Origin of the sequence: Bacillus glycinifermentans (genome assembly GCF_001042475.2) — a bacterium.
Lineage (GTDB): Bacteria > Bacillota > Bacilli > Bacillales > Bacillaceae > Bacillus > Bacillus glycinifermentans.
This window is the reverse complement of the sequence record NZ_LECW02000012.1, coordinates 55,531-113,201: the sequence shown is the minus strand read 5'-3', so window position 1 is coordinate 113,201 and position 57,671 is coordinate 55,531. Positions and strand designations below refer to the sequence as shown.

Genomic DNA, 57,671 nt, shown 5'->3' with positions numbered 1-57,671 from the left:
TTTTTGGGCGAGCTGGCCAACCGCATCCCCGAACTGTGCAGGGAATACGATATTGACCGCCAGAAGGTCAACTTGATCTGCGTGGAAGCGGCGCCGTCCGTTCTCCCGGGGTTTGATCCGGAACTTGTCGATTACGCGGTGAACTATCTTGAAGGAAAAGGAGTCGAATTCAAGATCGGCACTGCTGTAAAAGAATGCACGCCTGACGGCATCATCGTCGGCAAGGACGACAAGACTGAGGAAATAAAAGCCGGAACGGTCGTATGGGCGGCAGGTGTCCGCGGAAATCCGGTCATTGAAGAATCAGGATTCGAAAACATGCGCGGCCGCGTCAAGGTGAAGCCTGATCTCAGGGTCGAAGGCCATGACAATATTTTCGTCATCGGCGACTGCTCCCTTGTCATCAATGAGGAAAATGACCGCCCATTTCCGCCGACTGCCCAGATTTCAATGCAGCAGGGCGAAACGTGTGCTAAAAACATCGCTGCATTGATACACGGCAAAGAGACAGAGGCGTTTCGGTTTGATAATAAAGGTTCTGTCGCTTCCCTCGGCGAGCACGATGCAATCGGTGTCGCTTTCGGCAAAAAAATGACGGGAACGAAGGCTTCAATGATGAAAAAAATCATCGACAACCGCTCGCTTTTCCTGATCGGCGGACCGGGGCTCGTGCTGAAAAAAGGGAAATTTAAGTTTTTCTAATGAAGAAACAGCCTGCAGCTTCTTTCTGCAGGCTGATTAAAACTATAAAAACAAAAGAAAAAGAAAGAATACTTAATCTTTAAGCGCTTACATCGAATAATCTGTTATATTTTCTCACTTTATCATTGACAGCGTTCATGGTATTATTATCTGAAAATTGAGAAAAAGGTGTGTTTATCATGAAGACTTCTTCGGCTCAGCATTCTGACTCATCGTGTACATTTTGTTCAGGCAAAGGGTATTTTCAGCTTTTGCTCGGCGGATCAGAAACGTGCAGCAACTGCCAAGGCACAGGAAAAGTCCGCTGATTCGTCCTTCCAATGATTGACTCATCTTCCTGCTCCAATGTAAACTAAAAGTGGTTACATGGGGGTGGAAAGCTTGATTAGTTTACCGGTTGTCATCATTTCGATTGTCTTGTTTTTCGTGCTGTTTTTCGGCATCGGTTTTTTGTTGAACATGCTGCTTAGAATGTCTTGGATTATGGCTGTTATATACCCGATTGTATGCCTTTTCATCGTTAATCAGGAAAAGCTGATCCGCTATGTAGAGGCTCCCGGAGATGCGTTTTCCGGACTGTTTAACCGTGTGGCTTCTTTGGCGGCGGCGGATATCATGATTTTGGCAAGCGGGATGGCCGGAGCCCTTCTCTCTGGAGTCACGATCAAAGCGCTGCGAAAAAGAGGATATCAAATGTTTTAAGCCTTCTATTGCACTCGTGGAAGGCTTTTTTTTATTGGTAATTTTCATACTTTTCTTGAAATTCTCTCGCCGTTTGAATACTTTTCTTTCCTGTTGGAAACAACTAGATGGTGAGAGGAGTGGAAAGAATTGAAAAAAGCGATGACTCTATTCAGGCGCTTCTTCATGTCAGTTTTGTTTGCCCTGGCTTTCATGACGACTTTCATTGCGGTCTCAGGAGTGGAAGCGCAGGATTTATCGAACTGGGCAAAGGAACGGGATTTACCCTTAAAACAATTATATCTGACGTTTAAATCACTTCCGAAAGAAAAAGCGGACAAGACGTCATTATCAGCCGCAAAACAAATTAAAAACAAACCGAAAAAGCTTGAGGATGCTTTTGACTGGAGCAAATATCCGAAACAAAAAGTGGTCGCGACGGGTTACACGGCCGGAGTCGAATCTACGGGCAAACAGCCCCATCATCCCGAATACGGGGTTACATATTCCGGCGTAAAGGTCAAAAGGGATTTGTATTCGACGGTTGCGGCAGATCCGTCTGTTTTTCCGATCGGGACGATTTTGTTTATTCCGGACTACGGTTACGGCGTAGTGGCGGACACGGGATCGGCTATTAAAGGAAACCGCCTTGACCTGTATTATGAAACGGTAGATGACGTCTACAATGAATGGGGGAAGAAAACCCTTGATGTGTATGTCATCAAGAAAGGAAACGGCTCCGTGACCGAAGAGGATCTGTCAAAGCTGAACGAAAACAAATCGATGCAGGTATTCAGGCAGAAATACAAGATGGCAAAAGAATAAACGTTTAAGCTCCTGATGAGCTTAAACGTTTTTTTATGTTACATAAATAAATAGTCAAGGAGCAGCGTCAGGGCGATTCCCGTCAGCCCTCCGAAAAAGACTTCAATCGGCTGGTGCCCAAGCAGCTCTTTTAATTTTTTTTGCTTTTCTTCCTGGTGGGATTTCGGGAAATCCTTCGCTTCATTGACGAAGCGGTTAAAGTCGCTGACAAGCCGGTTGAGAACGGTGGCCTGTTCCCCGGCATGCCTTCTGACTCCGGTTGCGTCAAACATGGTAATGACGGCAAAGATCGAAGAGACGGCAAACAAAGACGAATCCATCCCGTGCTCAAGCGCGATTCCCGTCGAAATCGCCGTGACGGCTGCCGAATGCGAGCTCGGCATGCCTCCCGTGCTTGTTACAAGCCGCCAATCCCACTTTTTGGAGACGATGAAGAAGATGGGCACTTTGATAAACTGGGCGAAAAGAATTGCGGCGAAGCTTGCCAGCAAGGGAAAGTTGTTGAGGATTTCCATTTTACAGAACATCCTTTCTATAAGGAAAATAAAGATGAATTCAGAGATTTATTTGCTAAAATAAAGATATGGAATGCAATTAGGAAAAATGTTTTTCCTATTATAACATTGTTGCCTCATTTTTACTCACTCTGCTTGTAAGGAGCTGTGATCACATGTTTTATGCCTTTCACGATTTTGAGCAAAAAGAAACGCTGCTGCTCGGACTGTTTAACAAAAGCCAATTGTACGGAAAAGCCGAAGAGATCGACCGCATTTTACACGGTCAGCTCTCACAGCTGTTAAAGGACGGGGACGTATCTTCCAAAAAAGCGAAAGTGTCTAAAATATTTACCCCGTCACTTCCCGGAGTTAAACGGCTGTATGTCGTCGGATTGGGGAGGGAAGCCGAATTTACGTTTGATGATGCGAAGCAATGCTTTGCCGAAGCCGTACAAATGATTCACAAAGACCGGAAACAGGAAATGACGGTTTTCCTTGACAGCTTTGTTTCGGAGCAGGTTCATGCAAACGATGCCGCACATGCTTTGGCGGAATCGTGCATGCTGTCCTGCTATGAAGTGCAGGATTACAAACATAAATCAAATGAACCCGAACGGCCTCTCCAAAACGTTTATGTTCTTACAGACCATGATTTGAAGGAGATCCAGGCAAGCCTGCATGTCGGCCAAGTGTACGGACACGCGACGAATTCGGCGAGAACGCTCGTGAACATGCCGGGCAACATGCTGACCGCGACAGATCTTGCATCATACGCAGCCGAGCTTGCCGCCAAATACGAATTTGAATGTGAAATCCTCGAAAAGCGCGAAATGGAAGAGCTCGGCATGGGCGGACTGCTGGCGGTCAATCAAGGATCTGATGAGCCGCCGAAAATGATTGTATTAAAATATCAGGGGAAAGATACGTGGGACGATGTCATCGGTTTGGTCGGCAAAGGGATCACGTTTGATACGGGAGGCTACTCCTTGAAAACGAAGTCAGGCATCGTCGGCATGAAGTCGGATATGGGGGGCGCGGCCAGCGTGCTAGGCGCGATGGAAGCGATCGGCGAATTGCGTCCTGAACAAAACGTTCTTGCCGTGATACCTTCTACAGACAACATGATTTCTGCAAGCGCCATGAAGCCGGATGACGTGATTGTATCGCTTAGCGGCAAAACGATTGAAATTTTAAATACGGATGCTGAAGGAAGGCTTGCTCTTGCCGACGCCCTGACATACGCCAAGCATCACGGAGCCTCCGTGCTGATCGATGTAGCAACACTTACCGGAGGTGTCGTCGTTGCCCTCGGCACCGATACGACAGGAGCGATGACGAATCATGACAAGCTTTATGATCAGGTGCGTCAGGCGGCTGAAGAAGCGGGCGAAGCGATCTGGCAGCTTCCGATCACAGAAAAGGATAAGAAGAAAGTGAAAAACAGCCAGATGGCCGATTTGAATAACTCACCGGGAAGAGAAGGGCACGCCATCATGGCCGGGACGTTTCTCGGGGAATTCGCAGAGCAGACGCCATGGGTGCATCTTGACATAGCCGGCACGGCAACGGCAAATGGGAGCACATGCTTCGGACCGAAGGGCGGAACGGGCGTAATGGTAAGAACCCTGGTCACATTTGTCGAACGGTTTGACGGAAATTTATAAACCTCTTCAGTTTATGAAGAGGTTTTTTAGTTTGTGGATAAAATTTCTAATTGTGAAAGCCTCATTGACGCAGCAGTTAAAAATATGATAATATACGTTCATTACTTTAATTATCTACTACATTAGCAAACTAAAGCGTTTTTTCGGAGGTTTCTTATATGAATGCAGTTGTGATTGCGGTTTTCATTATGCTTATATTAAGCCTGCTGCGCGTCAATGTTGTCATTGCCCTTGTGTTGGGCGCGCTGGCCGGCGGGCTGACGGGCGGTCTCAGCCTTGGTGAGACGGTCAGTGTGTTTACGGACGGACTTGGAGGAAATGCGACGATAGCGGTCAGCTACGCGCTTCTCGGCGCATTTGCGGCTGCTTTGACAAAAACGGGCCTTCCGGATGCGATGGTCGAGGCTTCTGTGAAGCTGGTCGGCAAAGAAGGGGACACAAGGAGAAAAACGCTATCGAAAGTGTTAATTATTTTTGTTATTTTAATTGTTTCGTGTTTTTCACAAAATGTCGTTCCCATCCATATTGCCTTTATCCCGGTTATGATACCGCCATTGTTGAAAATTTTTAACGAGCTTCAAGTTGACCGCAGGTTGGTCGCATGCGTCATCACCTTCGGATTAACGGCTCCTTATATTTTGCTTCCGGTTGGGTTCGGACAGATTTTCCAGGGGATTTTGCGGGATAATATGAAAGATTCGGGGCTTTCCGTTTCGATGAACGATATCCCGTATGCGATGATCATTCCGGTGGCGGGAATGGTTGTCGGATTGATCCTTTCCATTTTTGTATACCGTAAACCCCGCACATACGAAACAAAGGCAATCGCCGGCGAAAAGCCTGCGCCTTATACGAAAAAGAGCCTCGCGATTGCACTTCTGGCGATCGCTGTTTCCCTGGCCGTGCAGCTCTATTTATCACAGAGCTTAAACGTCGACGGGATGATTTTCGGTGCGCTGAGCGGCCTTGCGGTTCTGCTCGTATCCGGAGTGATGAAAAGAGGCGAAGCCGACGAATTGATCACGAACGGAATGAATATGATGGCGTTTATCGGATTTGTCATGCTTGCAGCGGCGGGATTTGCCGCGGTGCTGAACAAAACGGGAGATGTAAAATCGCTTGTTGAAGCATCGACGAGTATGATCCATCACAGCCAGACGATCGGAGCGCTCTTGATGCTGATCGTCGGACTGCTGATTACGATGGGGATCGGCTCATCGTTTGCGACGATTCCGATTATCACGACAATCTTTGTTCCGCTCTGCCTGCAGCTCGGATTCAGCCCGATGGCGACGATCGCCATTATCGGAACGGCGGCTGCCTTAGGCGATGCCGGCTCTCCGGCAAGCGACAGTACGCTCGGCCCGACATCCGGTTTAAATGCGGACGGACAGCACCACCACATTTGGGACACATGTGTTCCGACGTTCATCTATTATAATATTCCGCTTATCGTGTTTGGCTGGATCGCAGCGGCTGTGCTTTGAAAAAAATTTGTTAAAATAAAAACAGAACCTCGAAGGGGGTTCTGTTTTTTAATAAGAGGCATTTCGGTTAAAACCGGCCCCTTTTTGAACGGCGCGATACACTTTTGGTGCAAGAGCGGCGAGCACAATGGAGAATGCCATATCCTTGATGAAAAACCAGACCATTGATGTCCATGCTGCGGCATAAGGTACCGGCGTGTTGAGCCAATATTTAAAAGCAAGATACATATAGTTGACACCGATGATATAAATGATGACCGTTCCGATGACGGAAGCCGCTAAAAAATGCTTGCTTTCAGGTTCGGCTTTACGGTCGGTCAACCATCCGGCGGCATAGGCGGCAGGGATATAGGATAAAATAAATCCGCCGCTTCCTTTGAAAAGAGCGGAAATCCCGGCCGAAAATTGCGCGAAAACAGGGGCTCCTATAAAGCCGACGAGAGCATAAACGATCATCGCAAGCGTACCCAGCCTTCGTCCGAGCAGCAGACCCGCCAACAGGCAGAAGAAGGGCTGCATTGTAAGCGGAATACCGCCGATTTGCAGAAACGGGGCAAACGATGTGATATTGGCGCCGATCCCCATCAGGGCGGCAAACATTCCGACAAGCGCCATGTCACCGGCGCGAAGCTTTTGCTTTTTCATGTTTGTTCCTCCTAGAAAGCCATTCACACACTTATCGTAAGAGATCGGCAAACAATTTGTCAACCTATAAAATAAAAAAGTTAACAAAAGGGGAGATTGAATGTTTTTCGGGAAAATAAAACGGCACAATTTGTCTGACAGAGTTCCTCCTAACCAAAATGTTACAACGTCATTTCCGGTTCTTCATGCGGGCAGCGTCCCCGATTATCACGATTTGTCAAAATGGAATCTGCAAATCTACGGCCTTGTAGAATGTCCGCTTCTGTTAACCTTTGACGAGCTGAAAAAAATGCCGCAGAGCGAAGTGACAAATGACATTCACTGTGTAACGGGATGGTCGAAGCTCGATAATGTCTGGAAAGGGGTCAAAACAAAGGAAATCGCGGAAAGGGCAAAGCCGCTTAATGAAGCGCGGTACGTCATCCTGCACGCTGAGGAGGGATGGACGGCAAATGTTCCTTTGGAAGACTTTTTGATGGATTCCTCGCTGCTCGCCCATTCTTACAACGGTGCTCCGCTCACTCCCGAGCACGGCTTTCCGCTTAGAGCGGTCATGCCGCACCTCTATTTCTGGAAAAGCGCGAAATGGCTGAGAGGCATACAATTTACAAAGGAAAACCATCCCGGATTTTGGGAGAAGAACGGCTACCATATGAGGGGGAATCCATGGAAGGAAGAAAGGTACAGCTTTGATTAAAGAGCAGTTTTTAATAAAGCGAAAAAGCAGAAGCCCCTCAACGGGCTCCTGCCTGGAGACGATTATGCTTCAGCCGCGGATGACGGGTTTTCGATCGCCAGTTCGGCCGGCACGTAATCGTAATTTAAATCTCTTGCCACCGCTTCATATGTGATATGTCCGTTCGCCACATTGACGCCCGCTTTTAAGGCCGCGTTGTCCAAAACGGCTTTCACAGCGCCCTTATTCGCGATTTCAAGCGCGTATGGAACCGTAACGTTTGTCAATGCCACGGTTGACGTTCTCGGGACGGCGCCCGGCATGTTGGCGACGGCGTAATGGACGATTCCGTGTTTTTCGTATGTCGGGTTGTCATGGGTTGTGATATGGTCGACCGTTTCGACGATGCCGCCCTGGTCAATGGCTACATCGACGATCACAGAGCCGGGCTTCATTTGCTTCACCATTTCCTCCGTTACCAAAGTCGGAGCTTTGGCGCCTGGAATCAGCACAGCGCAGATGAGAAGATCGGCTTCAGCCACTGCGTCGGCGATATTGACCGGGTTTGACATAAGCGTATTAATTTGATGGCCGAACTGATCGTCAAGCTGGCGCAGCCGGTCTGCGTTTAAATCGATCATCGTCACGTCTGCTCCAAGACCTGCCGCAACCTTTGCGGCGTTCGTACCGACAACGCCGCCGCCGATGATGGTCACTTTTCCGCGGGCAACGCCGGGAACGCCGGCTAACAGTATTCCTTTGCCTCCTTTTGGCTTTTCAAGGAATTGCGCGCCGATTTGGGCGGCCATCCGGCCGGCTACTTCCGACATCGGCGTCAGCAAAGGAAGGGATCGGCCGTCGCTCACCGTTTCGTATGCGATGGCAGTGACGCCTTTTTGTTTTAACGCTTCAGCCAAGGAAGGCTCTGCAGCCAAGTGCAGGTAGGTGAACAAGATCAGTCCTTCTCTGAAATACGGATACTCTTCAGGAAGAGGCTCTTTTACTTTCATCACCATCTCGGCAGAATCCCAGACGGCTTTCGCCTGTTCGGCGATTTCGGCTCCCACAGACACGTAATCTTCGTTATCAAAACCGCTTCCTGCACCGGCATTTGTTTCTATGATGACGCGGTGCCCTGCGGCGATAAGCTGCGAAGCTGCACCGGGTGTTAAAGCCACCCTGTTTTCATTGTTTTTAATCTCTTTTGGAACCCCGATAATCATCGTAAATCCCTCCCCCTTCTTCAAAAAACCTTCTGTTCTTTAAGTGTATATTGATTTTTTGGAATTTTCTTTGTTTGATCGAAAAAATAAAAAAACACGCATTTGTGGAATTTCACAAATGCATGTTTTTCAGCTTGATTTCAAGGTAAATCGAGAATTTCTCATTGATATTTTTTAAATCGATTTCCGCGATGTTGCCGATGCGTTTCAGCCTGTAATTTAACGTATTGACGTGAATGTTCAGCTTTTTGGCGGCCGTGTTAACATTGCTGTCGCATTCGATAAATTGCTCAAGGGTTTCGACAAGGTTTGAATTGTGTTCCCTGTCGTACGCTTCAAGCCGTGTCAGAGAATAGTTTGGATAGTTGGCATGCTTTCGTTTTTCGGCAAGCACATCAAGATATTGATAAATGCCCAGCTCAGAAAAGCTGACAAGGTGCTTTGTTTCCGCAGCAAACCGTTCTTTTACCTTTAAAACGGAAAGCGCTTCCTGATAGGACTGATCGACGCGGGTGATCAATTCATACATTCCGCCGATCGACAGCGTGCAGTCATGGAGCTTGTAGCGTTCTTCGAGCTGTTTTTGAATATTTGCGGCAAATTGTTTTAAATCGTTGAACGGCTGTCCGTTAAGCCCTTTTTTTGGGGAAGCGAGGATAATCAGTTCATTATAGTCAAGCGTGGCCAGCAGAACTTGCACCTGCTGAGTCGTTTCCAATAAATAATGAAGCTGTTTTTCCGTTTTCTCGTCAATTTCGTTTTTCAGGCGCACGATCAATACCGAATAGGATGAGGGAACGCCGATGCCGAGCTGGTGAAAGCCGTCCGCGATTTCCCGCTCCTCTGAAATGTGCCCGGTGAGCAGCTTCCAGAAAAACTCCTGGCTGCGCTGTTCGTTTTTTCTTTTGCGGGCCTGGTAGGGCAAAAGCTTATTTTTAACCGATTCGGCTGCCAGCTTCAGAAGATGCAGCTCTTTTTCAGAAAGCGTTTTTTGGCTTTCGAGCGCCCAAATAAATCCGATGACTTCGCTGTTTTTCCAAATCGAAATCGCGACGCGGCTGCTGAGCCCGACTTCGTTAATCTGTTTTACCCTGACCGGCTCGTTCGTTTTCAGCAGGGCTGGAATGGTCCCGTCTTTCCAAAGCTTGTTGATCACCTTTTCGGGTACGCGGCGGCCGATGATCGTCGATGTTCTCGCCGGATCCGTATAATCGCTGTGCGTGCTGTAGGCGAGAAGCCGGTGATTGACATCTTCTATTGTAATAGGACAGTTCAGAACCTCGCTGATATGGTCTGCGACATCTTCGAGACGATCGTAGCTGTATTTAAAAGGATTCGGTCGATTGTTCATAAAAAACCCCTACTTTGTTCATGAAAAATTTTTAGCACATCCCCATCTTACTTTTATTATGGATATAGGTGTTTGGGGAAAGCAACAAAAAAGTTTTCTGTTATTTGTTGCTTTTATAAATACGAGACAGTGCTTCAGCAGGTGCGCGTTAACAGGGTGACATTCATGATAATGAGGATCCAACCTTTTACCTAATACCCGTTCGCTTGCGATCGATGAAAAGCAGGCGAATGTTTGAGTGGTTATATAGAACTATGTCTTTCGATTCATTCTTTGTTATGACACAAAATTGAGATATTTTTACTAGATTTCTATAATTTCAGCCGCCTGGAAACAGAGGAATGATAAACCTTTAGACTCATTTTGTAAAAATACAACAGATTTGTTTGACTGTGCCTCAATCTTGTTTTTATAATAAGAGCGTCAAAAAAATAAGTTATTTAGCCCATATCTAGGGCGAATAGCGCAGGAGGTATAAGGAATATGTCAGGAATCATTCGTGTAACGCCGGCTGAGCTGCGGCAAATGGCTGACAGATATCAAAAAGAAAGCGGAGATGTAACTGAACAGGTAAACCAGCGTCTTGATCAAATGATCAACCAGCTTCAAGATATGTGGGAAGGTGAATCAAGCCGGGCATTCTCAGAGCAATACCAAGAGCTAAGACCTTCTTTTATTAAAATGGCTGAACTTCTAAGCGACGTTTCTAAACAGCTTCATCAGACTGCTAACACTCTTGAAAGCACTGACCAAGATATCGCTAGCCAAATCCGCGGCTAATTACAGATTAGAAGAACGAGAGAAGCGCCTAATTCAAAAGAAGATGACGGCGCTTTTTCTAATTGAGAGGTGATGAACCGGTGTATGTTGACATTACCATCGATTTAAAGCACTATGACGGCAGCGCTTTTGATCTCAGACTGTCAGATTACCATTCTATTAAAAAGGTCATCGACATCGCATGGCAGGCCAAAAGCATCCCCTTGCCCCCGCGCGAAGGCTGCTGGATAAGGGTGACGAATAAAGACGCCGTTTTTTCAGGCGAATACACGCTGGCCGACTGCGGTATTACGACAGGAGACCGCCTGGAAATACTATGAAAGGATCTGAATGAATGGCAGAAAAAAAGAAAACGTATTTGGAAAAGCAATTAGAGGCCGTCATGACGAAAGAAAAAGATACCTATATCTTTCGTTTTCAAAGAGAAAAAATCAATCTTGTAAACGGTCTGGAAGCAAACGTCATTAAAGAAGTAAACCCTTCCTTTCAAAAGGAAACCGTCATGACTGAAGACGAAGTTCAAATTTCGATTCAGCCTCCTTCAGAATACAAGCCGTTTCGTCATTTGAAATCGAAAAACAAAAAGAGCAAGTGGCTGTTTGCCTATCAGCTCGTAAAAGCTGTTGAGGAGCATTCGGTCAAAAGGCTGCACATGATCGCAGCACCGGAAAACATTGTCTTTGACAAGGGGCTTACCCCTGCATTTTTACATTATGGAGTGAAAGAAAGCATTCCGCCATACGAAAACGACGAAGAACGACTTTTTAATGAAGTGAAAGCGGCGGCAGCGCTTGCCGTCGACTGGGAATTTTCCTTCGAAGATTACTTGAAATACAGCGAAACGATGAAGTTTTCTGACCAGGCCAAAGACATCATCTCAAGCGAAACGTACGGCGATTTGAAAGCCGTCATCCAAAGGAAGATCGATGAACTGGATGCCGAAGAAAAAACGCTTGTCCATCTTCCGAAGAAAAAATGGAAGAACCAAAGATACATAGGATTGGGACTCATTATATGTTTAATACCGGCTGTTTTATTTACATTTTATTCGCTGTTCTTTATCCAGCCGAAACAGGAAGCGTTCATCGAAAGCAACCGCTACTTCTTGAATAAACAATACAGCAAAGTCATCAGCACGCTCGATAAATATGGCGCCGGTGATATGCCGGAGTCTGTTCAATATCAGCTTGCTTATTCTTACGCGTCCGTCGATAATTATCTGAAGGAAACCAACGGAGGACAAGAAGCTGCCCTGAATTTGCTCACCCTTCAGGCTGATTCGAGGTATTTCCAGTACTTCATTCAAATTGGCCGGGGCGAAAATAAGGCAGCTTTAGAAACGGCCCGCCTGTTGGAGGATAACCGCTGGATCGGCTATGCGCTCATCAAATATGAGCAGGAAATCAAAGCGGATGACAAATTGTCGAGCGAAGAAAGAGAAAAACAGCTTGAGCCGATTGAAAAAGAACTCGAACAAGTGAAAGAGGATCAAGAAAAAGCGAAAAACTCCGAAGAAGCCGAGCAGACTTCCAGTGACCAGCAGCAGGCCGCACAAGAAGCGGAAAAGGCTAAACAAGAGGAAGAAAAAGCGAAACAGGCTGAAAAGGAAAAAAAAGCAAAGGATGACAACAAGAAAAAAGATGACAAATAAAAGCGATAAAACCTGTTGTTTGCAGGAGGCGGAAAAATGAATCTGTTATGGATTTTTTATAACGAAAACTATCAAAACGTAAAGCTGGATCATCCCAGCACCCGCACGCTGACCATCGGCTCAGAGCTGAAGCATTCCGTCACCATCCGGCATTTCCCGTTTAAAAAAGGTCCGGTGACTTTGGAAAAGCATAAGGATGCCGACTCATACAGCGTATATCAGGAGGGAGAGCCCGCCCAGGTACTGACGCTCGGCGAAAAAGCGGCTGTAAAGGACGGGGAGGAAGAACTGGTCCTCTTTTTAACCGAAGTACACGAAAGCGCCCCTGCTTATTATTTAGGAGAAAGAAAGGAAATAACGATTTCCTCCGTTGATCAGGAAGCAGACGTCTATTTCTCCGGGACGTACTCATTTTTCGGAAACAAAGGCGCCTTCTCGATCATCAGGCTTGAAGACCGATGGAACGTCGTGCCGAACGGCGAGAACGTCTATTTGAACGGAGAAAAACGATCAAAACCCGCCTCATTGCAAAACGGAGACGAAATCCTGTACGGACTCAATACCTTCCGGTTGATTGAAGGCGACCTTTTGGAAATCAATGCGTGGGAACCGTTTGAAACTGCCTTGGAACAAACGGTCAGACCAAGCTCTGAAACGAAAAATAAATACCCGCACTACCGCAGGCCGCCAAGAATGATCTATGATCTGCCTGATGATAAAATCTCCTTCAGCTTTCCGGCTCAGGAGTCAGACAATGACAACAAGGGGTTATGGCTCATGATCCTGCCTCCGGTTGTCATGCTGATCGTCATGGGAATCGTGGCGATCATTCAGCCGCGCGGGATTTTTATTCTCGTCTCCCTGGCGATGTTTATGATGACGCTGATTACATCGACGGTGCAATATTTCCGCGACAAAAACCAGCGCAAAAAGCGCGAGGAGAAAAGGGAGCGGGTCTACACCCTTTACCTCGAAAATAAAAAGAAAGAGCTGCATGAGCTTGCGGAAAGGCAAAAATTTGTCCTGAACTTTCATTTTCCTTCATTTGAAAGGATGAAATATTTAACGAGCGAAATCAGCGGCCGGATTTGGGAAAGATCGATCGAGAGCGAAGATTTTCTGCAAATTCGCCTTGGTACTGGGACGGTTCACTCCTCCTACCAAATCAATTTGAACGGCGGGGATTTGGCAAACCGCGACACAGACCACCTTCTCGAACAAACGCAAAGAATGGAAGAGGTCTACAGAGAGCTGAAAAACGCTCCCGTCACCGTGAACCTTGCCGAAGGTCCGATGGGTGTCGTCGGGAAAGCAGCCGTTGTAAAAAATGAAATTCATCAGCTTGTCGGACAGCTTGCTTTTTTCCACAGCTATCACGATCTGCGCTTCGTATTCATTTTTGACGAAGAGGAATACAAAGACTGGGAATGGATGAAATGGCTCCCGCATTTTCAGCTTCCGCATACATATGCGAAAGGGTTTATTTACAATGAACAGACGAGGGACCAGCTGCTGTCAAGCATTTACGAGATTTTGAGAGAGCGCGATTTGGACGAAAACAAAGAAAAAACACGGTTCAGACCGCACTTTGTCTTTATCATCACCAATCAGCAGCTCATTGCAGAACACGTCATCTTAGAGTATTTGGAAGGCAAGCTGAGACATCTCGGCGTCTCGACGATCGTTGCCGCAGAGACGAAGGAAAGCCTGTCCGACAACATTCATACGCTTGTTCGTTATATTACTGAACAAGAAGGAGACATTTTGATCAAGCAAAAGAAAGCCGTCCAAATTCCGTTTCAATTGGATCACCATAAGAGGGAAGACAATGAAATCTTCTCACGGACATTGCGGACGCTTGACCACCAGATGGGCATGACCAACTCGATCCCTGAAACCGTATCGTTTCTTGAGCTGTTCCATGCAAAAGAAGTCAATGACATCGGAATCAGGGAGAAATGGCTGTCAAGCGAGTCGGCTAAATCGCTGGCCGTGCCGATCGGTTATAAAGGAAAAGATGACATCGTCTATTTAAACCTGCACGAAAAAGCGCACGGGCCCCACGGCTTGCTTGCGGGGACAACCGGATCGGGAAAAAGTGAATTTTTACAGACGTATATTTTGTCTTTAGCCGTTCACTTCCATCCGCATGAAGTCGCTTTTCTGCTGATTGACTATAAAGGGGGCGGAATGGCGCAGCCGTTCAGAAACATTCCGCATCTGCTCGGAACGATCACGAACATCGAAGGCAGCAAAAACTTCAGCACGCGCGCCCTGGCGTCGATTAAAAGCGAGCTGAAGAAAAGACAGCGCCTCTTTGACCAATACAAAGTCAATCATATCAACGATTATACAAAGCTGTACAAACAGAACAAAGCGAAAACGGCGATGCCGCACTTGTTCTTAATATCCGACGAGTTTGCCGAGCTCAAAAGCGAAGAGCCTGAATTTATCCGCGAGCTTGTCAGTGCCGCCAGGATCGGACGGAGCCTTGGGGTGCATTTGATTTTGGCGACGCAAAAACCGGGCGGCATTATCGATGACCAGATTTGGAGTAACTCCAGATTTAAAGTCGCTTTAAAGGTGCAGGATGCAAATGACAGTAAAGAGATCCTCAAAAACGGGGATGCGGCGACCATTACGGTCACAGGCCGCGGTTATTTGCAGGTCGGCAACAATGAAGTGTACGAGCTGTTCCAGTCGGCGTGGAGCGGTGCGCCTTACATGGAGGATGCATACGGTACAGAGGACGAAGTCGCGATCGTAACCGATACAGGCTTGATTCCATTGTCGGATGTAGACGCCGATCAGTCCGCGAAAAAAGAAGTTCAGACGGAAATCTCGGCAGTCGTTGAACAAATCGAGCAGATTCAGGAGGAAATGGGCATCGATAAGCTTCCGAGTCCGTGGCTGCCGCCGCTTGAAGAGCGCATACCAAAATCGCTGTATCCGTCAGATGAGGCCGATACGTTTAACTTCGCCTTTATCGATGAGCCGGAGAAACAAAGCCAGGAGCCGATCAGCTATCGCATGATGGAGGACGGAAACATCGGTATCGTCGGATCTTCGGGCTACGGAAAATCGCTCACCGCCATCACCTTCCTGATGAGCTTTGCGGCCGAATACACGCCTGAAGAGCTGCACAACTACATCTTCGACTTTGGCAACGGAACGCTTCTGCCGCTTGCGAGACTTCCGCATACGGCCGATTATTTCCTGATGGATCAGACAAGAAAAATCGAAAAATTCATGGTCCGCATCAAAGAGGAAATCGAGCATCGCAAAAATTTGTTCCGCGCCAAAGAAATCAGCCACATCAAGATGTACAATGCGCTGAACGAAGAAAAGCTGCCGTTCATTTTCATTACGGTGGACAACTTTGACATTATTAAAGACGAAATGCATGAGCTTGAAGCTGAATTTATTCAGTTTGCCCGCGACGGCCAGTCGCTGGGGATTTATTTAATCCTGACGGCGACAAGGGTCAATGCAATCAGGCAGTCGCTCTTAAACAACCTGAAAACAAGGGTCGTCCATTACTTGATGGATCAGTCTGAAGCCTATTCGATTATCGGAAGGCCGGAGTACAGCCTTGAACCGATTCCGGGACGGGTCATCATCAATAAAGAGAACCAGTACTTTGCCCAGATGTTTATGCCTGTTGAAGCAGACAGCGAAATCGAACTGTTTGAAAACATCAAAGCCGAAATTCAGGCAATCGCGGACCGCTATGAAGGCATGAGAATGCCGGCACCGGTGCCGATGCTGCCGCTCGAGCTTTCCGTGTCGCAGTTTATGAGAGATTACCCGCTTCAGCCTGAAAGAGGCATGCTCCCGATGGGACTTGATGAAGAGACCGTTGAGCCTGTTTATTTCAATCTTGAGAAAAACAAACACTGCCTCGTCATGGGACAAACGCAGCGTGGAAAAACAAACGTCGTCAAGATCATCCTCGAGCATCTGCTTGATCACGACACGAAAAACATTGCTGTGTTTGATTCGATTGACCGCGGCTTGTCACAATACGCAACAGAAGATGAGATCAGCTATCTTGAAACGAAGGATGACATTCTGCTCTGGCTGTCCGAGACGGAAGAAATTTGCCGGACGAGGGAAGCGATGTACGTGGAAGCCGTCAGACAAGGACAAAGCGCAAACCTCGATTTCTCGCCGATGGTCTTTATCGTTGACGGAATTTCGCGCTTCCAGCAAACGATTGACGCATCGATACAAGACAGGATGGCCATGTTTATGAAATCGTACGCCCACTTAGGTTTCCATTTTATACCTTCCGGAAACCACAACGAGTTTACGAAAGGGTACGATTCATTAACAAGCGAGCTCAAACAAGTCAGACACGCTGTCCTGCTGATGAAAAAGTCCGAGCAAAACCTTATCCAGCTTCCGTACGAGCGGCAGGAGCCTGAAATTCAGCCGGGCTTCGGCTACATCGTTGAAAACGGTAAGGAAAGGAAAATTCAAATTCCTTTATGCTCTGTAGAAAGGAAGAAAACGATATGACGGAACAACAAAAAAGCTCGCTGAAAATCATCAGCGCCGTGCTTGTCATCATATTGCTGCCCGTCTTATTTTTCCGCTTCATCGGAGAGGATCCGACGAAAAAGGTATCGAACGAGACGAAGGAGATTGCCGTTGTCAATGAAGACATCGGCAGCGAACAAACCGATGGAAACGATCAAAATTTAGGCCGCGATATGTCGGCTGTGCTGGCTGAACGCCCTGACTATAAATGGACGGTCGTCAGCCGTAGCACCGCCGAGAGCGGACTCACCGACCAAAAATACGATGCGATCGTCTATATTCCATCAGATTTTACGAACAATATTTTGAGCTACAATCATAAGCGTCCGCAAAAAGCGCAATTGGAATTCAGAATTCAAGGAAAGCTTGACGCGGTCAACAAGGAAAAAGTCCAGCGGGAGCTTCAAGACGCGCAAAAGACTGTCAGCAAAAAGATGACTTCCTTCTATTGGAAGGCTGTCAAAGAGAATATGAAAGGCGTCAGGGACGAATTTGACAACATCGTAGACAAAGAATCAGAATTCCAAAACGCGATGTACAACTTTTACAAACCGAGCTCAAACAACCTGGCGGGCGAGGTCGAAAAACAAAAAGATATGATCGACACCTTGAAAGACTCGATCAATCAAACGAAAGACACGTCAAAAGACCGCAATGCAGGCGTTGAAGAAACAAAAAAACAACTGGACGCTTTTATCGAAAATGTCAACCAGTATAAAAAATACCAAGAAGAGCAGGCCAAACTGCTTCAAGCCGCCCAGGCTGACAGCGAAAAGCAAATCCAAAGTGGTCTCGCGTCCATCAACGAAAAGCAGGCGAGCACAGAAACAAGCTTCAACCAAAGCATGAACAGCATGAACACGGCGTTTGGAAATTTGCAGCAGCGATTTGACTTGGTTGTGAGATCTAAAGATATTTTGCAACAGTACAGATATAATCAGGTGCCGCAGCAGCAGTTTAATGGAATTAATACGATTGAAAACAACCTGATTGATGAGTATCAAGCAAAGACAAGAATATACAATTTAGATCAGATTCAGCCTTCAATGATTGATGCACGGTGGCGTTTAACCGAGGGGACTGGAGATGATTCACCAGGTACCGATCCTGGTGATGATAATAATAACGATGATAATAAAGATGATGATGAAGAACAGCCGAAGGATTTAAAGATTGATCTCCAAGAGCAGCAGGACGAATTAAAAAACGTCGCAGCTGAATTAAAAGAGATATCGGACGGGTTGAAAGAATCTCCGGACAACGGAAGCGAAAACCCCGGCGATAATAATTCTTCAGATGGATCAGATCAAAACCAGGATCAGGGTAACGGTCAAACCGGAGATCAAGGCAGCGATCAAACCGGAGATCAAGACAACAGTCAAACAACAGATGACAATCAGACAGCTTCAGAAACGGCTGAAAATGGACAGCAGGAAGATAACCAGCCTTCTGAAGACCCAACCAATGATCCGGGAACCGGGGATGACGGACAGTCTGAGCAGCCTGGAGGCGAAACGCCTGACGATCAGAAGGATGATGAGATTGCCAAATTAAAAGAGCAGTTGAACAATGCTGCCGCCCGCATCGAAAAAGTGGAAGAGGATCTTCGTGCAAAACAGGAAACACATAATGAAGAGCTTCAAAAACAGCTTGAAAAGCTAGATGATAAAATAAATAGTTTAAATGATACAATCAAAGGATTAAATGCCGATATCGAAAAGCTTAACGAAAGAATAACTAAGCTTGAAGAAGCTCGAACTAAAGATTTCGAGGAAATTTATAGCCAAATAAAAAAACTTGAAAAAGACATATTGGATTATCCAATGGGGGCCGAGCGAAGAGAAAAATTAGAAGGAGCTTTTAGTTCTGAGGTTAAAACAAGGAGAGTTAATGATCTTCTTGCTTATTATAATTACCTGTCAGTATATAAAGCGACCCTATATGGCTCGGTAAACTATTTAGTTAAAAACAATGTCGTCAACGGCCAAAAAGACAATGTCAACACAGTCCTCAAAGTCAGCGTCGACGAAAACACAAAATGGGAAGACCTAAAGAACAACATGCTCATGACAAGCCAGGACATCGAAAATTACAAAACGGGCATGACCGATTTTGTCGATGAATACGGCACATTCATCAAACAAAAACAAGATGAAATCAATAATGAGCTTAAAGCGATTTCCGAAAAGGCAAATGTCGTCAGTGAGCAGCTGAGCAATCCGGCAGGTGCAGGATCCGCCGTGATGGAAGGGAATGCAACCGACGGTACGGTCGTTCTCAGCATGCAGGATACGCTTGGAAATGACATTCTCAACCTTTCAGATATGCTCGGTGCATTGTCAGAACATCAATCAGGCGTCATCAATTACACAAACAACATTCAGCAAAGTGTAAACGATGTTCAGACAAAGGCGGATACGCTGAATTCGAACTGGGGCAAAAACGTGAATTCCACTAAGCTCATCCGCGGTGATGTATACAGCGTTCTCGGCAATGCTTTCGGCGGCAATGACACGTATGTATACGATCACTTGGCAAATCCGGTGAAAATCAGCGGGGATGTTCCGGAGTCAAAAGCCCAGAATATTCCGCCGGTCGTCATTCTCGTGATCGTCATGATCTCAAGCCTGTTGATCGGATATTTCAGCCATCACTATCAAAAGGCACCGCTGCTTGTCAGAGGCGCGCTGTTTGGCATTCTGAACATCATTGTCGGCTTGATGATCAGCCTGTTCGGCTTGAATGTCTACTCTCTCGCCGATGACCAGGCGATTATGTGGTCGATCTTTACGATCCTGCTGCTTGTCGCAAGCTCTGCGATTATCCGTACGGCATTCATGCTCGGATCAATCCCTGGAGGCGTGGCAACGGCTGCCTTGATTTTGTTCTACATTGCTCCGCTGCTCGATTTGGCAATGCCGAATTTCAGTATTAATGATCCGGTATCAACCGTTTATATGTCGATTCAGTACGGAACGGGAGACCTGTTCAGTCTCGGAATCGGAGCTTTGGTGTTAGTGACGGCTGTCGCGATCGCTATTCCTTTTGTTATATCAATCGCAAAATCAAAAATAGAGGAAAGCGAGGATGACTATGAGGAGTAGTGTGAAATGGGGGAAGAAGGGGATCATGGCGATCATGCTCTCCTTCTTTCTTTTCACTCCGCTCGTGAAAGCGGAAGAGACTGATAATGTTGATGTTAAGCCTAATGAATATAAGAAACAGAACATCGAAGTCAATACAGATGATCTTCTGGAGGAAAACCCGGAATACCAGGAAGATATTTCGATTCCAGAGGAATTAAAACATTTTTCTTTTAAAGATGTGAAAAAACCTGACCCAAAAGAAGAGCTGAATCAAATATTTGCGCTTGCATCGGATGAACCAAACACGGTGGCGGCGAAATTGAAACAGCTGTCATTTGATTCTGAGTCCTCACGCCTTGGCAAGGAGGATGCGGACAGCACCGACCAGCAATCGATCATCCTGCCGTTCCTCTACGGCGCGCTCATCCTTCTCGGCATCGCCGGCATCTTCTTTTTGATCCCGAGAATCAACGGGCAGCAGAAGAAATAGGAGCTGTTATGATGAAAAATCCGAGATTTTACAAACTGTTGTCCGTATGGGCAGCCTTAGGGTTATCAATTTGCTGGTTTTTTATTTTGGTTACAGTGAATGGTTTATTTCTACTGGAATCCATGCTCTACTTACTTGCGGTTATTTTTACATTTGGGATCGTTTTGCTGCTGTTTCCCTCGTTTACGGAGGACTATGATCAGTCGATGATGGACTTCTTTCATACCGGTTTTGGCATCGCGGGATCAATGTTGGCAATCGTCATCATCTTGTTCGCTTCAATCATGATCACGATCAAACAGGACGGTCCGCGTCTGAAATGGCTGCTCGTTGTCGGCGCTTTGCTTCAGCTCATCGTATTTGATTTGTTCAGTGTTTTGACAGCGGCTTTTTACGTGCTGGCGGCATTTCTGCCTAATCGGGGGAAGGAACCTCTTGAGGAGACGGCGGCGAAATCAGTACAATAATGGATAAGGAGGGAAATCCGCATGCATTTATCCATTGTCACGGGGGCGTCAAAAGGCCTCGGTGAAGCGATTGTCAAAGGGCTTTTAGAAAAAGGTCATCTTGTCCATGCCGTATCGAGAAGCAAATCCGGCATCCGCCATGACCGGCTGAGTCAGCACGAGGTCGATTTGACGCAGCTTGCCGAAGCGGAAATGTGGTTTGCAAGGTTTACGGACGCCGTCCAACCGGCTGATGTTGATTCCATTACGCTGATCAACAACGCGGGAATGGTAACCCCCATCAAACGCGCAGGCGAAGCCGGGCGGGAGGAGCTGAGGCGCCATTATGACCTGAATTTATTAGCGCCGGTGATCCTCAGTCAGCTGTTTGCAAAATGGCTAAAAAGTTTTCAGGGCAACAAAACGATCGTTAACATATCCTCAGGCGCAGCCAAAAATCCTTATAAAGGCTGGAGCGCCTATTGCAGCTCAAAAGCAGGGCTTGACATGTTTACGAAAACATTCGGCTTCGAACAGGAAGACGAGGACTTTCCGGTAAAGATGATTTCGTTTTCGCCCGGGGTCATGGACACGGCCATGCAGGAGGTTATACGGTCCTCATCGGAAAAAGATTTTTACGAAATCGAACGGTTCAAAGCGTACCAAACAGAAGGTAAGCTGAGAAGCACATCTTTTGTCGCCGGCGTTTTGCTCGATCTCCTTGAGACCGAATTTGAAAACGGCAGAGTCTATGACATCAAAGAATTTTTATAAAAAAGGGCCTTGAAAAAGGTCCTTTTTTTTATGTTTTCCGCCAATTGCCTGTCTCAAAAGCAGCCCCCTTAAGATCCACCAAAAAATATCCGCCGGCGCAGCATCCGCAGAAAATAAACGAAAGCGGAATTCTCATTGATGATGTGTCAGAATCATTGAGATTTCCGCAAAAATATGTTAGGATTCTAAAAATATATAAAGGAGGGGTTTACATGAGAAACGTAACATTAATGGATGTATTCACCCATCCAATCGCACAAAAATATTTAAGACGATCAGGCGTCGCCCATGCCGTAGCGTGTGCGTACCATGCATACCGCCTGGCTGTTAAATCAGGCGTTGACCCGGATGTTGCGACAAAAGCAGCGCTGCTGCATGATATCGGCCATTATGAATGGTACACAGATGGCGAGTGGGATTACGAAAAGTACAAACAGAACGACATTCATGCCATAAAAGGAGCGGAGCGCGCCCACAAGCTGTTGATCCGCCTCGGCGAGGAGCCTAAAGCCGCAAAAGAGATCGCCTTGGCTATTCTGCTTCATACCGATTCATACTTGCCTGAAGGAGACCTGGATAAAAACAAGCTGCAGCAAATCGTCAAAAAAGCCGATGAGCTTGACGAAGAGCCCGGCGGAAATCATCATTACCGCAAAATCGATCCTGAGCTTGCAGCCGAAAAAATCAAGCAGCTTGATCGCATGGTTGAGCAAGCGCGTTTACCCATGAAAAAAACGGTTTAATGCAAAGGGTTTTGTTCGAACCTCTGCCCTTTGTCATTTACATAAACGGATTTGATGATCGTTCTGTTAAACGCCTTATTGTCCGCTGTTTTTCCAGAGATGTCGAGCGTCACCGAATACATGCCCGCTTGTTTGAACGAAAGGTATTGCTGCAGCGTTTTGGCTGTGGCGGATTTGAGCTCTTTTTTCTCAACCTGTTTTCCGTTTTCATACCGTATGGAGCGGACGGCGGTTTTGACATTTGCAAGGCTTGACGTCTTCGCATCAAGAGTCTTTGCAATCTGTTGATCGAGCTGGGAGTCAAATGTTGTGACGAATAAATAGGCTTCCTTCTGCTTTACGGAAGATGAGATCTTCCATTTTCCTGCAACCGGGTGTTTCACTGTAGCGGAATGAACAAATCCGCCTTTAAACACGTCTGCTGTTTTTGACAGCGAAAAGCCCGTGACAGCTTTGCCGTGAGGATCTGTCAGTTTGATATTTCCCGAGGAATGATTGCTCAGCCAATGAACGGTAATTTCTTTTACCCCTTTCTCCACCGAAAACTCTTCTTCTTTTATCCCTTCATTTATCCCGCCCCTGATGTACGGGTAGGATGTGTTTTCTGTTTTCGATGATCCTGTATTCGCATTCTGACGAATCGTTAATAAAGACTGAAAAACGGGAAACGTGATATTCCCTTTTATAATCGAAAAATGATCCCATTTTCCGGCTGCTACGTTTGTTGCATACGGCAGCCTCGCGTTCTTTTCGACCACAGCCCCGTCATTTGACCCGAACACGTTTAAATAGACGCCTCCGAAAAACAATACGCTCCCGAATCCGCCGATTTTATTGCCCGCCAATGTGTAATAGCGCGTTTTTCCCCTGTTTGGGTGGCTGTCGGCCTGCTCCCGGAAGGAGGCCATGTAGCCGGTCTGCAAAGAATAGACAGCGTCATTTTTCACGCCTATAATTCCTGCAAGCCATCCGGCCCAGTTGCTGTATGCAAGGTCCGCCAGCTGAGATCCGTAATGGGGGGTCCCGAGTGTAATAACATGCTCTACATAGCGGTAGGCGTCATGGTAAATAAGCGCTGATTGCGTGTCAATGCCGCCTTTGCTGTAGGAGACGAGAATCATTTTCCGGCCGAAGTGTTCATACATTTCCCGCAGCTTGGATGAGAGGAGCGCTCCGTTGTCCCGCATGTCTTTATCGGGGTACAGATCGATATAGGCTGTTTCATATCCGTTTTTCCATGCCTGTTTTGACATGTCATTTTCATCAAACCAAATACTTGACGATCCGTTTAAACCATGGATAAAAACGATCGGCGGTTTTTGCGGATCAGGGGCTTCTATAGGATCGCCCGTGAACCAATAGCCGGGATCGCCGTCTCCGCCCTTAAAGCCCGCTTCCGATGTAAGCGGATACAAAAACAGCAGTACAGCAATCAGGAACGCTATTTTTTTCATAAAGTTCACCTCGGAGTTTAATTTGTAAGCGTTTTCATAATATTGTTGTGAGGCGGACTTTATGCCGAAAATTTAGAGAATCTTCATAAATGAGTGGAATATTTTCATGGAAGGCCGGAACACCGGCCTTCATTTTCAAGCTTTCCGGGGATGTAAATGCTTGCGAAAGAATGATTCGACAACGTCGAGGATATGCCCCTGCGTATATCCGTTGTGACCGGCACCGTTTATTTTATACTTCACCGCATCACAGCCTTCTTTTTTTAACGCATGAAACATTTCAACGCTTTGTTCATAAGGAAAACGATATCGTCCTGATCCCCGTGAATGATCAAGATAGGGGGCGCATCCCTGTGAACGTAGTGTATCGGACTCGCTTTTCTTGCCTTTTCTTTGCCTTCTTGAACAGCTCCGCCGATCAGTTTGGATTCCGGAGAATCAGGAGAATCGTGGTCGAGGCCTGCTTTGTTTAATAATCGGCTGATTTGGCGGACGATAACCGGATTGGTATTGACGCTGTCGGCGATTTGCTCCGATGTCAAAGGGTCGCTTCGAACGTGCAACAAGGATACCTATGTACGGCTATCGTAAATCTGCTGCTGATCATCAAAATCATCCTTTCGTTGTAATCGTTATATTTACAGCGAGGAGAGATGTCAATCGATTGCTATCAGAGGAAAGTGAAACCCTTTTCCGGTTTCTTCGTATGTATGGAAGAAAAATAGTTGACAGGCGATGGTGTGAATAGTAGTTTTTAGAGTAATGAAAAAAACCGGGAGGAAAAAAGGTTGTTTAAATCAAAGACTCATTTTTGGACGGTACAAATTTTATTGGTACTCCTTATTATTTTTGTTTCTACAAAAGTGTCTTTTCTGTTCGAACCGATTATAATGTTCGCATCGACACTGTTTTTTCCGGTATTGATCGCAGGGATCTTGTATTTCATCTTTAACCCTGTCGTACGGCTTTTAGAGAAAAAGCTGCCGAGAACTTTGTCCATTTTGCTGATCTACCTGGCGTTTCTGGCGCTCATCGGGTTTGTGCTGTCATCTATCGGCCCAATGTTTACAAAGCAGGTCACCGATTTATTTAATAATATTCCGGAAATTGTTAAGCAGATTCAAATTTTCATCAAACAATTATCGAATTCGCAATGGTTCACATGGATGATGAATCAGGATTTTGTTTCTGTATCAAAAATCGAAAGATCAATCGGAGATTTTCTGACGAATCTGCCGGAAAATATTACGGCGAGCCTGTCTTCCGTGTTTGGGGTTGTGACCAATCTTGCGCTCATTGCCTTGACCGTCCCCTTTATTCTGTTTTACATGCTGAAGGACGGACACCGATTTCCGAATTTGGCTGTAAAAATTCTTCCTGATCAATATAAAAACGAAGGCTTGAAAATTTTTAAGGATTTGTATGATACGCTTGCCGCCTATATTCAGGGACAGCTGATCGTCTGCCTTTTTGTCGGAATCGGCTGTTACATCGGGTTTTTGATCGCCGGTGTGAAGTATGCGCTGATTCTCGGCGTGATCATGACCGTCACGAACATTATTCCTTATGTAGGTCCGTTTCTTGGTGCGACCCCGGCGGTCATTATCGCATTTCTCGACTCGCCGACGAAAGCTCTGATTGCCGTGATCGTGGTCGTTGTCGTCCAGCAGATCGACGGAAACCTCGTGTCGCCGCTGATTATCGGCAAGCGCCTTAACACACACCCGCTGACGATCATTCTTTTATTGCTCGGCGCCGGCAGCTTCGGGGGCGTACTCGGCATGATACTTGCCGTTCCGACCTACGCTGTGCTGAAGGCTTTCACCTTGAATATCGTCCGGCTCGTCCGTTTAAGGCAGAGATCCAAAAAGGAAATGACGAAAGAAGCTTAAGTTCAAATTTCCGGGAACCTTTTTTCCGCCGGGCCCATATCCTATCGTAAAAGGAATGGCGGAGGTGGAATGATGCCCGCAATCGTAGGACCGGTTCTGATTCGGGAGGTCGTCGACTCCAGCGCCGTTTTTTTTGGAGACGTATTTGCTATTTCTCCAAAAACGGCGCAATCGTCCGAAATCGGAGGATGCGGAGGCTTTCATGTTGGCGACTTTGGGTATGTGAATAACAAAAGAAGCAAAACAAGCTTCATGGACGCGGATGTTTTCGATGGAACGGTGGGCTTTAACGCATGACAGTCTCTTTTAAAAGAGGCTGTTTGTTTTTTGTAGTATAATGGGAAAAAAGACAGATAGGCAGGTGGAAAGACATGAAAATAAGGAAAGCGAATGTAATGAACGGAGAAACATTGATCACAGATGTTTTTCTGCATGAAAATAAAAAGCAGTTTTATACGCTTGTCGCCGTTCCGGAACTGGAATGGAGCATGCTGATTTCCTTTGAGGAAGAAAAGCAGGTGCTCGCAGATAAACTGAAAAGTTCATTGGCAAAAAACGCGCAAAGTGATGCGGCAGAGGAGCTTTCGCTGAAGATCGTTCAATGGGTAACCGAAATGTAGAAGCGAAGTTTATCCCCGTCCGTTTCATGACATACTGGATAAAAAACGCTGCGGTCATCACCGCAAATTTTGCAGCCAAGATAAACTGGGGGTCTTAACATGAGCGATGAATCAATCGATCTATATTTGCAGCAGGGGATGCACGGAGTCCGAGAAACAAAGCCGGATGAGCGAAGGCTGTTTTTGGGCTCGTTGAGGGAAAGGGTGATCATCGCTTTAACAAAGGGACAAGTTCTCCGCCCGAAAGCGTACGATGAAGTGATCACCGCGATCGAATCACACTCGGATGCGGCATTGCTGTTGAACGGAGACATCGATTATTCCCGTTTTTCCGTCTATATCAAGGCCGCGAACAAGCACGGGGTTCCTTTTTCGATCGTCTCAAACCGGGAGTCTGACACGCCGCTCGGGTTGATTCTCGTATCGAAAGACGCGGTTGACAAACAATCGATTTATGTCGAGGACGATATATTTGAACGTTCAAAAGGCTAAAAAACGTTTTGTTTTTTTCTTAAAAAAACCTTTTGTGACGCGGTTTGCCAAATACTTTCGGCTGTTTCGCCCATTCACTTGTCCGAGTAGATAAGTTATAATGTTACCTATCATACAAAAGGCAGGGAGGGCGTCAATGAAAAAAGCTCTTATATGCATAGATTATACGAACGATTTTGTCGCATCAGACGGAAAGCTGACGTGCGGGGAGCCGGGCCAAAAAATTGAAGATGCCGTCGCAAAGCTGGCGGAAACGTTTATAAACAGCGGCGACTTTGTCGTCTTTGCGGTCGATGCCCATGACGCTCTCGACTTGCATCACCCGGAAACGCGCTTGTTTCCTCCCCACAATATAAAAGGCACATCTGGAAAAGCTTTATATGGAAAGCTGGAAACGCTTTTTAAAAAACACGAAAACGACACCAATGTATACTACATGGAAAAAACAAGGTACTCCGCTTTTGCGGGAACGAATCTCGAACTGAAGCTTCGCGAAAGAGACATTAAAGAACTGCATTTAATTGGCGTGTGCACAGATATTTGCGTATTGCATACAGCAGTTGATGCTTATAATAAAGGGTTTGATCTTGTCATTCATCAAAACGCAGTGGCTAGCTTCAACCCGGATGGACACGACTGGGCTCTTACCCATTTTGCAAACGCCCTTGGAGCCTCAGTGTCGGATTGAGGAAGGAGAAATGAAGGTTGGAACACCGGTTTACAGACGACAGTTTGTCACTTCATACAGATCTTTACCAAATTAACATGGCGGAAACCTATTGGCGCGACGGCATTGATCAAAAAAAAGCCGTCTTTGAACTGTTTTTCAGAAAGCTCCCTTTTGACAGCGGTTTTGCGGTATTTGCCGGTCTGGAGAAAGCGATTGAATTTTTGCAAGGTTTCAGATTTACTGAAAGCGATTTAGCTTATTTAAAAGAAGAAGTCGGCTTCAAAGACGACTTTCTCGCCTTTTTAAAAGGAATGAGATTTACCGGTTCCCTTTATTCCATGCAGGAAGGGGAAATCGTTTTCGGCAACGAGCCGATCATGCGGATCGAAGCTCCTCTGGCCGAGGCGCAGCTTGTTGAAACCGCTTTGCTCAACATTGTGAATTATCAAACATTGATCGCTACGAAAGCAGCGAGAATCAAGAGCGTGATCGGGGACGAAACAGCGCTTGAATTCGGAACGAGACGCGCGCATGAAATGGATGCGGCGATGTGGGGGGCAAGAGCGGCGATCATCGGCGGCTTTGATGCCACGAGCAACGTCCGCGCCGGTAAGCGGTTTGACATCCCGGTGTCAGGCACGCACGCCCATGCACTTGTACAGGCCTATCGAGACGAATACACGGCATTTAAAAAATATGCGGAAACCCATAAAAAATGCGTGTTTTTGGTCGATACATATGATACGGTCCGCTCAGGCATTCCCAATGCGATAAAGGTAGCTAAAGAATTCGGCGATAAAATCGAATTTACAGGGATCCGCCTTGACAGCGGCGATCTTGCATACCTGTCCAAAAAGGCGAGAGCGATGCTGGACGAAGCGGGTTTTAAAGATACGAAGGTAGTCGCCTCAAGCGATCTTGATGAATATACGATTATGAACCTGAAAGCCCAAGGGGCGAAAATCGACGTCTGGGGCGTCGGAACAAAGCTGATTACCGCCTATGACCAGCCGGCTCTCGGTGCGGTTTATAAACTCGTTTCAATCGAGGAGAACGGGAAAATGACAGATACGATCAAGATTTCTTCAAATCCGGAAAAAGTAACGACTCCCGGCCAGAAAAAAGTGTATCGGATCATCAATCAGCTGAATCATCATTCAGAAGGCGACTATATCGCTTTGGACTATGAAAAGGTGAATGAGCAGGAACGGCTTAAAATGTTTCATCCCGTTCATACGTTTATCAGCAAATTTGTTACGAACTTCGACGCAAAAGATCTTCATAAACCGATTTTCGAAAAAGGCAAGCTCGTTTATGAGAATCCGAGCATTCAGGATATTAAGCTGTACGTTCAGGAAAATCTTAATTTGCTTTGGGAAGAGTATAAACGGATCAGCAAGCCTGAAGAATATCCGGTTGATTTAAGCGAAGCATGCTGGAATAACAAAATGCAGCAGATTCATGAGGCGAAAATCAAAGCGATCAAAAGCCTGAATCAGGACTGATCATGCAAACGACCGTATAGCAGGGTGCTAAAAAACAGATAATTCTCGGGGATTATCTGTTTTTTTGGATCAAGTTTTTCGCAAGTCGAAGGAATTCGTCCATTTATTTGATATACTTAGATCAAAGGTACCTGAGTCGCTAGGGGGAAGAAGAATGAGGGTATTTGTTGCCAGACAGCCAATTTTCAACAGAAATGAACAAGTCGTTGCATATGAGCTTTTATACAGGGAAAGCGAAGAAAACTTTTTCTCTGGAACAGACGGCGACCAGGCGACGACAGAACTAATGATCAACAGCTTTGTAAATATCGGAATCAATAAACTGACACAAGGTAAAAAATACTACGTAAACTTTACAGAGGGCCTTTTGAAATCGGGATTGCCGACGTATTTTGATCCCGACCGGCTCGTCGTGGAGATTCTCGAAGATGTCCCGATCACCCGGGACCTGATCAGAAGATGCAGGCAATTGAAAAAGCTCGGATATACGATCGCCCTTGACGATTTTTGTTTAAAACACAGCGGGAATCAAGAGCTTCTCAATCAGCTGCTGAAGTATATCGATATACTAAAGGTCGATTTTTTCAAAACGACGCAAGCCGAAAGGCGGTTCATTCTACATTCATGCCGTTCTTACCATCTGAAATTTCTCGCTGAAAAAGTCGAGACGAGAAAAGAGTATGAACAGGCCGCGGCCGACGGTTTTCATTTGTTTCAAGGGTATTTTTTCAGTGAACCGGTCGTGATCGACGGTCAGGACATTACATATCATTTCCATGCCTATTATGAACTGCTTCATGAGCTAAGCGAAGAACAGCCTGACATTCAGGTTGTCACAAATATTATTGAAAAGGATTTGTCGCTATCCTACCAGCTCTTGAAGCTGCTGAATTCTGCAGCCGGCCGGCCGATACAAAAAATTAAAAGCATCCGCCAGGCGATCGTGCTGCTCGGATTTAAAGAAATCAAAAGATGGATCTACATCCTCTCATTTAAAGATCTAACAAAAAAACAAAATTCAAGCAAAAACGAAGTCGTGAAAATTTCGCTGATCCGAGCGAAGCTTTGCGAATTGCTGGCAAAAAAAACAAGGCGTCCCCAGCCTTCTTCCTATATGCTGACAGGAATGTTTTCATTCATTGATACGCTTTTGCACAGGGAACTGACGGAAGTAATCAGTGAACTGCCGCTGACAGACGAAGTGGGACAAGCGCTCCTTGGCAAAGAGAACGACTATCGAAAAGTTTTGCACCTTGCGAAATTAATTGAACGAAACGAATGGGAAGATACCTCGCAAACAGACGGCTTGACAAAGGAGGAAGCACACCGTTGCTACCTTGAAGCCATCGAATGGTGTCACAAGATTTTATAACGTCCAAAAATCCGGCTGTTCTCATCCGAGAAGCCGGATTTTTTGCGTTTTCAAGACCAGCGCAGCATCAGTGACATTGTACTGGATGGATTAATGAGAATAATGCGGAGGCCGTCCGGATTGAAGGATACGTCAATCCGGCTTCTGATACCGGTTTGTCTCAGCAGTGCGATGACGGTTTCTTTTTGCGATCTTTGCCCGGCTTCCATAATTCTTCGCGCAAGGTCGCGTGAAGCAGTGATTCTATTTAAGATCAGCTGCCCGTCAGCCATCAGGCTGTTTGCGGTTCTTGCGGAGCGGAGAAACACGTCCGTTTTGACTTCGGGAAATAGCTGCCGATCATGAACATGCCGGTACGGACATGCCCAATACGCGTTGACGATATAACATGGAAACAAACTGAACACCTCATTTTTCATTTTACGGGTCAAATTGCGGTTTTTGCGGTGTGAGCACAAGGAATGGTTTTTTAGGATAAAACATACGCAATATCGTTTTGCGTTTTTTTCGGTGTTGGCGCCGCGGTTGCGTTCCGCAACTCCGTCCGTTTTTTTGCTTTCCATCAGATGATACTTTTGGCTTACAGTCATAAAACGAACTGTTTTTGCTCTTATTCTTGTTATAAAGGGATTTTGAAGAGTGTTGAAGTTTTCCTTTTTAAAAAAATGAAAAATTTTAAAATTTTCTTAGGGTTTGAGAACTAGTTACCGATCGTGTAAAATGGGTGTTATGGTCTATTGAGTGTTTGCGGTGTAACGCACGAATATCAGGCCAACTTTTCGGTGAAAAAGTGGTCATTTCCCTTTAAACTTGTATTAACAGATCAAATACCTATGACTCGTTCACTATACACAAATTGATTGATCTTCCAAAAGGAGTGTGGAATCAGTGGAAAAGCAACAAATTGAAGAGTTAAAGCAATTGCTTTGGCGGCTTGAAAATGAAATCAGGGAAACGAAAGACTCCTTGCGCAAGATTAACAAAAGTATCGACCAATACGATAAATACACATATTTAAAAACCTCTTAAAAGGACTTGTTTCAGACAAGTCTTTTTTTTTTTTTGCGGTTTCCGACCCAAAAAAAGGATAAATTATTATATAATTGTTAAAAAAGAAAAATGCTCTGTCAATCAGGAATTTGATTTAGTAAAATATGAAGAAAGGAGGGAGTATCATCTCTGAGCTTTTCAGTCTAGACCTTGATAAAATCAAGCAAAAAATGAATCATTTTATAGACGATGAAATTCCCAACCGCGATTTAAATCAAACGTTGCGCTCTTTTGTAGATGCAAAGGACCATCTGCATTTCAGCGAGCTTGTTTTTTACCATTACTTTAGTTTCGGCGGCACAGATACGGATAAAGCGGAAACCCTTGGAGCAGGGATTGAACTGCTGATCCTTTCGTTTGACATCTTCGATGATTTGGAGGATGAAGACAGTCCGAATGAGCCTTGGATGAAGATGAACCGTTCAGTTGCGCTCAATGCGGCGACGGCTCTGTATACCCTTAGCATCAAAGTCAGCACCTCTGTTTCAAACAATCCCGTGTTTTTACATAAACTGATGGAGTATATATTAGAATCATCGCAAGGGCAGCATGACGATCTCAGAGATCAACCTGTCACTGAAGAAGAATGCCTCGACATGATCAAGCGCAAATCGGGTTCCCTGACTGCGCTTCCGTGCGTTTTGGGAACGATGCTGGCCACGGGCGAATTCAATAAGACAGTTGAAACATACGCATACCAACTGGGAATTGCTTCACAAATCGAAAATGATTATAAAGCACTTTTTTATAATACAAAAAGCGACATTGTAAAAAAGAAGCGGACGCTTGCTTATTTATATTTATCTCGAAAATTCAACCAGGCTTCTATAGATTTGTTAAATATATTTGAAAATGAGGATAAATTTGCCGATATAGAAATAAAATGCTATAAAGAGAAACTGAAGACCGCGGGCGTTACTCAGTATATGTATGTCATGAACCAGCTCGCTATTCAGAAATTAAAAAAAGGAATGGCTCAGCTTACAATTGGGGAGGAGGAAAAAAAACGTTTAATATCGTTTATTATGGATGTTTTCAGTGAGGAGGTTTAATGTTGCAGGATATTGTAAGCTTTTTGGTTCAACACCCAGAGGTGCTAGAGCAGGTTATTAATGGTAGGGCAAGCCTATTAGGTGTAGATGATGATCAATTAATATCGTTGATTAAAGCATTTAATGAATTCGAATTGAATGCAAAAGTAACATACTGGAGACCTTTTAATTGATAGGAGTTCAGATATGAACTACAGCTTACGTAAAGTTTCGATTATATTATTAATTTTAAGTTTTGTTTATTGCCTTTATGTCGGCTACTTATTTTTCCATGACCGTTTTGAAGGTGCAAGGTTGCAGTATAACTCTAGTCATCAATTAGAAGTTGTTGAAGTAGAGAAAAATTCATCAGCAGAGTACGCTGAGGTAAAAAAGGGAGACATAATTCTTGAGATTAATGGCAGAAAAATATCCAAAGAGAAGCTATCTCCTGAAAACATTCTTTCTTGGGCCTATTCTCTGACTGTAGAAAGAAATGGAGAAACAGTAAGCATCAACACTCAAGAGACGATTATTGGGTACGATATGCTTTTTGTCTTTTTCATTCCCACTATATGTTACTTACTTTGTCTGTTTTGTATTTTTCTTATTTTAAAATCAAACAAATCAGAAAAACGTTATTCATCATTTTTTTTGATTATGTTTCTACTAATTATTTCAATGGCTTATCTGAGTGCTGGAGGTGTGGCACGAGGAGACATTTTAAGTAGATATTTTAATTTACTCACTTTTATATCTGTACCAATAAGTTATCTGCATTTTATACATCAATATTTCAAAGAAACTGGAAAGAAGTTTTTTAACAATAAAGTATTTTTACTATATTTACTGCCATTATTCAATATAATTTTAGAGTGTTTTTTTCGTCATCGGCTTACAATTGATATGGTAGGTAGTATTAATCTGCTTTCTTTTTTAGTTAGCATGACGATCGTTATTATTGTGATTATTTACGGTTTAATAAAACATCGCTTTTCTGAGCAAGCTTATTTTCTAAAGATGATGATGTTTACAAATTTAATAGCAATTTCACCTTTTGTAATTTTTTATGCACTTCCATATCTATTTTTAGATGATTACATATTTCCGGCAGTTTTTGTTGCACCATTTCTCATTTTAATTCCATTGTCTTTAGTTTATCAGTTTATGGCAAATAAAATTTATAATGTAGAGTTTCTTTTAGGAAGATTAAAATACTATGGCTTGCTGGCAATTATACCAACAATAATTTTGGCTTACGTAGCTACTTTTGCCCATTTTCGAGTTGATGGATATAGTGCCATAAGACTGGCATCTTGTATTTATCTGGTTATACTTGGCGTTTTTTATTTTAAAGAAATTCTTGATTTTCGATTTCGTTTAAAGCGTTTTTCAGAAAAATTTAATTACCAGGACAGTATTTTTAAGTTCACACAAATAATTCGAACATCAATGTCTTTAAAACAGGTCCTATTTGAACTGAAACAAACTATCCTTGACGTATTATTAGTTAATCAAACTTATGTTATGGAAGTGAAAAGCGATGGAACAATATCATTGCTAGAAGATGATATTGAAGATCAACCTTGGCTTCCATTTGAAAAGGAAGTTTCTATAGCCGTCACCGAAATCGGCAAAATCGTCGAAGTCGACCGCGGGTTTCTCATTAAAATCGGTGAACGGGGCGGGACGTCTTATGTCATGTTGTGTCTGTCGATTTTAAATACGCCAAGGCTGACCCGTGATGAGATTTCGTGGCTTGAGACGCTGGCGTTTTATACGAGCGTTTCCTTGGAAAACGTTCTGAAGATCGGCGAACTGATGGAGCATCTTGAGAATGTGAAAAAGGAAGGGCCGAATCCGGCTTGGCTGAATAAGCTGATGTTTGCGATCGAGGAGAAGCAGAGGTCCGATTTGGCGAGGGATTTACACGATTCGGTGCTTCAGGATATGATTTCTTTGAAGCATCAAAGCGAGATGTTTCTTGCCGATTTTGAAAAAGATAAAGTGTGTACGGCCGAAATCGAGCAAAGGCTTGTCAATATGAATGAGCAAATGTCGAATGTGATCCAGATGACGAGGGAAACGTGCCAGGAGCTGAGACCGCAGCTATTGTACGATCTCGGCCTCGTTAAAGCACTCTCCAAACTGGCGGCGCAGCATCAGGAATCCTCTTCGATGCGGATCAGATTAAATACGGAAAGGTTTTCAAAAGTGCTCGATCTAGATACACAGCTGAATCTGTACAGAATCGTTCAGGAGCTTTTGAGCAACGCAGTGAAACATTCGAAGGCGCATGAGGTTTTGGTTATGCTCGTTTGCATTAAGGAAAAAGTCGTGCTCCATTATGAAGATGACGGCATCGGTTTTGATCAGGACAAGCTTTATCAAAACAGCTCCAGTATGGGGCTGTCGGGAATTCGCGAGCGCGTCCGCGCTTTGAACGGAAAACTGGACATTAAAACAGCAGAGGGAAAAGGATTCAAGGTCATCATTGAAATGGAATTGTAATGTTTAGTAAAGGAATTTTGCTTGTCATCCGCCAAGTTTTTTCTATAAAATGGTGTTAGGTGAACGGAAAAGGGAGGAAATTATGAGAAGATTACTTGTGATCGATGATCATCCGGCTGTCATGGAGGGGACAAAGGCAATTCTTGAAACGAATCAGGATTTTCTTGTCGATTGCCTCAGCCCTGAAGCCAGCGAACAATTTCTGACTAAACATGATTTTTCTGCGTATGACCTGATCTTAATGGATTTGAATCTGGGCGAAATCAACGGAATGGACCTCTCCAAGAAAATCCTTGAGACCTGTTCATCATGCAAAATTATCGTTTATACCGGATACGAAGTAGAGGATTATTTTGAAGAAGCGATTCGTTCCGGTATGCATGGTGCGATCAGCAAAACAGAGTCAAAGGAAAAGATTATTGAGTACATATATCAAGTGTTGGATAATAAAATCGTCGTCGATTATGATTACTTAAAAGATCTGATCACTAAGCAAAAAACAAAATCAAGCAGCCAAGAGACCCAGCACGACGTATTGACCGAAAGAGAACGCTTGATCTTAAAAGAGGTCGAAAAAGGCTATACGAATCAGGAGATTGCCGATGCGCTGCATCTGAGCAAACGTTCGATCGAATACAGCCTGACTTCCGTATTTAACAAACTGAATGTCGGCTCACGGACGGAAGCTGTATTGATCGCAAAATCCGAAGGCGTACTTTAAGGAAAGGAGGACTTGTGCAGTGGAGACGAAACATACGCTTCTTGAAGCGCTTGGCATTAAAGTGACGGAATGCAATAAAGAACGCTGCGTTGCTGTTATGCCTGTTGATGAAAGGACGCGCCAGCCGTTTGGCTTTCTCCATGGCGGGGCATCTGTCGCATTGGCCGAAACGGTGGCCAGCATCGGAGCATATCAGCACATCGATCCAAAGCGGCAGGCCTGTTTCGGGCTTGAGATTAACGCAAACCATATCAAATCCATCAAGGAAGGAACCGTTAAAGCGGTCGCAACCCCGCTTCATGTTGGAAGATCCACGATGGTATTCCACATCGACATCCGCGATGAAGAGGACCGGCTCATTTGTGTGTCACGATGCACCATGGCGGTCGTCCAGCATTCCTCATCATCATAACCCTTTCATCAAAAAACTCGCCCGTTTCGGCGAGTTTTCTTTATAAATAAGAGTCTTCTTTCTTTTTGATGACGAAATTTCTGTATCCTTCGTAATCATCCTGGACGCTTTTCTCTTCCATTTTCACCCCTGTATTGTAAGCGGCACGGGCAATCAAATGGGCCCCTACGGGAGACGTCAGGAAGACAAAGACGATCCCGAGCAGCACCTTGGCCGCGATGATGCCGTGGAGGAACCAGAAGTAAAAAAAGACGCCGAGCAGAACGCAGATAATGCCCAATGTCGCCCCTTTTGAAGCGGCATGGATTCTTGAATAGACATCAGGGAGCCTTAATGTTCCAAATGACGCGGCAAGGCAGATAAGCGACCCCAAAAGAATAAAAACGGCGATGACAATTTTAGCGGTTTCGATCATTTTCAATAATCTCTCCTTTCTCGAGGAATTTTGAAAATGCAACGGTTCCGATAAAGGCTAAAATGCCGATCAGCAAGATGACCTCTAAAAATGTGGACGTATTCAAAAGAATCGAGACGAGAGCCGTAATACCGATCAGATTGATGCCGATCGCATCAAGCGCCACCACTCTGTCAGGGATGCTCGGTCCTTTGATCACCCTGATGACATAAAGAAAAGTGGAGACCGCCAGGATGCCGAGCGAGAGCTGGAGAATGAATTCAAACATCAGCGGCTTACCTCCTTAATGGCCTCTTCAAACGAATGCCGAATGTCGTAGATGGCTTTTTCGGCATCGTCTATATCGACCGCATGTATATAAAGAATGGAACGGTCATCTGAAATATCGATAACCAGTGTTCCGGGCGTCAGCGTAATCAGGTTCGCCAAGGTCGTAATTTCCCAGTCTGCTTTCAGGTCTGTTTTAAAAGCGAAGATCCCCGGCTTATTTTTCAGCTTCGGTGCCAGGATCGTCTTCAGCACGCTGAGATTGGCGAGCAGCAGTTCTTTGATGAAAATCAAGAGAAGCATGATGATCGCCCAGATGTTCAGGACGTAAAAACGGCGCGGAAAGAAGCGTCTCAATAAAAAAAGCGAGAATAACCCGAGCGCGTAGCCGGTGATAAAGCCGACGGCGGTTGGATCATTGTTCAGAAACATCCAGCACAACGCAAGAATAACATTCAGCAAGATTTGTAATGCCATGCGATCTACTCCTTCAAAACGGCTTCAATGTATTTTTCAGGGTGAATCAGCGTATCGGCTGCCTGATGAAAGTACGGAGCGACGAACTCGGTGCCGATTCCGACGGCGAGTGACAGAAAGAGCAGGATCGCTGCCGGATAAATGAAGCCTTTTACCGATCTGTTTCGCGGAGCGTCTTTCCATTCTTCCCCCCAAAACCCGTATATAAATATTTTCATGACGGAATATAAGACAAGCAGACTTGATAACAGCATCAGCAGGGTGATGACGAACTCTCCGCTTGTAAAGCCGCCTTCGGCAATTTTCAGCTTTCCGATAAAGCCGCTGAAGGGCGGGATCCCGGCTAATGAAACGGCAGAAATCATGAACATCCAGCCGAGGGCGGGATGGGTTTTCATATAGCCGCTCATTTTTTTTAGGCTGTTCGTTCCGGCCAGCGCAAACAGCGCCCCGCCCAGCATAAACAACGCTCCCTTAATGATCATGTCGTGTATCAAATAATAGATGGACCCTTCGATGGAAGCGGGCGTATTGGCGGCGATGCCGAACAGAATCACGCCGACAGCTGTCACGATATTGTAGATGATGATTTTTTGGACGTCCCAATAAGCGATTGAGCCGATAACGCCAAATATGATCGTAAGCGCCGCAAGCCAGACCATCAGCTGATGGGTATATGCGGCGTTTTGCGTGAAAATCAGCGTGAACACCCGGGCGATCGCATACATTCCGACTTTGGTGAGCAGCGCCCCGAACAAAGCGGAAACGGCCGCAGGCGGCGCATAATAAGAGCCGGGCATCCAAAAATAAAGCGGGAAAATCCCGCCTTTCAGTCCAAAGACGATGAGAAACAGCACGGCAATGACGGTGATCAGCCCGGCGTGTCCGGATTCGCTGATCCGCACGCTGAGATCCGCCATGTTTAATGTGCCCGTCACGGCGTATAGATAAGCGACTCCGATCACGAATAAAGCGGAAGAAATAATATTAAACACGATATATTTTAACGATTCTCTCAGCTGGATCTTCGTGCCGCCGATAACGATCAAAACGTATGAAGCCATTAAAAGAACTTCGAAGAACACGAACAGGTTGAACAAATCCCCCGTTAAAAAAGCTCCGCTTACGCCGGCCAGCAGAAATTGGACAGCCGGATAATAAAAGAAGCGCTCCCGCTTTTCCCCGATTGAACGAAACGAATACAAGACGGTCGCGAATCCGATGATCGCAGTCGTCAATGCGAGAATGCTGGCGAATTGGTCGGCGACAAGGATGATCCCGAACGGAGGCTTCCACCCGCCAAGGTACAGGGTTTGTATCCCGTCCGTGAATACGGTCTGAGCGAGCACGGCCGCCGCTGCCACGGCTGCAAGGGAAGAGACGGCGCTGAAGGCGCGCATCAGCTTGATCGATTTGTTCATAAAGATAAGCAAAACCGCGGCCAATAAAGGAATCAATATTGGCAGGATGACAAGATTATTCATGTTGATCATTTCCCCTCATTTGTTCCATATCGTCCATTTTCAGCTCCTGGTAGGCGCGGAAGGCCATGACCAAAAGGAAAGACGTGACGCCGAAGGCGATAACGATCGCCGTCAGAATAAGAGCCTGAGGGATCGGATCGACATAAGACGCTGTATCGTTTTTTAAAATCGGAGGAGCACCCTTTTTTAAACCTCCCATCGTCAACAAAAGGAGGTGTACGCCGTGGCTGAGAACGGCCGTTCCGATGATCACCCTCAGAAGGCTTTTTGACAGCATTAAATAAGTCGCCGCCGTGAACAATATTCCTACAATAAACGCCATTAAAATCTCCATTATTCTCTCTCTCCAATCGTCTGAATAATGGTCATCGTCACTCCGACCACTACGAGGTATACGCCGGTGTCAAACAGCACGGCGGTGGCGAGCTCCGTTTTCCCGAGAAGCGGAAGATGAAAATAGCCAAACGCATGCGAGAGAAACTGAGCGCCGAATACAAACGACCCGATCCCGGTGCAGACGGAGATGAACAAGCCTGATGCAGCCACATAAATAAAATTGATCGGCAGGATGTTCTGCACCGTTTTCAAATCATAGGCAAGCAGGAGCAGCACGAAGGAAGATGACGTCATCAGCCCTGCGATAAAACCGCCTCCGGGATTGTTATGGCCCGCCAAAAACAGATGGAATGAAAAGAGCAAAATGATAAAGCAGGCGACCTTTGTAACGGTCTGCAAAATCACATCGTTTGTCTGCTGTTTTTTCAATGCTCTTCTCCTCCCTTCTCCATTCTGAGCCTGATCATGCCGTATACGCCAAGCGCGGCGATGACAAGCACGGTAATTTCAAACAATGTATCAAATCCCCTGAAATCAACCAGCACCACGTTGACGATATTGCGGCCGCCGGCCAGCTTATAGCTGTTTTCAATAAAATAAGACGAAATGCTTTCAAGGGAGCGCTGGCTGTTTGAAGCCAAAGCGAGCAGCGTCACGACAGCTCCGACGCCAATCGAAACGAGCGCATTCGTGATCCTGAATGTTTTCGTTTTCGGTTTGAAGCTGAGCTTCGGCAGATGATAGAAGCACAGCAGGAACAGCGCCACTGAAATCGTTTCGATAATCAGCTGCGTCAGCGCCAGATCCGGCGCTCTGAAAATCACAAAAAACAAAGCGAGCGTATAGCCGATGACACCGAGTGCGATAATCGCCGTCAGCCTTGATCTCGCAAAAACCGTTCCAAAAGTGGCGGCAATCATGACTGCTGACAAGACGAGTTCATAAACGCCGATTGGAGCGGTCCCTTTCACGCTGTAGGAAAAGCCTCCCGTCAGCACAAGCGTACCGCCGACTGCGATAATGAAGAACACAAAAATGTATACGAGGTAATCCCGAAGGAAACCCGTCATGTACGTCCGCGTCGCTTTGTTTGAGCCTTTTTCAAGCCCGTAGAGGGAACGGTCGTACAAGTTGTTCAGCGTCAGCTTATCAGGAAACAGGCCATAGACCTTCTTCCATTTGCCAAGGGTTCGATAAGCGAGAATACCGAGCACTGCAACTCCGATCGTCATGAAGAGCTCAGGCGAAAAACCGTGCCATATCGAAATGTGGACCTTGAATTTTTCATCCCCGTCCAAAAGGCCCGGCATAATCGAAGCAGCCGCAGGCTCAATGATCGTATAAGACAGAATGTTCGGGAAAAAGAAAAAAATCACAGCCAAAGACACGAGGATGATCGGCGAAATCAGCATGCCGAGCGGAGCTTCATGCGCTTTTTTCTCAAGCTTTTCAGGCTGATATTTCCCCCCGAATGTCTGAAACAGCAACACCATGCTGTAAATAAACGTAAACACACTGCCCGTCCAAGCCAGTACAGGGAACAAAAAGCTCCACGTATCAGCGCTGAACAGGTTGAAGTCCGTGATTCTGAGCATGCTCGTAAAAAACATTTCCTTGCTCAAAAATCCGTTAAAAGGAGGCAATCCCGCCATCGAAAACGCGCCGATCAGCGAAATAGTAAAGGTGATCGGCATGATCGTCATTAAACCGCCGAGCCTGCGGATATCCCGCGTTCCGGTTTCATGGTCGATGATTCCGACCGCCATGAAAAGGCTGCCTTTAAAGGTGGCATGGTTGATCAAATGAAAGACGGCGGCAATGACCGCGACCAAATAATAATGAAAATGCTGAAAGTGCAAAGCTGCCGACCCGACGCCGAGCATCGACATGATCATTCCGAGCTGGCTGACGGTGGAGTATGCGAGAATCGCTTTTAAATCCGTCTGTTTGACGGCGTTGAATGAACCCCAGAAAAGCGTGACGATCCCGGTCAAAGATACGATCCAAAACCACTCTCCCGAAAAAGCGAAAACGGGCGTGAACCTTGCCACCAAATAGATGCCCGCTTTGACCATCGTCGCCGAATGCAGATAAGCGCTGACCGGCGTCGGTGCTTCCATCGCATCCGGAAGCCAGATATAAAAAGGAAATTGAGCCGATTTTGTAAAAGCTCCGATTAAAATTAGCACGAGAGCCGGCAGGAAAAAGCCGCTCGCCGATATGGCGTCAACCTGGCTGATCATTTCCCTAATGCTGAATGAACCCGTGATGATATAAAGCAGGATGAATCCTCCGAGCAGCGAAAGGCCGCCGAAAATCGTGATCAGCATCGATTTTGCCGCGCCATACCGCGACTTTTCCCGCTTGTGCCAATAGCCGATAAGCAGGAAAGAAGAGATGCTGGTCAATTCCCAAAATAAATAAAGTACAATGACGTTATCAACGAGTACGACGCCGAGCATCGCTCCCATAAACATGAGCAGATAAACGTAAAACGGCCCGAGCTGTTCCTTTTCCTTGGACAGATAATAAATGCTGTACAGAACAACCAGTGACCCGATCCCCGTAATCAAGAGGGCAAACAGGAGTCCAAGGCCATCGACATAGGCGGTAAAATTAATGCCGAAGGAAGGAATCCATTCCAATGTTGCTTTTAACGTCCCGCCATGTGAAGTCATGCCGATCATACGGAAAAAATAAACGAATAATAAAACAGGCAGAATAAGAACAAACCAGCCCGTATGAATCTTGCGGACATATTTCGCCAACAGCGGAATCAAGAAGGCGAGTACTAAAGGCGCTACTATTGCAATATGTAAAGACGTCATCGTTAACCTCCTTTTGATAGCTTGTATACATACATTTTGCTCCATACGATCATTTTCAAACGTTATCTACTTTTTAGAACCGGCGACCTAGACAAATTATAACTCAATTTTTGACCGGCTGCATGACCGTGAAGAATCGAGTGTTTATGGGGTCATATGAACTCGAAAATAATTTTATCAAAAAATGAGGCATTTGTATAATACATTTTTTTTTGAACAAACTAATCGATAGGTGATAAAAGATGAGAATCAAAGCTTTTGTCAGCCTCGGTTTGTTTTGTTCGATGTTTGCGGGAGCATTTATCATCAACAGGGAAATGCCCTGTGAAAACGACCCGGAGGCAGGGGCGGAAGAAGAGCGGACGTTTGAAGGCGATTTCGCTCCGATGCAGACGGAAAGCGGAGCTCAGCCGTTTATGGAAAACGAAAACGCTCCGTTTAAACCGAGGGAATATATCAGAGTTGTAAAACGCTGAAAACAAAAAAGGAATCCGATCGTATCGATCAGACTCCTTTTTGTTTGTTATGATGTGAAAAACCTCAATAAAATGGTTGCCATAATAACCGTGGATGCGCCTCCGAGACGCGTTGAGATTTGCGCAAACGGCATGAGGCCCATTCTTCCTGAAGCCGAAAGGATGGCGACGTCCCCGGTTCCGCCAAGACCGCTGTGGCAGCCTGTTACGATCGCTGATTCGACAGGGTACATGTTCATCAATTTTCCGACGAAATACCCTGAAGTAACCATTGCGATAACGACGGATGCACAGACGATAACGAAGCGTACAGAGATGACTGATGCAACGTCATCAAGCGGGATATAAAGAATACCAAGTCCGACCATAAGCGGCCAAGTAAAGCTTGATGACATGAATTTGTAAAGCTGGTGAGCGCCTTTTTCCATGCTGGCCGGCAGCAGTTTCGCATACTTCACCGCAGCCGCTGCAATGATCATTAAAATCGCCCCTGGAATCGCGATGAATTTCGAAACCAGGCCGCCAAAAATGAAGAACGTACAAGCGATCAGAACGCCCGCGCCCATTAATTTCAAATCAATTTTAGGCTCTTCTTCTTTTTGGTTGAAAATGTCATCGTCTTTTTTCGACTTGACAAGCCGTCCGTTTCCGTTTAGCTCAGGACGCTTTTCGCCAAGTTTTTTCATCAATCCTGCCGCGATGATCGCCACGACGTTTCCGATAATCGCAGCCGGAATGAGCTGTGAAACAAACACGTCGGTAGATTGTCCCAAAATATGCGAATAGGCGAGAGACAGCGGCAAGATTCCTTCGCCGATACCGCCGGCAATGATCGGTACGATAATAAAGAAGAAAGATTCATAAGGGCTGTAGCCTAGTATTAAGCCGACGAGTATTCCGGCAGCGACGGCGGCGATAGTACCGGCCAAAAGCGGCACGAACATTCTCATAAAGCCTTGAATTAAAATCGTGCGGTGCATGCCCAAAATGCTTCCGGCAACTAAACAAGCGATATAAAAATACAGAAAGTTAGACGTTTTCATTAGTGTTGTAACCGCATCCAAAGACGCCGGGTTGAGCACTTTATAAAAGACTAAAAATGAAGGAACGAACAATGAAAGAATCGCAGGTCCGCCGATATCTTTTAAAATCGGAATCCGCTGGCCGATATCTCCGAGCACGACTCCCAAAATCATGATGATGGCGAATCCGCCGAGCATATCGTTAGGCAGCTGGTTAAAATAAGCTGATAGAAAAATAATGATGGATAATGCCAGATAAAGCGGAAACGGAATGACGCCGATCTTCCAATGAATCAATTTTTGAAATGCATTTTTATGTTCTTTTTGATCGGTTGTAATCGGTTTCAAATTCTTTGCTGCTTCCATGAAAAACACCCCCACATTTGTATGGTTACAATTGTAGAAGAAAAGTGTATTTTTTGTGTATTTTTAAATTAAAATAAGTGATTGATAATTAAATTAAAGAGAAAAAAGACCCCTTAAGAGAGCGCTTTCCTTCAAAACTCCCTATTTTATAGGTCTTTTGGATCAAAATGAAAACCCTTTCTCTGTTTTTTGATTTAGGAGACGGAGCTTTTTAAATCAGCGGATTAAAAAATCCCCCGGAGGTGTACTCGGGAGATTGAGGTCTATTTTACGCTTGCCAGTGAGCCTAAAATGTCCCCCATTTTTACTTTCAATGAGGGACAGAGGGTGCCGACCGGGATAAAAGTATCTTTTTCAAACAGCAAAATAACGGTCGAGCCGAATGAAAAGTAGGCGATTTCTTCGCCTTGCCGCCAGTTTTTCGCCTCCTGCAGCATGACGATCGAATTAATGTACATCGCTCCGACTTTTACGAGAAGGGCTGATCCGTATTGATGCCTGATTTCAGAAATCATCCGGTAATTTTTCGTCAGCGGCGACTTGCCGTATGTCAACCCTGTCTTGTTAACAGGGTATGAAGAGCTGCCGAGCGAATATTGCGTTTCGAGCGTGCCATCCGCCGGGCTGTGGATTCTATGATAGTCCCGTGGACTCAAATAGATGATGATATAGGTTCCGCCTAAATAGCGGTTTGCGATTGCATCATTGCCGATCATTTCCTCTAATGAATAAGGTTTATGTTTGACGATAAACTGTTTATCTGCGGAGACTGTGCCCATTTCTTCTATGACTCCGTCAACCGGGCTGATCAGGCAGTCCGGGACCGAAGGAATAGGGCGGGCTCCGTCTTTCAGCCTTCTGATGAACAGCTCGTGCAAACTGTTAAAAGAGCTGACATCCTCGAGCATTTCTTCCGTATTGATTTGGAAGGTTTTCATATACGGGCGGATCAGCGGTTTGCTGAGTTTTGACTGAGCAAATTTTTTCAATGCCCGGGACACGCCCTTTTTATTTGTCAATTCTATCAAACATCGGTAAAGCCGCTTTTTCAAGCTGTTCACTCCTTCTGCATCATCCGGGAAGCTATTAAATTACGCCGATTGTGTACCCGATCGTGATAAAGACGATACACCAAATAAAAGCTCCTGAACCGGCAAAGGTCAGAAACTTTTTCATTTTCATTTCGTTCATCCCCGAGAGATAGCATGTCACATGGCGGATGCCCGGAATGAAATAGCCGAAAACGATCGTCCACGGTCCGTATTTGTCGAACCAGCGGCGGACGGTTTCCAGCCTTTTCGGGGTCAGGCCTATCCATTTTCCGAACTTGTCTAAAAGCGGTTTGCCGATTTTCTTGCCTAAAAAATAGCTGATGACCATTCCTGATAAAGCGCCTGAAAAGCTGATCACAATGGCTAAACCGTAATGTAGAATATGAATGGAAGACAGGTATCCCACAAATGTCATCATCACTTCGTCGGGAATCGGCAGCCCGATAATTCCGAGGACGAGCATGCCGAAAATCGCAAAATACCCGTACTGGGAAATCAATTCTTTTGCTACATCCATTAAACCCTAGCTCACTTTCTTCAATAAATTTTTCCCTTTTAGGCTGATGACTTTGATCCTGCTGACCATGAGATAGGACAGGAATAAGGTGATCATAATGAACATCTTTTTGCCAAGGATGTCAAATAAAAGGTTCAGGATCACGAGAATTGTGCCGGCCGCAGTAATCGGCAGTCCTGTGAAATATTCCTGCTCCCCTTGAATATTGAAGCGGGCGAGCCGAAGGGCTCCGCAGACAGGGAACAAGAGTGTTGAAGGGAGGCCCATCAGCGGCGCATCGTGAAAAATAACAGAATATGTAATAATGGCCGGAGCAATGCCAAACGTTATAATATCGGCCAATGAGTCCAGTTCTTTTCCGAACGGAGTGACGGCATTCAGTTTTCGGGCGGCCATGCCGTCAAGCATATCAAAAATGGCGCCGATCAAAACACATAGAATCGCCAATAATAAATACCCTCTGAACGCCAATAGCAAGGCCGATAATCCCGAAACAAAGTTTCCAATCGTAATCAAAGAAGGTATGATCGTTTTTTTCAATTGATTTCGCATCCTTTAAATAAAACCGTTTTATATTCAAATTAAACAATATTACATTTTATATCATTTGTTCAGCCTCTGCAATAAACAGACAGTAACCAGACTTTTTCATCATACCATAAAAGTGGTAAAAACATGGGTTTTGCTTAAAAAATTTTAGGTTTTATTAAGGGAATTGGCGAAAAAAGAATAAGAGAACACAATGTTCTCTTATTCCGGTTTTATTTGTCATCGTTTTCCTTTTATATACGGAATGCCGTTTGCCTTCGGCGCGTCCGCCCTGCCGATAAAGCCCGCAAGTGCGAGGATCGTCAGGACGTAAGGCGCAATCAGCATGTAGACATTCGGTATTTCTTTAAACAGAGGGAGCATGGAGCCGATGATGCTCAAGCTTTGTGCGAAACCGAAAAACAAGGCTGCCCCGAGGGCGCCGATCGGATGCCATTTTCCGAACACGAGCGCAGCGAGGGCGATGAAGCCCTGTCCCGTGATGGTGGCGTGCGAAAAATCGAGCGTAACCGTTGACGCGTACACCCCGCCGCCCAAACCGCCGAAAAGGCCGCTGATAAAAACGCTGATGTATCTGATTTTGTAAACATTCACGCCCATCGTATCAGCGGCCATCGGATGTTCGCCGACAGAGCGGATCCGCAGGCCGAACGGCATTTTAAACAAAACGAACCAGGAAACGCCGGCGAGTACAATCGCCAAAATCGACGTGAAATACACATCTGAGAAAAAAATATCGCCGACTACCGGTAGGCTGCTTAAACCGGGGATATCCGTTTTGTAAAAAGGTTCGGGAATTTTATCCGTCTGGGCCTTTCCGTAGATCAGCTTTACGAAAAACAGCGTGCTGCCGAGCGCCAGCATGTTGATGGCAACTCCGCTGACCGTCTGATCGGCCCTGAATGAAATCGAAGCGGCGGCGTGAATCAGGGAGAAAAGCCCGCCTGCGGCCATCGCGGCCGCAAGCCCCAGCCACGGCGTAAAAGCCCCGAGCTGTTGGGCGAAAAACAAATTGAAGATCACGGCCGTAAACGCTCCGACGATCATCAAGCCTTCAAGCCCGATGTTTACGACACCGGATCTTTCGGAAAAGACGCCTCCGAGAGCGGTTAAAATAAGCGGCGCAGAATAGACGAGCGTAGCCGGAACGATAATGCCGAGTATTTGCAGGATATCCACTTATTTTCCCCCCTTGCTGCCCGATTTTTGAATCATAAGGCGGATGATGTAATGCGATGCGACAAATAAAATGATGATGGCGATAACGATATCTACAACTTCAGTCGGAACGCCGGCTTCGATCGGCATGTTCAAAGCGCCGACTTTTAATCCGCCGAGCAGGCAAGCCGCGAGTACAACGCCAAGCGCCGTATTTCCGCCGAGAAGGGCGACAGCAATTCCGTCAAAGCCGACCCCTGTAAACGATCCCTTTACTGAGGCGTATTCAAACGTTCCGAGACCTTCCATCGCTCCTGCCATACCGGCAAATGCACCGGAAATCACCATCGCCGTGATCACGTTTTTCTTTACGCTCATGCCCGCATATTGTGACGCATGCTGGTTTAAACCGACGGCGCGCAGCTCAAAGCCTTTTGTCGTTTTTTGAATGATGATCCACATGATGACAGCTGCAAGGAGGGCGATGACGATTCCCCAATGAAGCCTTGAAAAATCGGTGATTCTCTCAAGAAAATCCGATCTGAGTGACGCCGTTTCGGAAATCTTTTCCGTTTTATCCTTATGATCCGTCATGACGTACATGATCAAATAGTTGGTGACGTGCAGCGCGATATAGTTCATCATGATCGTCACAATCACTTCATGTACGTAAAAGCGCGCCTTTAAAAAGCCGGGAATGAATCCCCACAGAGCGCCCGCAAGCGCGGCGGCGCAGACAGCGAGCGGAAGGTGGATGAACATCGGCGCTTCGACGGCGGTCCCGATCCAAACGGCTGCCGTCCAGCCCGCAAGCAGCTGTCCCTCGACACCGATGTTGAATAATCCCGTCCGGAAAGCGAACGCTACGGCAAGGCCTGATAAGATGTAAGGGGTAATCTGTCTGACGGTTTCGCCGATATAATAGGTTTCTCCAAAGATGCCGTTCCAAAGAGCGGAATATCCGCTCATGACGTCATATCCGCTCAGAAGCATGATGACGGCTCCGGCGAGCAAGCCGAGAAGAATGGCTGTGAGCGGTATGAGTAAAGACGATAATCGTTTAAACATTTGCTTCTTTCCCCGCTTCCTTTTTCTTGCTTCCGGCCATCAGGAGGCCAAGCTCCTGTTCAGTGGCGTCTTTTGGATTGACTTCAGCGATGATGCTGCCTTCAAATATGACAGCGATTCTGTCGCTCACATTCAGGATTTCATCCAATTCGAATGAAAGAAGGAGCACTGCTTTTCCTGCGTCCCGCTGTTCGATCAGACGCTTATGAACGAATTCGATCGCGCCGACATCAAGGCCCCTTGTCGGCTGGGCGGCAATTAAAAGATCGGGTCCGCGGTCAACTTCGCGGCCGATGATCGCCTTTTGCTGATTTCCGCCCGACAGCGCCCTGGCCGGCGTGTATTCATCAGGTGTGCGCACGTCAAATTCGCCGATGATCTGCCTTGCTTTTTGATAGATTTCTTTTTGGTTCAGCAGACCGAATTTGGAGAAAGGGCGTTTGTAATAGCTTTGCAGGACGATGTTTTCGCCGATCGGAAAATCGAGGACGAGGCCGTGTTTGTGCCGGTCCTGCGGGATATGCCCGACGCCTGCTTCCGTGATGCGCCGCGGCGTCAGGTTCTGGATTTCTTTTCCGTTTAAGGAGATGGTGCCGGCATGCGTTTTCTTCAGACCTGTAATCGCTTCAATCAGCTCTGTCTGCCCGTTACCGTCAACTCCGGCAATGCCGACGATTTCCCCGGCTGCGACCGATAAATTGAGCCGCTTGACGGCTTCGATGCCGCGCTTGTCTTTGACAGTCAAATCTTTGATCAACAGAACTTCGCCCTTCGGTTCAGCTTCCTTTTTGGCGGTTGTAAAAGAGACGTCCCGTCCGACCATCAGGCTTGCGAGCTCATCCTTATTCGTGTCTTTGACATTGAGGGTTTTGATGCCTTTTCCCTTTCTGATAATCGTGACTTTGTCAGCAACCTCCATGATCTCCTTCAGCTTATGGGTGATCAAAATAATCGACTTGCCCTCATTTACAAGGTTTTTCATGATTTGAATCAGTTCTTTGATTTCCTGAGGCGTCAAGACTGCGGTCGGTTCATCGAAAATGAGAATGTCGGCGCCGCGGTATAAGGTTTTCAATATTTCTACGCGCTGCTGCATTCCGACCGACATGTCCGACACCTTTGCTTCCGGGTCGACTTTCAGGCCGTAAGTTTCGGAAAGCTCGCGCACCTTTTGGACGGCGCGTTTTTTGTCGATCATGCCGAATTTTTTCGGCTCTTTTCCAATGATGATGTTTTCGGCTGCGGTAAATGTGTCGACAAGCATGAAATGCTGATGGACCATGCCGATTCCAAGGTCGTTTGCGATGTTGGGGCTGGTGATCTTCACCGTTTTGCCGCGCACCTTGATTTCGCCTTTTTCAGGCTGGTACAAACCGAAAAGCACGTTCATCAAAGTCGATTTCCCTGCGCCGTTTTCTCCGAGGAGCGCATGAATTTCGCCTTTTTTTACTTGCAGGGTAATATGGTCATTGGCGACGATACCTGGGAATTCTTTGCGTATGTTTAGCATTTCAATGACATATTCCACGGTTCAGGTTCGCTCCTTTGTTTTAAGATCAGCATAAGAAAAGCTGCATGACTGCAGCTCCTTTAGGCTTCGGCAAAGCCGACCGCCTGCTATGAACATTGTGTTGAGTACCGTTATATCTTGAAGTTTTTTAGCTCTTCGCGGGAAGAAGGTACTTTGACCTTGCCGTCGATGATTTTTTGTTTCCATTCGTTGATCGCTTTGATCGTGTCTTCTGACAGGTTATCGGTTGTCGGAGCGATGCCTACGCCGTCTTCCTTAAGGCCGTACGTGATCGTTTTGCCGCCCGGAAAATCGCCTTTGCTTGCTTTTTCAGTCAAGTCTTGAACGGCAACATCAACTTTCTTGATCATAGAGGTCAGCGTGACGTTTAAGTCGGTTCCTTCAACCTGTCCTTCTGCGTGCTGGTCTTTATCGACGCCAATGACCCAGACGCTGCGGTTTTTATCTTCTTTTTTCAGATTTTTCGCTTCGGTGAACACGCCGTTTCCGGTTCCTCCGGCTGCATGGTAAATGACATCGATACCCGATTTGTACATGCTTTCAGCCGTGGCTTTTCCAAGATCGGCTTTATCGAAGGCCCCCGTGTATTTGACCTGTACGGTCGCTTTTGGATCAGCGGCCTGTACGCCCGCGCGGAATCCGGCTTCGAACTTTTCGATCAATTCCGACTCCATTCCGCCGACAAAACCGATCTTTTTCGATTTGCTTGATAAAGCTGCGGCAACTCCGACGAGGAATGAGCCTTCATTCTCGTTGAATGTGATGCTTGCCACATTATCTTTTTTCACGACGGCGTCAATAATAGCAAAGTGGCTGTCAGGACGCTGTTCGGCGATTTCGGTGATGGCATCCTCCATCAGATAGCCGACGCCGTAAATGAGGCTGAATTTTTCGCGTGCCAGCTTGTTGAGATTTGTCGTATAGTCAGCATCTGATTTCGATTGCAGATAGTCGTACCCGTTTTTGCCTTTTTCCATGTTATTGGCTTTTCCAAAAGCCTGAATCCCTTCCCATGAGGATTGGTTAAAGGATTTATCATCTACCCCTCCGACATCTGTTACCATTGCGACCGTAAAATCGTCTTTTTTCTTCTCGGCACCAGTTTTATTTCCGCCTGCTCCGCATGCGGTCAAGATTGCCCCTGCCGCCACGACAAGCGAAAGAGCCAGTCCAGCTTTGCGCTTATTCAAGAAATAACCCCCCAATTTTGTATTGATCGGCTCCGGAATAAATATTTATCTGCGGGAGGACCAATGTCTCACCATCCCCGATAAATGCCGGCATATCATCTGTACCGATCCCGATTTTCAGGTAATAAGACATCTGTCTTATTTCACAATCAGCCAATCAATCATAAATTTATCACTTTGTTCGGAATAAATAAATAGAAAATTCTCAGAATTTCAAAAAATACTTCAATTTTGAAATATCATTTGTCACGTTTTTTCGGCAAAAAAACCCCCCTTCACGCGGAGAAGGGGGGAGGACGGGCCTATAAATACTGGTTAATCACATTTATTTGGCTTGTGTTTAATTTGTACTGGAAGACGGGTCTTCCGATCGTTCCATAGGCCATTTCAACGTTGAGAACCTCGATTTCCTCGAGAAATTTCAAATACTTCCGGATGGATACCTGGGAGATTTCGGTGTGTTTTGCCAGGTCTTCCGTCGTGAACGTCAGGCTGTCGAACGATTTGATGCTTGACCAGATCAACTTCAAGGTGCTTTTTGTCAGCCCTTTTGGCAGATGGACTTTTTCAGGTGCGCGCTTCTTTTGAAAAAGCTCGAAGTCGAGTTCTTTTTGGCTGATATTCCGGTTGCTTGCATAGATTTGCTGTTTTCGCTTGTAATCGGTGAGGGCGGATTGAAACCGCTCGAATTCAAAAGGTTTAATTAAATAATCGACTGCCCCGAAACGAAGCGTCTTTTGAACAACGTCCATTTCGCTTGCGGCGGAAATGACAATCACATCGACCGCCTGGTTTTGGCGCCTGATTTCTGTCAAGAGCTCAACGCCGTTTCTGCCCGGCATGTATATGTCAAGCAGGATCAGATCGACATGGTGCTCCCTCAGGAAAGAGACTGCCTCCTGGAAAGAAGCGGCGATCCCTTTCAGCTGAAATCCGTCTATTTGGCTGAGATAGCGCTTATTCAGCTCTCCCACCATCGGGTCGTCTTCAACAATTAATACGTCAATCATGGTCTTCCTCCTTCGGTTCGTACGGAATGCGGAGACTGAACGTCGTCCCTTCATTCTTTTCGCTCGTTACGATGATATGTCCGTTTAAATTTTCGAGGCTTTGTTCGACGAAATAAAGTCCGAAACCCCGGTTTGATCCTTTTGTAGAAAAGCCTTGTTCAAACATTTTCCGCTGGTCTTCTTCAGATATGCCGATCCCGGTATCGGTCACCTCGATATCAAGCTGGCCGTCATGGTATCTGAACGATATCGAGATATTTTTTTTGTCCGAAGCGGAGACGGCATCCAAGGCATTGTTGAGCAGGTTGCCGATGACGGTGATCAGGTCGTGGATCACTTCCGTATTCGCCGTGTTCGGAATCGTCGTTGAACAGTCCACTTCCAAAGACGCTCCCTGCTCCCGGATATAGCTCTGCTTGCCGAGCAAAAAGCCCGCAAGGACGGAATTTTTAATATGGTTAATGATTTCACTCGTTTCAGACTGCTGGTAAATCGCAATATCTTTAATATAGTTTCCAAGTTCATCATAGTTCTTTAATTGGACGAGTCCAAGGATGACATGGAGTTTGTTCATGAACTCATGGGATTGCGCTCTCAGTGCATTTGCATACATTTTAACACCTGACAGCTGTTCGGCTAAGTGCTTAACCTCCGTTTTGTCGCGGAACGTGGCGATGGCACCGACGATGTTGCCTTTTTTTAAGTGGATCGGCACTTCGTTAAAGACAAGCTCAAGGCCGTTTATTCTGACGTCCCGGTCGTTTAGCGGCTTCTTCGTTTCGATGACTTGCTTCAGCCGGCTGTTTGGGAGAAGAGTGCTTACATCCTGATCAATCGGGCTTTCGTTGATCCCCATTTTTTTGAACAGCCGTTTTGCTTCAGCGTTGGCCAGCTTGATTCTGCCGTTTTGATCGACGGCAAGAATTCCTTCTTTCGTCGATTCAAGCATGGCGCTCCGCTCATTCAGCAGTGTGGCAATTTCGTAAGGCTCCATTCCGAACATGATCGTCTTGACTTTTCTGGCTACGATGACAGCTCCGATGATGCCGGCGCAGATGCTGAGAACGATGACCGTATACAAAGGACGGAGGCTACGGTTGATAATCTCCTGAATTTCATTGAGGGTGATCCCGACCGCAACAGCTCCGAGCTGTTTACCTTTTTCATTATAAACCGGGACAAAAGCCCTCTTGGATTCGCCGAGCGTGCCTTTTGCCGTGCTGATATGCTGGTGGCCTTTCAATGCTTCGTTTTCGTCTCCGCCTGCAAATTTCTTGCCGATTTTATGAGGATCGGGGTGGGTTTTGCGAATGCTGTTCATATCCATCACAACGACAAAATCCGTTTTTGTTATTTTTTGAACGCGGAGTGTATAGTCCTGAAGTTCTTTGTATGTGCCGCTTTCAAGGGCGTGCGCCGTCAGCGGGGATTCAGCGACAAGCTGCGCCGTCTGGAGCGCGATCGCTTGTTCCTGCTCCCTGATGTTCCTTGCCGTTTCAGAGCCGATCATAAAAAAGGTGATCAATAAAGAAATAAATACGACAACACAGACAAATATCGTCAAGCGCGTCTGGAGTGTTAATGTTTTTTTCAATGGCGATTCCTCGCGATCTATTGATAAAGTCAACAATTAATACTTTACAGGCAAATGGCGAATTTGTGAAGAATCCTGCATGTTCCGCCGCCGAAACAGCCGGTTTAGATAAAAATATGGAAAATATTCTTGTCAACAGGTGCTAAAGTCGTACATAATGAATGATGGAACATATCAGAAAGGGTCTATTTCATGAAAAATACTTATGTAACAGGTTATTTTCCGTTTTTTGCAATATTGCTTTTCAGCTCCTCACTGGCGATTTCAGCCGTTATCTATGCCATGCAGCTTTTGTCAACTTTCGGCATCTACGAAGGGATGCTTGAGTTTTTTTCTGAGAACGGCATCAGGATGGCTTTGTTTGCTGTTTTCGCACTGATTTCTTTTATGGTGTTTTCCGCGCTTAAATTAATCGCCAACACGGTGACAGAGCTTTCCCTTTTATTTTTTGCAAAAGATCCTGAAGGCGCCAACTTGAGGAAGATCAGGGTCGGTTCTGTCATCTATCTCGTAGCAGGGCTATTATCCTTTATTTTTGTCCAATATCCTGTCGGAATTGCAGCGCTTTTCCTCGTGGCGACGCTTGTTTACTTTATTTTTATCGTATATGCGATTCACAGCACGCTTTCATTTGGTTCATTGATCGGCTTTATTATGTTTGAGCTGCTGTTTTGGTTTACGTTTGTCATCGGAACGATTTATCTCATGATCAAGCTGTACAACGGCATTATGGCCAGCCTGCCCGCGTAAGCCGGGAGGCATGAAAAAACCGGAGCCAGGACGACTGCTCCGGTTTTTTGTTATTCGAGAAATCTTTTTTTGATATCAGGGCCGGGGATCATGCACGATTCTTTTTTGCCGAACCATTTATAGCGGTTTTTCGCCAGCAGGTCGTATATCGCGTCGCGCAGCGGCTTTGGAATGACGAGAAAAACGGCCGCTGCCCGCCACAGCCCGGAAAGGCTCTTTGCCACATGCAATACCGCCGTGGACTTCGCATAGACGCGGCCGTTTTTGATCAATATCATGCTGTCAAAATGTACGGCCGAAAGCCCGTGCTGCTCAAGCAGCTTCCGGCCGGTGTCAGATTGCAGGGGAGCGAATGAAAACAAGCCTTTCGGATCGTGTTTGATGATAAATTGAACGGCTCCGTCGCAAACATTGCATACACCGTCGAAAAGGACGACTGTGCCGGGCATATCTTTCATCTCGAGCCCCCCGTTTCATGCTTAATATGCGTTTTGCAGCGTTCCTTTCCAAATCAAAAGTTGAGGCGCGGTGTTATGGAGGAATTCCACATTGCCTTTCGCTTCTTTTCCGACCCATACGCTCATCGTATACACATCTGTCAATCCGACAAACCACAGGTCTCTGAAGTCGTTTGACGTTCCTGTTTTTCCTCCCCGGTATCCGCCGCCGAAATTCGCTTTTTTCCCGGTTCCTTCTTTAACGACTGCCGACAAAAGCGTGCGCATTTGATTGTTCGTCCTGATGCTGAAGACCTGTTTCGGTTTGTCCTTCCATTTGAAAAGCGTTTTCCCTTTCAGATCCGTCACTTTTGTAATCGCATGGTTCGCCGTGTAGCTGCCGTTATTCGCGAAGGTCGTATAGGCGTCCGCCATTTCAAGCGGTGAAAAGCCGAAAGTGAATCCGCCAAGGGCAGAAGGGAGCAGGTAGTCCTCCTTAACGATTTTTTTGAATCCGAACGGTTTTAAATAGCTGAACCCTTTCTGCACGCCGATCTGGTTTAACATGCGGACGGCCGGCGTATTATAGGAGTATTTAAAAGCCGTTTTGAGCGAAACGGTCCCGTACGTTTTTTCGTTATAGTTGTTCGGGCAGTAATCCCTGCTGCAAAATCTGCTGGCATCGATCATGCTCTCCGCAGTCGCACCTGTTTCCTCGATATAAGGGCCGTAATCGAGGAGGGGCTTAATCGATGAACCGGGCTGCCTGTAGGCCTGGTAAGCCAGGTTGTAATCGTATTTCTTGTAATCTTTCCCGCCTGACATGGCGACAACTTGATGCGTTTGGTGGTTGATGACAACCGCACCGCCCTGGACGCCCTCATACGGAAGCTTGCTGTTGACCTGCTGAACGACCCGGTTCTGCATCGCGGGGTCGAGCGCCGTATAGATTTTGACCCCTTTTGTCAAAAGGACGGTGATCCGGTTGGACAGCTCCTTCTCAATTTTTTTCTTCTCTTCTTTTGTTTTAGCCTTTTTCAGCCGTTCGTCAAACCCTTCGGAAGAGGAAACGAGCTTGGTGAATTCGTCATTGACATAAGTCGTATAGTCGGGATAAGCATCTTTCTTTTCTTTAATGTCAAGCTTGATTTTTTGCTTTACGGCTTTTTTATATTCCTTCTTAGAAATGACCCCCGCGTTTTTCAGCTCTTTCAGAAGCCGTTCCTGACGGGTTTTCGTGTAGTCAAAATGTTTTAAAGGATCATATAATGTAGGGTTATTAGGGATCGCGCAAATAAAGGCCATTTCAGCAAGCGACAGGGATTTCAGCGGTTTGCTGAAATAAAAAGAAGCCGCAGATCCGATCCCGTATACACCATTATTAAAGTAAATCGTATTTAAATATTTCTCAAAAATTTCTTCTTTTGATAGCTTTTTTTCAAGCTGATACGAATACAGGAGCTCAGTCAGCTTGCGGTCGAAGGAGCGCTCATGGCTCAAATACAAGTTTCGCGTAAGCTGCTGTGTAATGGTGCTTGCTCCCTGATCGATGCCGCCTTTTTTGAAATTGGCCGCGGCTGCCCGGACCATGCCCATGAAATCGAAGCCTTTATGCTGAAAGAAATGGCGGTCCTCTGACGTCAGAAACAGCTGTTTGACGTTTTCGGGAATGTTTTTATATGGGACGAACACCCGATTCTGGTGATCTGAGACGATTTCAGAAATCAAAGCGCCGTCGCTGTCGTACATGTAGCTGTTTTGTACAAGGCCGCTGTCTTTTAATTTTGAATCGATTTTCTCATCCAGCACCTCATCCAACGGTTTCATGACCTGGGCTTCCTGTCCGGAGGCGATTAACGTATATACAAAAATAGGAATTAATAAAATAAGTAAAAACCATCCAATGATTGAACGCAACTTAGTCACTCTCTTTTCCGCAAATTTCTAGCCATATCGTACCATTCTTTTTGAACGGGGAGAAGGATATTTTAGTAGATTTCTCATTTTTATACTCGTCAGCTTGCTTTTGCTTCCGATTTTTTTGCTTGAGATCTTTGGAACAGCAAAAGGCAGGCTCCGATCAAAAAGAGAAAAGCGGTGACGTAGAAGGCGGAAGAAATGCCGAAATGGCTTGAAATCATTCCGCCGAGCACCGGGCCGATGACATTGCCCAAAAATCTGAAACTGACATTATAGCCAAGCACTTCCCCCTGAATGGCGCCCGGAGCCTGTGTGCGGATTGCCGCCGTGATGCACGGAATCATTCCGCCCAAGGCGATACCGAACAGAAAGCGGAAGATGACGAACATCGCATATGACGATGTCAGGCCTTGGGGAATAAAGAAAACCGCCGCTGAAAGCGAGAGGATGATCAGGATCTTTCCATATCCATACCGGTCGCCTAAAGAGCCCCACTTTCTCGCGGACAGCAGGCTCCCAAGTCCTGTGGCGGAAAACGCCAATCCGGAAAAGAATGCAAGATGCTCGGTGCCGTGCAGCTCGCCGACGTACAAGGCAAGAAGCGGCTGAATGCTGAAGGTTCCGATTTGGGTGACCGCTGTCAGCAGCATAACCGTGATCAGCGGCCGATGTCCCAAAATCGTTTTTAATACCTGTTTTCTCGAATAGGAAGCGGAAGAGTCCCGGGTTGCTTTCAGAGGACGCTCCCTCACCCCGGTCAGTACGAGAATGACGGCTGTGTAAATGACGAATGCCGTGATATAAAAGGTATATGTAAAACCGACATGATCGGCAAGAAGCCCGCCGAGCAAAGGGCCGAATAAACTGCCGGAAACCGTGCCCATCTGCAAGGTGCCAAGCACTTTGCCCGCTGCTTTTTTCGGCGTCTGAGCAGAAATCATCGCGAGAGACGTAGGAATGAAGCCCGTGACAAGTCCCATCGCCATTCTCAAAAAAAACAGCTCATAGACAGACGAGACAAGGGACATGAGGAGAATGCTCGTTCCGATTCCGAAGCCCGTGATCAGCAGGATCTTTTTATAGCCGTGTTTATCGCCGAACCTCCCCCAAAAAGGGGAAACCAAAAAAGCCATTAAAAATGTGACGCCAAAAACATATCCGCTCCATTTTTCGGTAAATCCGTCCGGATGCGCACCGAGCGTTTTGATGTACAGAGAGAGAAACGGAAGAA

Annotated in this window: 58 protein-coding genes (2 of these 58 only partly in view); 31 read left to right on the top strand and 27 right to left on the bottom strand. The window is 46.0% G+C overall.

From position 1 onward, the window contains the following. The 4 genes from AB447_RS08595 to AB447_RS08580 all read left to right on the top strand — a co-directional run. Positions 1-702, top strand: the 3' portion of a protein-coding gene (locus AB447_RS08595) for an NAD(P)/FAD-dependent oxidoreductase (protein ID WP_172796334.1). The gene continues 516 nt to the left of window position 1, outside the view; 702 of the gene's 1,218 nt are visible here — the last part of the coding sequence; its start codon lies beyond the left edge, outside the window; its stop codon occupies positions 700-702. Between the two features lie 179 nt (positions 703-881). Further along, positions 882-1,010 carry a YuiA family protein gene (locus AB447_RS26215; protein WP_048406725.1) on the top strand — a complete coding sequence of 43 codons (129 nt, stop codon included), beginning with the start codon at positions 882-884 and terminating at the stop codon, positions 1,008-1,010. 73 nt (positions 1,011-1,083) lie between these two features. Next, complete coding sequence (locus AB447_RS08585; RefSeq protein WP_048406726.1) at positions 1,084-1,404, top strand: YuiB family protein; 321 nt, start codon at positions 1,084-1,086, stop codon at positions 1,402-1,404. 141 nt (positions 1,405-1,545) lie between these two features. After that, positions 1,546-2,208: a 3D domain-containing protein gene (locus tag AB447_RS08580; protein WP_048406750.1), complete on the top strand. Its 663-nt coding sequence runs from the start codon at positions 1,546-1,548 to the stop codon at positions 2,206-2,208. Between the two features lie 38 nt (positions 2,209-2,246). On the opposite strand, the gene AB447_RS08575 is transcribed toward AB447_RS08580, so the two are convergent. Next, the gene (locus AB447_RS08575) at positions 2,247-2,723 is read right to left on the bottom strand and encodes a divergent PAP2 family protein (RefSeq protein WP_048406727.1); all 477 of its coding nucleotides are present in this window, start codon (positions 2,721-2,723) and stop codon (positions 2,247-2,249) included. Between the two features lie 155 nt (positions 2,724-2,878). Here AB447_RS08575 and AB447_RS08570 point away from each other — a divergent pair, with 155 nt between their 5' ends. Together AB447_RS08570 and AB447_RS08565 are read left to right on the top strand one after the other, a co-directional pair. Then, the gene (locus AB447_RS08570; protein ID WP_048406728.1) at positions 2,879-4,369 is read left to right on the top strand and encodes a leucyl aminopeptidase; all 1,491 of its coding nucleotides are present in this window, start codon (positions 2,879-2,881) and stop codon (positions 4,367-4,369) included. Positions 4,370-4,527: 158 nt separating this feature from the next. Next, the gene (locus AB447_RS08565; protein ID WP_057957520.1) at positions 4,528-5,856 is read left to right on the top strand and encodes a Na+/H+ antiporter family protein; all 1,329 of its coding nucleotides are present in this window, start codon (positions 4,528-4,530) and stop codon (positions 5,854-5,856) included. Positions 5,857-5,904: 48 nt separating this feature from the next. Here the strand turns inward: AB447_RS08565 and AB447_RS08560 are convergent, their stop codons facing one another. Beyond that, positions 5,905-6,501 carry a biotin transporter BioY gene (locus tag AB447_RS08560; protein ID WP_048406729.1) on the bottom strand — a complete coding sequence of 199 codons (597 nt, stop codon included), beginning with the start codon at positions 6,499-6,501 and terminating at the stop codon, positions 5,905-5,907. 100 nt (positions 6,502-6,601) lie between these two features. Between AB447_RS08560 and AB447_RS08555 the strand changes: the two genes are divergently transcribed. After that, entirely contained in the window at positions 6,602-7,198 is a 597-nt protein-coding gene (locus AB447_RS08555) for a sulfite oxidase-like oxidoreductase (RefSeq protein ID WP_057957519.1), read from the top strand. 62 nt (positions 7,199-7,260) lie between these two features. Here AB447_RS08555 and ald read toward each other — a convergent pair whose 3' ends face one another. Then, positions 7,261-8,400, bottom strand: coding sequence for an alanine dehydrogenase (gene ald / locus AB447_RS08550; RefSeq protein ID WP_057957518.1), 1,140 nt, complete (start codon positions 8,398-8,400; stop codon positions 7,261-7,263). Between the two features lie 112 nt (positions 8,401-8,512). Further along, a complete protein-coding gene (locus tag AB447_RS08545) occupies positions 8,513-9,751 on the bottom strand; it encodes a PucR family transcriptional regulator (RefSeq protein ID WP_048406732.1) in 1,239 nt (412 codons plus the stop codon). 483 nt (positions 9,752-10,234) lie between these two features. On the opposite strand from AB447_RS08545, the gene AB447_RS08540 reads away from it, so the two are divergent. From AB447_RS08540 to AB447_RS08500, 9 genes are all read left to right on the top strand, one after another. Continuing rightward, positions 10,235-10,531: a WXG100 family type VII secretion target gene (locus tag AB447_RS08540; protein WP_003184900.1), complete on the top strand. Its 297-nt coding sequence runs from the start codon at positions 10,235-10,237 to the stop codon at positions 10,529-10,531. Positions 10,532-10,611: 80 nt separating this feature from the next. Further along, positions 10,612-10,851 (top strand): ESX secretion system protein YukD, encoded by a 240-nt coding sequence (yukD, locus tag AB447_RS08535; protein ID WP_046131710.1) that lies wholly within the window; start codon positions 10,612-10,614, stop codon positions 10,849-10,851. Between the two features lie 14 nt (positions 10,852-10,865). Then, positions 10,866-12,182, top strand: coding sequence for a type VII secretion protein EssB (essB, locus tag AB447_RS08530; RefSeq protein ID WP_048406733.1), 1,317 nt, complete (start codon positions 10,866-10,868; stop codon positions 12,180-12,182). A gap of 36 nt (positions 12,183-12,218) precedes the next feature. Beyond that, complete coding sequence (gene essC / locus AB447_RS08525) at positions 12,219-16,703, top strand: type VII secretion protein EssC (RefSeq protein WP_057957517.1); 4,485 nt, start codon at positions 12,219-12,221, stop codon at positions 16,701-16,703. Next, the gene (gene esaA, locus AB447_RS08520) at positions 16,700-19,828 is read left to right on the top strand and encodes a type VII secretion protein EsaA (protein WP_048406735.1); all 3,129 of its coding nucleotides are present in this window, start codon (positions 16,700-16,702) and stop codon (positions 19,826-19,828) included. The genes essC and esaA overlap by 4 nt, the downstream gene beginning before the upstream one ends. Before the next feature lies 1 nt (position 19,829). Further along, positions 19,830-20,300: a type VII secretion protein EssA gene (gene essA / locus AB447_RS08515; protein WP_231592715.1), complete on the top strand. Its 471-nt coding sequence runs from the start codon at positions 19,830-19,832 to the stop codon at positions 20,298-20,300. A gap of 11 nt (positions 20,301-20,311) precedes the next feature. Then, positions 20,312-20,767 carry a hypothetical protein gene (locus AB447_RS08510; RefSeq protein ID WP_048353772.1) on the top strand — a complete coding sequence of 152 codons (456 nt, stop codon included), beginning with the start codon at positions 20,312-20,314 and terminating at the stop codon, positions 20,765-20,767. A gap of 21 nt (positions 20,768-20,788) precedes the next feature. After that, on the top strand, positions 20,789-21,520 hold the full coding sequence (locus AB447_RS08505) for a (S)-benzoin forming benzil reductase (RefSeq protein ID WP_057957516.1): 732 nt from the start codon (positions 20,789-20,791) through the stop codon (positions 21,518-21,520). Between the two features lie 212 nt (positions 21,521-21,732). Next, the gene (locus tag AB447_RS08500) at positions 21,733-22,263 is read left to right on the top strand and encodes an HD domain-containing protein (RefSeq protein WP_048353810.1); all 531 of its coding nucleotides are present in this window, start codon (positions 21,733-21,735) and stop codon (positions 22,261-22,263) included. Here AB447_RS08500 and AB447_RS08495 read toward each other — a convergent pair. After that, positions 22,260-23,717, bottom strand: a complete 1,458-nt coding sequence (locus AB447_RS08495) for an esterase/lipase family protein (protein ID WP_048353773.1) — start codon at positions 23,715-23,717, stop codon at positions 22,260-22,262. The genes AB447_RS08500 and AB447_RS08495 overlap by 4 nt on opposite strands. 263 nt (positions 23,718-23,980) lie before the next feature. Beyond that, a complete protein-coding gene (locus AB447_RS27490; protein ID WP_232517707.1) occupies positions 23,981-24,280 on the bottom strand; it encodes a hypothetical protein in 300 nt (99 codons plus the stop codon). Positions 24,281-24,505: 225 nt separating this feature from the next. On the opposite strand from AB447_RS27490, the gene AB447_RS08485 reads away from it, so the two are divergent. The 7 genes from AB447_RS08485 to AB447_RS08455 all read left to right on the top strand — a co-directional run bounded on the left by AB447_RS08485 (position 24,506) and on the right by AB447_RS08455 (position 30,268). Next, positions 24,506-25,609 (top strand): AI-2E family transporter, encoded by a 1,104-nt coding sequence (locus AB447_RS08485; protein ID WP_048353774.1) that lies wholly within the window; start codon positions 24,506-24,508, stop codon positions 25,607-25,609. 72 nt (positions 25,610-25,681) lie between these two features. Continuing rightward, positions 25,682-25,906 (top strand): spore germination protein, encoded by a 225-nt coding sequence (locus AB447_RS08480; protein ID WP_048353775.1) that lies wholly within the window; start codon positions 25,682-25,684, stop codon positions 25,904-25,906. A 74-nt stretch (positions 25,907-25,980) separates the two neighbouring features. Next, the gene (locus AB447_RS08475; protein WP_048353776.1) at positions 25,981-26,229 is read left to right on the top strand and encodes a YueH family protein; all 249 of its coding nucleotides are present in this window, start codon (positions 25,981-25,983) and stop codon (positions 26,227-26,229) included. Between the two features lie 99 nt (positions 26,230-26,328). Next, positions 26,329-26,721 (top strand): YueI family protein, encoded by a 393-nt coding sequence (locus tag AB447_RS08470; RefSeq protein ID WP_048353777.1) that lies wholly within the window; start codon positions 26,329-26,331, stop codon positions 26,719-26,721. Between the two features lie 136 nt (positions 26,722-26,857). Continuing rightward, positions 26,858-27,409 (top strand): cysteine hydrolase family protein, encoded by a 552-nt coding sequence (locus tag AB447_RS08465; protein ID WP_048353778.1) that lies wholly within the window; start codon positions 26,858-26,860, stop codon positions 27,407-27,409. Between the two features lie 17 nt (positions 27,410-27,426). Then, complete coding sequence (locus AB447_RS08460; protein ID WP_048353779.1) at positions 27,427-28,896, top strand: nicotinate phosphoribosyltransferase; 1,470 nt, start codon at positions 27,427-27,429, stop codon at positions 28,894-28,896. Between the two features lie 154 nt (positions 28,897-29,050). Continuing rightward, a complete protein-coding gene (locus AB447_RS08455) occupies positions 29,051-30,268 on the top strand; it encodes an EAL and HDOD domain-containing protein (protein ID WP_048353780.1) in 1,218 nt (405 codons plus the stop codon). A 50-nt stretch (positions 30,269-30,318) separates the two neighbouring features. Here the strand turns inward: AB447_RS08455 and AB447_RS08450 are convergent, their stop codons facing one another. Continuing rightward, positions 30,319-30,666: a YuzC family spore coat inner layer protein gene (locus AB447_RS08450; protein ID WP_232517706.1), complete on the bottom strand. Its 348-nt coding sequence runs from the start codon at positions 30,664-30,666 to the stop codon at positions 30,319-30,321. Between the two features lie 490 nt (positions 30,667-31,156). Here AB447_RS08450 and degQ point away from each other — a divergent pair, with 490 nt between their 5' ends. The 6 genes from degQ to AB447_RS08420 all read left to right on the top strand — a co-directional run bounded on the left by degQ (position 31,157) and on the right by AB447_RS08420 (position 35,993). Further along, complete coding sequence (gene degQ / locus AB447_RS08445) at positions 31,157-31,297, top strand: degradation enzyme regulation protein DegQ (RefSeq protein ID WP_003184860.1); 141 nt, start codon at positions 31,157-31,159, stop codon at positions 31,295-31,297. Between the two features lie 191 nt (positions 31,298-31,488). Next, a complete protein-coding gene (locus AB447_RS08440) occupies positions 31,489-32,370 on the top strand; it encodes a polyprenyl synthetase family protein (RefSeq protein WP_048406751.1) in 882 nt (293 codons plus the stop codon). A gap of 2 nt (positions 32,371-32,372) precedes the next feature. Next, a complete protein-coding gene (gene comX / locus AB447_RS08435) occupies positions 32,373-32,543 on the top strand; it encodes a competence pheromone ComX (protein WP_048353781.1) in 171 nt (56 codons plus the stop codon). 13 nt (positions 32,544-32,556) lie between these two features. Next, complete coding sequence (locus AB447_RS08430) at positions 32,557-34,860, top strand: ATP-binding protein (protein ID WP_057957515.1); 2,304 nt, start codon at positions 32,557-32,559, stop codon at positions 34,858-34,860. An 82-nt stretch (positions 34,861-34,942) separates the two neighbouring features. Further along, positions 34,943-35,581, top strand: a complete 639-nt coding sequence (comA, locus tag AB447_RS08425) for a two-component system response regulator ComA (RefSeq protein ID WP_046131689.1) — start codon at positions 34,943-34,945, stop codon at positions 35,579-35,581. A 19-nt stretch (positions 35,582-35,600) separates the two neighbouring features. Further along, positions 35,601-35,993: a hotdog fold thioesterase gene (locus AB447_RS08420; protein ID WP_048353782.1), complete on the top strand. Its 393-nt coding sequence runs from the start codon at positions 35,601-35,603 to the stop codon at positions 35,991-35,993. Positions 35,994-36,033: 40 nt separating this feature from the next. On the opposite strand, the gene mnhG is transcribed toward AB447_RS08420, so the two are convergent. From mnhG to AB447_RS08385, 7 genes are read right to left on the bottom strand one after another with little or no spacing between them, the layout of a single operon-like run. Further along, on the bottom strand, positions 36,034-36,408 hold the full coding sequence (gene mnhG / locus AB447_RS08415) for a monovalent cation/H(+) antiporter subunit G (protein ID WP_048353783.1): 375 nt from the start codon (positions 36,406-36,408) through the stop codon (positions 36,034-36,036). Beyond that, positions 36,392-36,676, bottom strand: a complete 285-nt coding sequence (locus AB447_RS08410; protein ID WP_048353784.1) for a Na(+)/H(+) antiporter subunit F1 — start codon at positions 36,674-36,676, stop codon at positions 36,392-36,394. Before AB447_RS08410 ends, mnhG begins: the two co-directional genes overlap by 17 nt. Next, complete coding sequence (locus AB447_RS08405; RefSeq protein WP_048353785.1) at positions 36,676-37,152, bottom strand: Na+/H+ antiporter subunit E; 477 nt, start codon at positions 37,150-37,152, stop codon at positions 36,676-36,678. Before AB447_RS08405 ends, AB447_RS08410 begins: the two co-directional genes overlap by 1 nt. 5 nt (positions 37,153-37,157) lie before the next feature. After that, positions 37,158-38,636, bottom strand: coding sequence for a Na+/H+ antiporter subunit D (locus AB447_RS08400; protein WP_048353786.1), 1,479 nt, complete (start codon positions 38,634-38,636; stop codon positions 37,158-37,160). Then, complete coding sequence (locus AB447_RS08395) at positions 38,629-38,970, bottom strand: Na(+)/H(+) antiporter subunit C (protein WP_046131683.1); 342 nt, start codon at positions 38,968-38,970, stop codon at positions 38,629-38,631. The genes AB447_RS08400 and AB447_RS08395 overlap by 8 nt, the downstream gene beginning before the upstream one ends. Further along, positions 38,970-39,401 (bottom strand): Na(+)/H(+) antiporter subunit B, encoded by a 432-nt coding sequence (locus tag AB447_RS08390; protein WP_048353787.1) that lies wholly within the window; start codon positions 39,399-39,401, stop codon positions 38,970-38,972. The genes AB447_RS08395 and AB447_RS08390 overlap by 1 nt, the downstream gene beginning before the upstream one ends. Beyond that, entirely contained in the window at positions 39,398-41,800 is a 2,403-nt protein-coding gene (locus AB447_RS08385) for a Na+/H+ antiporter subunit A (RefSeq protein ID WP_048353788.1), read from the bottom strand. Before AB447_RS08385 ends, AB447_RS08390 begins: the two co-directional genes overlap by 4 nt. A gap of 242 nt (positions 41,801-42,042) precedes the next feature. Between AB447_RS08385 and AB447_RS08380 the strand changes: the two genes are divergently transcribed. Further along, positions 42,043-42,276, top strand: coding sequence for a hypothetical protein (locus AB447_RS08380; protein WP_048353789.1), 234 nt, complete (start codon positions 42,043-42,045; stop codon positions 42,274-42,276). A 47-nt stretch (positions 42,277-42,323) separates the two neighbouring features. Here the strand turns inward: AB447_RS08380 and AB447_RS08375 are convergent, their stop codons facing one another. The 10 genes from AB447_RS08375 to malK form a co-directional block, all read right to left on the bottom strand. Continuing rightward, on the bottom strand, positions 42,324-43,664 hold the full coding sequence (locus tag AB447_RS08375) for a 2-hydroxycarboxylate transporter family protein (RefSeq protein WP_048353790.1): 1,341 nt from the start codon (positions 43,662-43,664) through the stop codon (positions 42,324-42,326). Between the two features lie 263 nt (positions 43,665-43,927). Beyond that, entirely contained in the window at positions 43,928-44,716 is a 789-nt protein-coding gene (locus tag AB447_RS08370) for a phosphatidylserine decarboxylase (protein ID WP_046131678.1), read from the bottom strand. A 34-nt stretch (positions 44,717-44,750) separates the two neighbouring features. Beyond that, entirely contained in the window at positions 44,751-45,233 is a 483-nt protein-coding gene (locus AB447_RS08365; protein WP_046131677.1) for a DedA family protein, read from the bottom strand. 6 nt (positions 45,234-45,239) lie between these two features. Further along, positions 45,240-45,773 (bottom strand): CDP-diacylglycerol--serine O-phosphatidyltransferase, encoded by a 534-nt coding sequence (gene pssA / locus AB447_RS08360; RefSeq protein ID WP_046131676.1) that lies wholly within the window; start codon positions 45,771-45,773, stop codon positions 45,240-45,242. A 228-nt stretch (positions 45,774-46,001) separates the two neighbouring features. Next, the gene (locus AB447_RS08355) at positions 46,002-46,961 is read right to left on the bottom strand and encodes an ABC transporter permease (protein WP_048353791.1); all 960 of its coding nucleotides are present in this window, start codon (positions 46,959-46,961) and stop codon (positions 46,002-46,004) included. Next, positions 46,962-48,008: an ABC transporter permease gene (locus AB447_RS08350; RefSeq protein WP_048406747.1), complete on the bottom strand. Its 1,047-nt coding sequence runs from the start codon at positions 48,006-48,008 to the stop codon at positions 46,962-46,964. Beyond that, positions 48,001-49,536, bottom strand: coding sequence for an ABC transporter ATP-binding protein (locus tag AB447_RS08345; protein ID WP_048353792.1), 1,536 nt, complete (start codon positions 49,534-49,536; stop codon positions 48,001-48,003). Before AB447_RS08345 ends, AB447_RS08350 begins: the two co-directional genes overlap by 8 nt. Before the next feature lie 113 nt (positions 49,537-49,649). Continuing rightward, on the bottom strand, positions 49,650-50,729 hold the full coding sequence (locus AB447_RS08340) for a BMP family lipoprotein (protein ID WP_048353793.1): 1,080 nt from the start codon (positions 50,727-50,729) through the stop codon (positions 49,650-49,652). Positions 50,730-51,031: 302 nt separating this feature from the next. Then, positions 51,032-51,739 carry a response regulator gene (locus tag AB447_RS08335; protein ID WP_048353794.1) on the bottom strand — a complete coding sequence of 236 codons (708 nt, stop codon included), beginning with the start codon at positions 51,737-51,739 and terminating at the stop codon, positions 51,032-51,034. Beyond that, positions 51,732-53,333 carry a malate sensor histidine kinase MalK gene (gene malK / locus AB447_RS08330; protein ID WP_048353795.1) on the bottom strand — a complete coding sequence of 534 codons (1,602 nt, stop codon included), beginning with the start codon at positions 53,331-53,333 and terminating at the stop codon, positions 51,732-51,734. Before malK ends, AB447_RS08335 begins: the two co-directional genes overlap by 8 nt. A 192-nt stretch (positions 53,334-53,525) precedes the next feature. Between malK and AB447_RS08325 the strand changes: the two genes are divergently transcribed. Next, the gene (locus AB447_RS08325) at positions 53,526-54,083 is read left to right on the top strand and encodes a YufK family protein (RefSeq protein WP_048353796.1); all 558 of its coding nucleotides are present in this window, start codon (positions 53,526-53,528) and stop codon (positions 54,081-54,083) included. 50 nt (positions 54,084-54,133) lie between these two features. Here AB447_RS08325 and AB447_RS08320 read toward each other — a convergent pair whose 3' ends face one another. From AB447_RS08320 to AB447_RS08310, 3 genes are all read right to left on the bottom strand, one after another. Next, positions 54,134-54,541 carry a thiol-disulfide oxidoreductase DCC family protein gene (locus AB447_RS08320; protein ID WP_048353797.1) on the bottom strand — a complete coding sequence of 136 codons (408 nt, stop codon included), beginning with the start codon at positions 54,539-54,541 and terminating at the stop codon, positions 54,134-54,136. 21 nt (positions 54,542-54,562) lie between these two features. Continuing rightward, complete coding sequence (locus AB447_RS08315; protein WP_048353798.1) at positions 54,563-56,446, bottom strand: transglycosylase domain-containing protein; 1,884 nt, start codon at positions 56,444-56,446, stop codon at positions 54,563-54,565. 89 nt (positions 56,447-56,535) lie between these two features. Beyond that, positions 56,536-57,671, bottom strand: the 3' portion of a protein-coding gene (locus AB447_RS08310) for an MFS transporter (protein ID WP_057957539.1). 43 nt of this gene lie beyond the right edge of the window; the window shows 1,136 of its 1,179 coding nt (coding positions 44-1,179); its start codon lies beyond the right edge, outside the window — the gene reads right to left on this strand; it ends in the stop codon at positions 56,536-56,538.

Bases quoted from the DNA above. Each gene is read 5' to 3' on its own strand.
- AB447_RS26215 (WP_048406725.1), top strand. From the start codon at position 882: ATGAAGACTTCTTCGGCTCAGCATTCTGACTCATCGTGTACATTTTGT.
- AB447_RS08580 (WP_048406750.1), top strand. From the start codon at position 1,546: ATGACTCTATTCAGGCGCTTCTTCATGTCAGTTTTGTTTGCCCTGGCT.
- AB447_RS08575 (WP_048406727.1), bottom strand. From the start codon at position 2,723: ATGGAAATCCTCAACAACTTTCCCTTGCTGGCAAGCTTCGCCGCAATT.
- AB447_RS08570 (WP_048406728.1), top strand. From the start codon at position 2,879: ATGTTTTATGCCTTTCACGATTTTGAGCAAAAAGAAACGCTGCTGCTC.
- AB447_RS08565 (WP_057957520.1), top strand. From the start codon at position 4,528: ATGAATGCAGTTGTGATTGCGGTTTTCATTATGCTTATATTAAGCCTG.
- AB447_RS08560 (WP_048406729.1), bottom strand. From the start codon at position 6,501: ATGAAAAAGCAAAAGCTTCGCGCCGGTGACATGGCGCTTGTCGGAATG.
- AB447_RS08555 (WP_057957519.1), top strand. From the start codon at position 6,602: ATGTTTTTCGGGAAAATAAAACGGCACAATTTGTCTGACAGAGTTCCT.
- ald (WP_057957518.1), bottom strand. From the start codon at position 8,400: ATGATTATCGGGGTTCCAAAAGAGATTAAAAACAATGAAAACAGGGTG.
- AB447_RS08545 (WP_048406732.1), bottom strand. From the start codon at position 9,751: ATGAACAATCGACCGAATCCTTTTAAATACAGCTACGATCGTCTCGAA.
- AB447_RS08540 (WP_003184900.1), top strand. From the start codon at position 10,235: ATGTCAGGAATCATTCGTGTAACGCCGGCTGAGCTGCGGCAAATGGCT.
- essB (WP_048406733.1), top strand. From the start codon at position 10,866: ATGGCAGAAAAAAAGAAAACGTATTTGGAAAAGCAATTAGAGGCCGTC.
- essC (WP_057957517.1), top strand. From the start codon at position 12,219: ATGAATCTGTTATGGATTTTTTATAACGAAAACTATCAAAACGTAAAG.
- esaA (WP_048406735.1), top strand. From the start codon at position 16,700: ATGACGGAACAACAAAAAAGCTCGCTGAAAATCATCAGCGCCGTGCTT.
- AB447_RS08510 (WP_048353772.1), top strand. From the start codon at position 20,312: ATGAAAAATCCGAGATTTTACAAACTGTTGTCCGTATGGGCAGCCTTA.
- AB447_RS08505 (WP_057957516.1), top strand. From the start codon at position 20,789: ATGCATTTATCCATTGTCACGGGGGCGTCAAAAGGCCTCGGTGAAGCG.
- AB447_RS08500 (WP_048353810.1), top strand. From the start codon at position 21,733: ATGAGAAACGTAACATTAATGGATGTATTCACCCATCCAATCGCACAA.
- AB447_RS08495 (WP_048353773.1), bottom strand. From the start codon at position 23,717: ATGAAAAAAATAGCGTTCCTGATTGCTGTACTGCTGTTTTTGTATCCG.
- AB447_RS08480 (WP_048353775.1), top strand. From the start codon at position 25,682: ATGCCCGCAATCGTAGGACCGGTTCTGATTCGGGAGGTCGTCGACTCC.
- AB447_RS08475 (WP_048353776.1), top strand. From the start codon at position 25,981: ATGAAAATAAGGAAAGCGAATGTAATGAACGGAGAAACATTGATCACA.
- AB447_RS08470 (WP_048353777.1), top strand. From the start codon at position 26,329: ATGAGCGATGAATCAATCGATCTATATTTGCAGCAGGGGATGCACGGA.
- AB447_RS08465 (WP_048353778.1), top strand. From the start codon at position 26,858: ATGAAAAAAGCTCTTATATGCATAGATTATACGAACGATTTTGTCGCA.
- AB447_RS08455 (WP_048353780.1), top strand. From the start codon at position 29,051: ATGAGGGTATTTGTTGCCAGACAGCCAATTTTCAACAGAAATGAACAA.
- AB447_RS08440 (WP_048406751.1), top strand. From the start codon at position 31,489: ATGAATCATTTTATAGACGATGAAATTCCCAACCGCGATTTAAATCAA.
- AB447_RS08430 (WP_057957515.1), top strand. From the start codon at position 32,557: ATGAACTACAGCTTACGTAAAGTTTCGATTATATTATTAATTTTAAGT.
- comA (WP_046131689.1), top strand. From the start codon at position 34,943: ATGAGAAGATTACTTGTGATCGATGATCATCCGGCTGTCATGGAGGGG.
- mnhG (WP_048353783.1), bottom strand. From the start codon at position 36,408: ATGATCGAAACCGCTAAAATTGTCATCGCCGTTTTTATTCTTTTGGGG.
- AB447_RS08410 (WP_048353784.1), bottom strand. From the start codon at position 36,676: ATGTTTGAATTCATTCTCCAGCTCTCGCTCGGCATCCTGGCGGTCTCC.
- AB447_RS08405 (WP_048353785.1), bottom strand. From the start codon at position 37,152: ATGGCATTACAAATCTTGCTGAATGTTATTCTTGCGTTGTGCTGGATG.
- AB447_RS08400 (WP_048353786.1), bottom strand. From the start codon at position 38,636: ATGAATAATCTTGTCATCCTGCCAATATTGATTCCTTTATTGGCCGCG.
- AB447_RS08395 (WP_046131683.1), bottom strand. From the start codon at position 38,970: ATGGAGATTTTAATGGCGTTTATTGTAGGAATATTGTTCACGGCGGCG.
- AB447_RS08385 (WP_048353788.1), bottom strand. From the start codon at position 41,800: ATGACGTCTTTACATATTGCAATAGTAGCGCCTTTAGTACTCGCCTTC.
- AB447_RS08380 (WP_048353789.1), top strand. From the start codon at position 42,043: ATGAGAATCAAAGCTTTTGTCAGCCTCGGTTTGTTTTGTTCGATGTTT.
- AB447_RS08375 (WP_048353790.1), bottom strand. From the start codon at position 43,664: ATGGAAGCAGCAAAGAATTTGAAACCGATTACAACCGATCAAAAAGAA.
- AB447_RS08365 (WP_046131677.1), bottom strand. From the start codon at position 45,233: ATGGATGTAGCAAAAGAATTGATTTCCCAGTACGGGTATTTTGCGATT.
- AB447_RS08350 (WP_048406747.1), bottom strand. From the start codon at position 48,008: ATGTTTAAACGATTATCGTCTTTACTCATACCGCTCACAGCCATTCTT.
- AB447_RS08335 (WP_048353794.1), bottom strand. From the start codon at position 51,739: ATGATTGACGTATTAATTGTTGAAGACGACCCGATGGTGGGAGAGCTG.
- AB447_RS08325 (WP_048353796.1), top strand. From the start codon at position 53,526: ATGAAAAATACTTATGTAACAGGTTATTTTCCGTTTTTTGCAATATTG.
- AB447_RS08320 (WP_048353797.1), bottom strand. From the start codon at position 54,541: ATGAAAGATATGCCCGGCACAGTCGTCCTTTTCGACGGTGTATGCAAT.